60 protein-coding genes, 1 tRNA gene and 1 riboswitch (2 of these 62 cut by a window edge) are annotated in these 54601 nt (G+C 65.1%); of the genes, 20 read left to right on the top strand and 41 right to left on the bottom strand.

Annotated elements, in window-relative coordinates; translation table 11 throughout:
- The 5 genes from DEA8626_RS16160 to DEA8626_RS16140 form a co-directional block, all read right to left on the bottom strand.
- A protein-coding gene (locus DEA8626_RS16160) for a M24 family metallopeptidase (protein ID WP_108854263.1) crosses the window boundary here: on the bottom strand, positions 1-398 show its 5' end (the start). It extends 766 nt beyond the left edge of the window; 398 of the gene's 1164 nt are visible here — the first part of the coding sequence; its start codon is at positions 396-398; its stop codon lies off the left edge, out of view.
- A complete protein-coding gene (locus DEA8626_RS16155; protein ID WP_108854262.1) occupies positions 391-1449 on the bottom strand; it encodes a pyridoxal-phosphate dependent enzyme in 1059 nt (352 codons plus the stop codon). Before DEA8626_RS16155 ends, DEA8626_RS16160 begins: the two co-directional genes overlap by 8 nt.
- Before the next feature lie 123 nt (positions 1450-1572).
- Positions 1573-2670, bottom strand: coding sequence for a redox-regulated ATPase YchF (gene ychF, locus DEA8626_RS16150; protein WP_108854261.1), 1098 nt, complete (start codon positions 2668-2670; stop codon positions 1573-1575).
- 69 nt (positions 2671-2739) lie between these two features.
- Complete coding sequence (locus tag DEA8626_RS16145) at positions 2740-3819, bottom strand: WD40/YVTN/BNR-like repeat-containing protein (RefSeq protein ID WP_219929214.1); 1080 nt, start codon at positions 3817-3819, stop codon at positions 2740-2742.
- A 2-nt stretch (positions 3820-3821) separates the two neighbouring features.
- Positions 3822-4091 carry a MoaD/ThiS family protein gene (locus tag DEA8626_RS16140; RefSeq protein ID WP_108854663.1) on the bottom strand — a complete coding sequence of 90 codons (270 nt, stop codon included), beginning with the start codon at positions 4089-4091 and terminating at the stop codon, positions 3822-3824.
- Between the two features lie 122 nt (positions 4092-4213).
- On the opposite strand from DEA8626_RS16140, the gene DEA8626_RS16135 reads away from it, so the two are divergent.
- From DEA8626_RS16135 to DEA8626_RS16125, 3 genes are all read left to right on the top strand, one after another.
- Positions 4214-4621 carry a VOC family protein gene (locus DEA8626_RS16135; RefSeq protein WP_108854260.1) on the top strand — a complete coding sequence of 136 codons (408 nt, stop codon included), beginning with the start codon at positions 4214-4216 and terminating at the stop codon, positions 4619-4621.
- A 60-nt stretch (positions 4622-4681) separates the two neighbouring features.
- Positions 4682-5473 (top strand): tryptophan synthase subunit alpha, encoded by a 792-nt coding sequence (trpA, locus tag DEA8626_RS16130; RefSeq protein WP_108854259.1) that lies wholly within the window; start codon positions 4682-4684, stop codon positions 5471-5473.
- Between the two features lie 319 nt (positions 5474-5792).
- Positions 5793-6956 (top strand): alpha-hydroxy acid oxidase, encoded by a 1164-nt coding sequence (locus tag DEA8626_RS16125; RefSeq protein ID WP_108854258.1) that lies wholly within the window; start codon positions 5793-5795, stop codon positions 6954-6956.
- Between the two features lie 3 nt (positions 6957-6959).
- Here the strand turns inward: DEA8626_RS16125 and DEA8626_RS16120 are convergent, their stop codons facing one another.
- Positions 6960-8105 (bottom strand): MFS transporter, encoded by a 1146-nt coding sequence (locus DEA8626_RS16120; protein ID WP_181366485.1) that lies wholly within the window; start codon positions 8103-8105, stop codon positions 6960-6962.
- 197 nt (positions 8106-8302) lie between these two features.
- Between DEA8626_RS16120 and DEA8626_RS16115 the strand changes: the two genes are divergently transcribed.
- The 3 genes from DEA8626_RS16115 (at position 8303) to DEA8626_RS16105 (ending at position 10320) form a co-directional block, all read left to right on the top strand.
- Positions 8303-8971 carry a 50S ribosomal protein L25/general stress protein Ctc gene (locus tag DEA8626_RS16115; protein WP_108854256.1) on the top strand — a complete coding sequence of 223 codons (669 nt, stop codon included), beginning with the start codon at positions 8303-8305 and terminating at the stop codon, positions 8969-8971.
- A 254-nt stretch (positions 8972-9225) separates the two neighbouring features.
- On the top strand, positions 9226-9921 hold the full coding sequence (gene pth / locus DEA8626_RS16110) for an aminoacyl-tRNA hydrolase (RefSeq protein ID WP_108854255.1): 696 nt from the start codon (positions 9226-9228) through the stop codon (positions 9919-9921).
- Positions 9922-9945: 24 nt separating this feature from the next.
- Entirely contained in the window at positions 9946-10320 is a 375-nt protein-coding gene (locus tag DEA8626_RS16105; protein ID WP_108854254.1) for a DUF2237 family protein, read from the top strand.
- 18 nt (positions 10321-10338) lie between these two features.
- On the opposite strand, the gene DEA8626_RS16100 is transcribed toward DEA8626_RS16105, so the two are convergent.
- The 3 genes from DEA8626_RS16100 to DEA8626_RS16090 all read right to left on the bottom strand — a co-directional run bounded on the left by DEA8626_RS16100 (position 10339) and on the right by DEA8626_RS16090 (position 12102).
- Complete coding sequence (locus DEA8626_RS16100; RefSeq protein ID WP_245890891.1) at positions 10339-10833, bottom strand: helix-turn-helix transcriptional regulator; 495 nt, start codon at positions 10831-10833, stop codon at positions 10339-10341.
- Positions 10834-10915: 82 nt separating this feature from the next.
- Complete coding sequence (locus DEA8626_RS21115) at positions 10916-11470, bottom strand: hypothetical protein (protein ID WP_181366484.1); 555 nt, start codon at positions 11468-11470, stop codon at positions 10916-10918.
- A gap of 83 nt (positions 11471-11553) precedes the next feature.
- Positions 11554-12102, bottom strand: a complete 549-nt coding sequence (locus DEA8626_RS16090; protein WP_146188889.1) for a PepSY domain-containing protein — start codon at positions 12100-12102, stop codon at positions 11554-11556.
- 272 nt (positions 12103-12374) lie between these two features.
- On the opposite strand from DEA8626_RS16090, the gene DEA8626_RS21110 reads away from it, so the two are divergent.
- Positions 12375-12827, top strand: coding sequence for a hypothetical protein (locus DEA8626_RS21110; protein WP_181366483.1), 453 nt, complete (start codon positions 12375-12377; stop codon positions 12825-12827).
- A gap of 309 nt (positions 12828-13136) precedes the next feature.
- On the opposite strand, the gene trpB is transcribed toward DEA8626_RS21110, so the two are convergent.
- The 17 genes from trpB to miaB form a co-directional block, all read right to left on the bottom strand.
- Complete coding sequence (gene trpB, locus DEA8626_RS16080) at positions 13137-14369, bottom strand: tryptophan synthase subunit beta (RefSeq protein ID WP_108854251.1); 1233 nt, start codon at positions 14367-14369, stop codon at positions 13137-13139.
- A gap of 15 nt (positions 14370-14384) precedes the next feature.
- Positions 14385-14831 carry a GNAT family N-acetyltransferase gene (locus DEA8626_RS16075; RefSeq protein ID WP_108854250.1) on the bottom strand — a complete coding sequence of 149 codons (447 nt, stop codon included), beginning with the start codon at positions 14829-14831 and terminating at the stop codon, positions 14385-14387.
- A complete protein-coding gene (locus DEA8626_RS16070; protein WP_108854662.1) occupies positions 14828-15481 on the bottom strand; it encodes a phosphoribosylanthranilate isomerase in 654 nt (217 codons plus the stop codon). Before DEA8626_RS16070 ends, DEA8626_RS16075 begins: the two co-directional genes overlap by 4 nt.
- A gap of 69 nt (positions 15482-15550) precedes the next feature.
- A complete protein-coding gene (locus tag DEA8626_RS16065) occupies positions 15551-15913 on the bottom strand; it encodes a lipopolysaccharide assembly protein LapA domain-containing protein (protein WP_438502443.1) in 363 nt (120 codons plus the stop codon).
- A 9-nt stretch (positions 15914-15922) separates the two neighbouring features.
- On the bottom strand, positions 15923-16204 hold the full coding sequence (ihfB, locus tag DEA8626_RS16060; protein ID WP_108854660.1) for an integration host factor subunit beta: 282 nt from the start codon (positions 16202-16204) through the stop codon (positions 15923-15925).
- 294 nt (positions 16205-16498) lie between these two features.
- On the bottom strand, positions 16499-18184 hold the full coding sequence (gene rpsA / locus DEA8626_RS16055; protein ID WP_108854249.1) for a 30S ribosomal protein S1: 1686 nt from the start codon (positions 18182-18184) through the stop codon (positions 16499-16501).
- A gap of 229 nt (positions 18185-18413) precedes the next feature.
- Complete coding sequence (locus DEA8626_RS16050) at positions 18414-19058, bottom strand: hypothetical protein (RefSeq protein ID WP_108854248.1); 645 nt, start codon at positions 19056-19058, stop codon at positions 18414-18416.
- Positions 19059-19126: 68 nt separating this feature from the next.
- Positions 19127-19735 (bottom strand): (d)CMP kinase, encoded by a 609-nt coding sequence (locus DEA8626_RS16045; RefSeq protein WP_108854247.1) that lies wholly within the window; start codon positions 19733-19735, stop codon positions 19127-19129.
- Between the two features lie 59 nt (positions 19736-19794).
- Positions 19795-20289, bottom strand: a complete 495-nt coding sequence (locus tag DEA8626_RS16040; protein WP_108854246.1) for a hypothetical protein — start codon at positions 20287-20289, stop codon at positions 19795-19797.
- Positions 20286-21635, bottom strand: a complete 1350-nt coding sequence (aroA, locus tag DEA8626_RS16035; protein ID WP_108854659.1) for a 3-phosphoshikimate 1-carboxyvinyltransferase — start codon at positions 21633-21635, stop codon at positions 20286-20288. Before aroA ends, DEA8626_RS16040 begins: the two co-directional genes overlap by 4 nt.
- A gap of 108 nt (positions 21636-21743) precedes the next feature.
- Positions 21744-22445, bottom strand: coding sequence for a tRNA (guanosine(46)-N7)-methyltransferase TrmB (gene trmB / locus DEA8626_RS16030; RefSeq protein WP_108854245.1), 702 nt, complete (start codon positions 22443-22445; stop codon positions 21744-21746).
- A 68-nt stretch (positions 22446-22513) separates the two neighbouring features.
- A complete protein-coding gene (gene metK / locus DEA8626_RS16025; protein ID WP_108854244.1) occupies positions 22514-23680 on the bottom strand; it encodes a methionine adenosyltransferase in 1167 nt (388 codons plus the stop codon).
- Between the two features lie 5 nt (positions 23681-23685).
- A riboswitch (SAM-SAH riboswitch) is annotated at positions 23686-23735 on the bottom strand.
- 34 nt (positions 23736-23769) lie between these two features.
- Positions 23770-25236 (bottom strand): apolipoprotein N-acyltransferase, encoded by a 1467-nt coding sequence (gene lnt / locus DEA8626_RS16020; RefSeq protein WP_306418113.1) that lies wholly within the window; start codon positions 25234-25236, stop codon positions 23770-23772.
- Positions 25237-25301: 65 nt separating this feature from the next.
- The gene (locus tag DEA8626_RS16015) at positions 25302-26189 is read right to left on the bottom strand and encodes a hemolysin family protein (RefSeq protein WP_108854242.1); all 888 of its coding nucleotides are present in this window, start codon (positions 26187-26189) and stop codon (positions 25302-25304) included.
- Positions 26190-26208: 19 nt separating this feature from the next.
- Complete coding sequence (gene ybeY / locus DEA8626_RS16010; protein WP_108854658.1) at positions 26209-26736, bottom strand: rRNA maturation RNase YbeY; 528 nt, start codon at positions 26734-26736, stop codon at positions 26209-26211.
- A complete protein-coding gene (locus DEA8626_RS16005; protein WP_108854241.1) occupies positions 26720-27742 on the bottom strand; it encodes a PhoH family protein in 1023 nt (340 codons plus the stop codon). Before DEA8626_RS16005 ends, ybeY begins: the two co-directional genes overlap by 17 nt.
- A gap of 163 nt (positions 27743-27905) precedes the next feature.
- Positions 27906-29219 carry a tRNA (N6-isopentenyl adenosine(37)-C2)-methylthiotransferase MiaB gene (gene miaB / locus DEA8626_RS16000; protein WP_438502442.1) on the bottom strand — a complete coding sequence of 438 codons (1314 nt, stop codon included), beginning with the start codon at positions 29217-29219 and terminating at the stop codon, positions 27906-27908.
- A 132-nt stretch (positions 29220-29351) separates the two neighbouring features.
- Here miaB and DEA8626_RS15995 point away from each other — a divergent pair, with 132 nt between their 5' ends.
- On the top strand, positions 29352-30221 hold the full coding sequence (locus DEA8626_RS15995; RefSeq protein ID WP_108854240.1) for a glycosyltransferase family protein: 870 nt from the start codon (positions 29352-29354) through the stop codon (positions 30219-30221).
- Between the two features lie 81 nt (positions 30222-30302).
- Here DEA8626_RS15995 and DEA8626_RS15990 read toward each other — a convergent pair whose 3' ends face one another.
- Complete coding sequence (locus DEA8626_RS15990) at positions 30303-30953, bottom strand: DUF1236 domain-containing protein (protein WP_108854239.1); 651 nt, start codon at positions 30951-30953, stop codon at positions 30303-30305.
- A 274-nt stretch (positions 30954-31227) separates the two neighbouring features.
- A complete protein-coding gene (irrA, locus tag DEA8626_RS15985; protein ID WP_281261502.1) occupies positions 31228-31656 on the bottom strand; it encodes an iron response transcriptional regulator IrrA in 429 nt (142 codons plus the stop codon).
- 155 nt (positions 31657-31811) lie between these two features.
- Between irrA and fabA the strand changes: the two genes are divergently transcribed.
- From fabA to DEA8626_RS15970, 3 genes are read left to right on the top strand one after another with little or no spacing between them, the layout of a single operon-like run.
- Entirely contained in the window at positions 31812-32321 is a 510-nt protein-coding gene (gene fabA / locus DEA8626_RS15980; protein WP_108854238.1) for a bifunctional 3-hydroxydecanoyl-ACP dehydratase/trans-2-decenoyl-ACP isomerase, read from the top strand.
- A 22-nt stretch (positions 32322-32343) separates the two neighbouring features.
- The gene (fabB, locus tag DEA8626_RS15975; RefSeq protein ID WP_108854237.1) at positions 32344-33573 is read left to right on the top strand and encodes a beta-ketoacyl-ACP synthase I; all 1230 of its coding nucleotides are present in this window, start codon (positions 32344-32346) and stop codon (positions 33571-33573) included.
- A gap of 7 nt (positions 33574-33580) precedes the next feature.
- Positions 33581-34369 (top strand): enoyl-ACP reductase FabI, encoded by a 789-nt coding sequence (locus DEA8626_RS15970; RefSeq protein ID WP_108854236.1) that lies wholly within the window; start codon positions 33581-33583, stop codon positions 34367-34369.
- Positions 34370-34372: 3 nt separating this feature from the next.
- On the opposite strand, the gene DEA8626_RS15965 is transcribed toward DEA8626_RS15970, so the two are convergent.
- Positions 34373-34957 carry a hypothetical protein gene (locus DEA8626_RS15965; protein WP_108854655.1) on the bottom strand — a complete coding sequence of 195 codons (585 nt, stop codon included), beginning with the start codon at positions 34955-34957 and terminating at the stop codon, positions 34373-34375.
- 176 nt (positions 34958-35133) lie between these two features.
- Here DEA8626_RS15965 and DEA8626_RS15960 point away from each other — a divergent pair, with 176 nt between their 5' ends.
- The 3 genes from DEA8626_RS15960 to DEA8626_RS15950 are packed head-to-tail and all read left to right on the top strand — an operon-like array spanning position 35134 to position 37609.
- Entirely contained in the window at positions 35134-35817 is a 684-nt protein-coding gene (locus tag DEA8626_RS15960; RefSeq protein WP_108854235.1) for a haloacid dehalogenase type II, read from the top strand.
- Entirely contained in the window at positions 35814-36638 is an 825-nt protein-coding gene (locus DEA8626_RS15955; protein WP_108854234.1) for an alpha/beta fold hydrolase, read from the top strand. Before DEA8626_RS15960 ends, DEA8626_RS15955 begins: the two co-directional genes overlap by 4 nt.
- Positions 36639-36646: 8 nt before the next feature.
- Entirely contained in the window at positions 36647-37609 is a 963-nt protein-coding gene (locus DEA8626_RS15950) for a threonine ammonia-lyase (RefSeq protein ID WP_108854654.1), read from the top strand.
- A 3-nt stretch (positions 37610-37612) separates the two neighbouring features.
- Here the strand turns inward: DEA8626_RS15950 and DEA8626_RS15945 are convergent, their stop codons facing one another.
- Complete coding sequence (locus DEA8626_RS15945) at positions 37613-38473, bottom strand: N-formylglutamate amidohydrolase (RefSeq protein WP_108854233.1); 861 nt, start codon at positions 38471-38473, stop codon at positions 37613-37615.
- 153 nt (positions 38474-38626) lie between these two features.
- Here DEA8626_RS15945 and DEA8626_RS15940 point away from each other — a divergent pair.
- Both DEA8626_RS15940 and ykgO read left to right on the top strand, forming a co-directional pair.
- A tRNA-Val gene (locus tag DEA8626_RS15940) sits at positions 38627-38701 on the top strand.
- Between the two features lie 69 nt (positions 38702-38770).
- Complete coding sequence (gene ykgO / locus DEA8626_RS15935; protein ID WP_105514731.1) at positions 38771-38896, top strand: type B 50S ribosomal protein L36; 126 nt, start codon at positions 38771-38773, stop codon at positions 38894-38896.
- 109 nt (positions 38897-39005) lie between these two features.
- Here ykgO and DEA8626_RS15930 read toward each other — a convergent pair whose 3' ends face one another.
- From DEA8626_RS15930 to DEA8626_RS15880, 11 genes are all read right to left on the bottom strand, one after another.
- Positions 39006-40658 (bottom strand): peptidoglycan-binding domain-containing protein, encoded by a 1653-nt coding sequence (locus DEA8626_RS15930; RefSeq protein ID WP_108854232.1) that lies wholly within the window; start codon positions 40656-40658, stop codon positions 39006-39008.
- Positions 40659-40780: 122 nt separating this feature from the next.
- Complete coding sequence (locus tag DEA8626_RS15925) at positions 40781-41950, bottom strand: phenylacetate--CoA ligase family protein (RefSeq protein WP_108854653.1); 1170 nt, start codon at positions 41948-41950, stop codon at positions 40781-40783.
- A gap of 14 nt (positions 41951-41964) precedes the next feature.
- Positions 41965-42786 (bottom strand): ABC transporter ATP-binding protein, encoded by an 822-nt coding sequence (locus DEA8626_RS15920; RefSeq protein WP_108854231.1) that lies wholly within the window; start codon positions 42784-42786, stop codon positions 41965-41967.
- A gap of 71 nt (positions 42787-42857) precedes the next feature.
- Complete coding sequence (locus tag DEA8626_RS15915) at positions 42858-44141, bottom strand: ABC transporter substrate-binding protein (RefSeq protein WP_108854230.1); 1284 nt, start codon at positions 44139-44141, stop codon at positions 42858-42860.
- 74 nt (positions 44142-44215) lie between these two features.
- The gene (locus DEA8626_RS15910; protein ID WP_108854229.1) at positions 44216-45292 is read right to left on the bottom strand and encodes a branched-chain amino acid ABC transporter permease; all 1077 of its coding nucleotides are present in this window, start codon (positions 45290-45292) and stop codon (positions 44216-44218) included.
- Positions 45292-45687 (bottom strand): DUF1801 domain-containing protein, encoded by a 396-nt coding sequence (locus DEA8626_RS15905; RefSeq protein WP_108854228.1) that lies wholly within the window; start codon positions 45685-45687, stop codon positions 45292-45294. The genes DEA8626_RS15910 and DEA8626_RS15905 overlap by 1 nt, the downstream gene beginning before the upstream one ends.
- Complete coding sequence (locus DEA8626_RS15900) at positions 45687-46061, bottom strand: VOC family protein (RefSeq protein WP_108854227.1); 375 nt, start codon at positions 46059-46061, stop codon at positions 45687-45689. The genes DEA8626_RS15905 and DEA8626_RS15900 overlap by 1 nt, the downstream gene beginning before the upstream one ends.
- The gene (locus DEA8626_RS15895; protein WP_108854226.1) at positions 46058-46309 is read right to left on the bottom strand and encodes a hypothetical protein; all 252 of its coding nucleotides are present in this window, start codon (positions 46307-46309) and stop codon (positions 46058-46060) included. The genes DEA8626_RS15900 and DEA8626_RS15895 overlap by 4 nt, the downstream gene beginning before the upstream one ends.
- A 1-nt stretch (position 46310) precedes the next feature.
- The gene (locus DEA8626_RS15890; protein WP_108854225.1) at positions 46311-47297 is read right to left on the bottom strand and encodes a branched-chain amino acid ABC transporter permease; all 987 of its coding nucleotides are present in this window, start codon (positions 47295-47297) and stop codon (positions 46311-46313) included.
- Between the two features lie 80 nt (positions 47298-47377).
- Positions 47378-48196 carry an ABC transporter ATP-binding protein gene (locus DEA8626_RS15885; protein ID WP_108854224.1) on the bottom strand — a complete coding sequence of 273 codons (819 nt, stop codon included), beginning with the start codon at positions 48194-48196 and terminating at the stop codon, positions 47378-47380.
- A complete protein-coding gene (locus tag DEA8626_RS15880) occupies positions 48193-50133 on the bottom strand; it encodes a long-chain fatty acid--CoA ligase (RefSeq protein ID WP_108854223.1) in 1941 nt (646 codons plus the stop codon). The genes DEA8626_RS15885 and DEA8626_RS15880 overlap by 4 nt, the downstream gene beginning before the upstream one ends.
- Before the next feature lie 234 nt (positions 50134-50367).
- Between DEA8626_RS15880 and DEA8626_RS15875 the strand changes: the two genes are divergently transcribed.
- The 4 genes in view from DEA8626_RS15875 to DEA8626_RS15860 are tightly spaced (at most 60 nt apart) and all read left to right on the top strand, a layout consistent with a single transcriptional unit that may run on beyond the window.
- Positions 50368-52296 carry a PAS-domain containing protein gene (locus DEA8626_RS15875; protein ID WP_108854222.1) on the top strand — a complete coding sequence of 643 codons (1929 nt, stop codon included), beginning with the start codon at positions 50368-50370 and terminating at the stop codon, positions 52294-52296.
- Positions 52293-53009 (top strand): response regulator transcription factor, encoded by a 717-nt coding sequence (locus tag DEA8626_RS15870; protein ID WP_108854221.1) that lies wholly within the window; start codon positions 52293-52295, stop codon positions 53007-53009. Before DEA8626_RS15875 ends, DEA8626_RS15870 begins: the two co-directional genes overlap by 4 nt.
- 12 nt (positions 53010-53021) lie before the next feature.
- Positions 53022-53675: a histidine phosphatase family protein gene (locus tag DEA8626_RS15865; protein WP_108854220.1), complete on the top strand. Its 654-nt coding sequence runs from the start codon at positions 53022-53024 to the stop codon at positions 53673-53675.
- Between the two features lie 60 nt (positions 53676-53735).
- Positions 53736-54601, top strand: the 5' portion of a protein-coding gene (locus DEA8626_RS15860; RefSeq protein ID WP_108854652.1) for a saccharopine dehydrogenase family protein. Its footprint extends 265 nt past the window's final position; 866 of the gene's 1131 nt are visible here — the first part of the coding sequence; it begins with the start codon at positions 53736-53738; the stop codon falls past the right edge of the window.

Raw genomic sequence — 54601 nt, 5'->3', positions numbered from 1 at the left:
GCAATCGGCATTCTGAGATGTGTCTCAAGCCCCATGGGCAGGCCGATCCATCCACGCTCGGGTACGAGGTCGCTGATGGCGGAGGACAGCAAGGTAACGCCGTCGTCGTCGGGATGCGGCGCGTCCCAGGTGCGGATGTCACCTATCCATGTCTTCGACATCAGGTCAAAACCGATCGATGGGATCACTGCGACCGGATCGCCGGATGCTGGAACGAGCACGAACCAGGGCCGCGCAGGACTTTCCCAGAACCGAGTCAGGAAGCCCGTGACGTAGTGGACATCGGGCGGCGTGGTCAGAAGAAGCGCGTCCATCTCCGCCTTCGCCATCTCTCCCTGAAGGGCCGAGACGCGGCGGCGGTGCTCGGCTTCGGGAAAGCCGCGCTCAGGATCAGACATCTTCGGTCCCCTCGCTGAGAATGGCGAGCGCATGGGCGTCGTCACCGATCCCGGGCAAGCCAGCCAGAAGCGCTGCAAGCCCGGCCCCGCCCGAAGGCGTGGTCGCATAGCCGAATGTGGCCAGTTCGGCGACGCCTTGCGCGACCTCCTCCTCGGTGATGGTCACGAACAGGTCGGCATCGCGCGCAAGTCCCGCAAGCGCGACCATCGATGGCGTCTTGCAGTCGAGCCTGCCCATCGAAGAAACCGGGCCCTCGGCCGTCACCAGCCGCCCAGCGCGAATGCTTTCCATGAGCGCGGGCGCGGCCTTGGGCTCGACGACGACGATGATCGGTTCTTCGCCCCAGACGGTGCGGACATGGGCCGCGACCGCCGCTGCGAGCCCGCCCACGCCAGCCTGCAGCAGGATATGTGTCGGCGGCGTGCCGATCTGGCTCTCTGCCTCGGCGGCGAGTTGCAGATAGCCCTCCATCACGCGGCGCGGCAGATCGATATAGCCGGGCCAGGAACTGTCGGAGAGGAGCTGCCAAGCCTTCCGGTCGGCGACGGTTTGGGCGGCGTCCATGCTCTCCTCGTAAGTCGCACCCTCGCGGACGACGCGCGCGCCTATCGCCCTCAGTCGCTCCGCGAAGGCTTCGGGCACCGTCTCGGCCAGATAGATGACGGCCTCGGCGCCGAACAGGCGCGCGCCCGCAGCGACCGAAAGGCCGTGGTTCCCGGCGCTCGCCGCGACGTAGACCCGACCTTTGAGCGCATCGGCCCAGTCTCCGGTCCGCGCCTCGTCGGCGGCATGGGCGATGGCATAGGCTGCACCCAGCGCCTTGAAACTGCCAAGGCCCATGCGCCTGCGCTCGTCCTTGATCGACACGCGCGCCACTCCGGCCCGGCCCGCCAGCGCGGGGGCGTCGTGAAGCGGCGTGACCTCATGCGCGGGGCAGAGCGCTAGCAGCCTGGCGACGGAGGCGGCGTCGGTGCTGGGCAGACCGTCTGCGTCACGGCTCGCTCCGGGCAGACCGGTAGAGCGATACGGGTTCGCAAGACTCTCGACCAAGGACAAATCCTCCCATTCAGGCGGCAGGCGGCGACGGACCCACGACCAGAGCCTAGCGCGTTTCTCGCCTGCGGGTGTTGCCCAGCCGCGCCACGTGGTGCCGGATTCCCGACCCGGGACGCATCAAGCGTTGAACAGGAAATGCAGGACGTCGCCGTCCTTCACCTCATAGGACTTGCCCTCGACGCGGAACTTGCCTGCCTCGCGCGCGCCGGCCTCACCATTCTTCGCGATGTAGTCATCATAGGCGATTGTCTCGGCGCGGATGAAGCCACGTTCGAAATCGCCGTGGATCTCGCCCGCCGCCTGCGGCGCCAGCGTACCCTTGGTTATCGTCCAGGCGCGCGCCTCCTTCGGGCCGACCGTGAAATAAGTCTGAAGGCCCAGAAGATCGTAGGCGGCCTTGATCAGACGGTCGAGGCCGGCCTCCTCAAGCCCCATTTCCTCAAGGAACATGGCCGCGTCTTCTTCGGGCATCTGCGCCAGTTCCTCCTCGATCTTGGCAGAGATCACGACGGACCCTGCGCCCTGCGTCGCGGCCATCTCTGCGACCTTGGCCGAAAGCGAATTGCCCGTGGCAGCGGAGGATTCCTCGACGTTGCAGACGTAAAGAACTGGCTTAGAAGTCAGAAGCTGAAGCATCTGCCATGCCTTTTCGTCGTCCTCGACGACCTGAACCGTGCGCGCGGGCCTGCCCGCCTCGAGCGCGGTGAGCGCCTGCTTCATGAGTCGCTCCTGTGCGACGGCCTCCTTGTCGCCGCCCTTGATCTTACGGGCGATGTTGGCCAGCCGCCGCTCGATCGACTCCAAGTCGGCGATCATCAGCTCCGTCTCGATCGTTTCGGCATCGGCGATCGGGTCGATCTTGCCCTCGACATGGGTGACATCGCCATCCTCGAAGCAGCGCAGCACATGGGCAATGGCGTCGACCTCGCGGATATTGGCGAGGAACTGGTTGCCAAGGCCCTCCCCCTTCGAGGCACCGCGGACGAGCCCGGCGATGTCGACGAAGGTGATCCGGGTCGGGATGATCTGTTTCGACCCCGCGATGGCGGCGAGCTTTTCCAGCCGGTCGTCAGGGACCGCGACATCGCCCACATTGGGTTCGATGGTGCAGAAGGGAAAGTTCGCAGCCTGCGCGGCAGCGGTCTTGGTGAGCGCGTTGAAAAGGGTCGATTTACCGACATTCGGCAGACCGACAATGCCCATCCTGAAGCCCATTTCGGCACCCTCCTTAGAAGTCGGGCGCATCTACGGGGGAAGGCCGGGCAGGGTCAAGCCCTGGCCCGTTCAGGCGAAGGCGACCTGCGCTATCGGCGGCAGGTTCGCCGACACGAGAGACCAGCTTACGCCGCCGTCATTCGAGGTCCAGAGATTGCCCGTCGTGGACCCCATGGCAAGGCGCTCGCCTGTATCATCGACGACAAGCGCGTGGCGATAGACGAGGTCGTACGCACTATCCTGCGGCAGGCCGCCGGACAGTATGCCGAACGTCTCGCCGCCATCCTTCGTGCGGGTCACGACGAGCTTCCCGTCCACCGGCACCCGGCATTCGTCCTTCACGCCCGGCACGAACCAGGCGTGGTCGGGCCGATGCGGATGCACCGCCACGGCAAAGCCGAAGGCGGATGGCGTGGCAGCTTCGGTGTGTTCGGCAAAGGTGCGGCCGCCGTCCTTCGACGAGAAGATGCCACAGTGATGCTGGCACCAGATCCGGTCGGGATCGGATGCGCAGGCGGCGATCAGGTGCGGGTCTTGACTCGTGGGGTCCATCGACTGATCGGGCGGCAGGAAATCGGCACGGAGGCCTTGGCCGCCCTGTTCCCATGTCTCGCCACCGTCCGGGCTGATCCACACCCCGCCGCAGGAGACACCGAGCGTTAGCCTGTCGCTGTCGCGCGGGTCCACGAGGATCGAATGGATACCCGGATGGTCGTAACCGCCGCCGAACCACTTCTCGCGCTGCGGCACGTTCCAGAGTGTCTCGACCAGGGCCCAGCTTTCGCCGCGATTGTCACTTCTGAACAACCCGCCCGGCAGGGTTCCGGCCCAAAGACGTCCCGGCTGGTCGGCCCCGCCCGGCGCGAGCGCCCAGATCATATCCAGGGCCGGGGCATCGGGCGCGCCCGACGCTGGGTAGGCAGGGCACGGAAGCTCCGTCCAGCTTTCGCCGCCATCGTCCGAGCGGTGCAGCTTGCAGCCGAAATGGCCGAGCTTGAGCGCGGCGTAGACCGCCCCGTCGCGCGGGTCCTCAAGAACAAATGTCACCGGCTCGGCAAGGAAGGCCGGCGGGCCACCTTGCCGCCATCCCTTGCCGTTCGTGGAAAAGCGAAACAGACCCTTGCGCGTTCCAACCCAGAGCTTGTCCATGATCAGCCTCCCGACAATGCCTGAAGCACGTAGATTTCCGAACGCGGACCGACCGGATCGGACAGAGTAAGCCGGTCCGCGATCATCTCGCCGTCGACGAAGACGTTGACGTGACGCCTGAGCCGCCCCTGTTCGTCGAGAATGTAGGACCGCAGGAGCGGATCCTCGGTCCAGGCCGCCTCGAGCGCCTCGCGCACCGACGCGCCATCCGCCTCGACGCGTGGGGCGTCGCGGTGGCGCATCAGATTGGCGGTGAAGCGGATCACGGGCATGCACGTCTCCCGCCGTCATCCTCCCACGATTCCGCCTTCGGCTCAATTCCGCGCAACGCGGAAGCGCTCCGATTGGCCGGAACACCGCCGTCGATGTACATTGAGACGAGAAGGAGGTTCACATGAGCTTTTCACCCTATCTCCACTTTCAGGGGACCTGCGCCGAGGCGATGCGAATGTACGCCGATCTTTTCGGTGCCACGGACCTCACGTTGATCCGCTATTCCGAAGCGCCGGAAGAGGCCGGATTACCGAAGGGCTCCGACCGGATCATGCACGCCCACATGACCGTCGGTGGCAGCACCCTGATGGCCAGCGATTTCCCTGAAGGCATAGGCGATCCGCAGAAGGCGGTGAGCGTCAGCTTTTCGGTGCCGGATGCCGCGACAGGCGAGGCGATCTACGAGCGGCTCCTGAAAGAGGGCGACGAGATCATGGCCTACGGGGAAACCTTCTGGTCCCCGGGGTTCGGCATGGTCCGCGACAAGTTCGGTACCCACTGGATGATCTCGGTTCCCGGCGAGATGTGAGAGGCATTGATTTCCACTGAGGTTTTCTGCACTACCCAATCGGCATTGCAGGAGACCCCGATGACCCGGATCGAGACCAAATTCGCCGACCTTCGCGCCAAGGGGAAGAAGGCTTTCGTGGCCTATGTCATGGCCGGCGATCCGGACCTTCAGACATCGCTGAGCCTGATGAAGGGCCTGCCCGGCGCGGGTGTCGACGTGATCGAGCTCGGCATGCCCTTCACCGATCCGATGGCCGACGGCCCGACCATCCAGCTGGCCGGCCAGCGCGCGCTCGAAGCGGGCCAGACGCTTCAGAAGACGCTCGACATGGTGTCGGAGTTCCGCAAGACTGACGCCGATACGCCGATCGTGATGATGGGCTACTACAACCCGATCTACTCTCGCGGCGTGGACAGGTTCCTGAAGGATGCGAAAGCAGCGGGCGTCGATGGGCTTATCGTCGTCGACCTGCCGCCGGAAGAGGACGAGGAACTTTGCATTCCGGCGAACGCTGAGGGCATGAACTTCATCCGCCTCGCGACGCCCACGACGGACGACAAGCGACTGCCCAAGGTGCTGCAGAACACGTCCGGCTTCGTCTATTACGTATCGATCACCGGCATCACCGGCGCTGCGGCGGCACAGGCCGCCGATGTCGGTCCGGAAGTGGCGCGGATAAAGTTTGCGACCGACCTTCCCGTCATCGTCGGCTTCGGCATCCGCACGCCCGCGGCTGCAAAAGCCATCGCGTCGGTCGCAGATGGCGCGGTCGTCGGATCCGCCATCGTCAAGATGGTAGAGGAGAAGAAATCCGTCGCCGATATCCTTGCCTTCGTTAAGGGGCTCGCCGACGGCGCCCACTCGGCCTGACGCGCCCTTCACGTTTGCAGCGCACCTCCGCGTGAGACAGACCCAAGCGGCTTCCCACCCTCCGAGGCCGCGAGAATAAGCCGCGCGCCCGGAACGGGCGTTCATCTGGATCAGAGTGCTCCAACCGAAGGCTGCGTCGACATTCATCTTCAGGATGAGATCGAAAGTGTCACGCCTGCGGTGGACCAGAATCGTCTCCGACACCTGCTAGGACATCGGCAGGCCGATGTGTGCGGGCCAACCTGCAAGCACGAAAGCACATTGTCATGTGGGGAGCGCGTTGATAACCGGTTCTCAGCAATCCGTACCGGAGGCTGCCATGCCCGTGATCACCTGCATTGACGATCTGAAACGCGTCTATCGCCGCCGGGTCCCGCGCATGTTCTACGACTACGCCGAGTCCGGCAGTTGGACCGAGCAGACCTTCCGTGAGAACGTCACCGACTTCGCCGAACTCCGGCTGAGGCAGAAGATCGCGGTGGACATGACCGGACGCTCCACCGCGACCGAGATGATCGGCGAGGCGGTCGCGATGCCGGTCGCAATCGCCCCCGTCGGCCTGACCGGGATGCAGCGCGCGGATGGAGAAATCAAGGCCGCCCGGGCGGCAGAAAAATTCGGCGTGCCCTATACGCTTTCCACCATGTCGATCTGCTCGATCGAGGACGTCGCCCGGCACGCGAAGAAGCCTTTCTGGTTCCAGATTTACACGCTCAACGACGATGACTTTAACCGGAAGATAATCGATCGCGCCAAAGCGGCGGAGTGTTCGGCGCTGGTGATCACGGTGGACCTTCAGATCCTCGGGCAGCGCCACAAGGACTTGAAGAACGGGCTGTCCGCGCCACCAAAACTCACGATCCCGACAATGCTGAACCTCGCCACGAAGTGGGGCTGGGGCATCGAGATGCTTCAGACAAAGCGGCGCTTCTTCGGCAATATCGTAGGTCATGTCGAGGGCGTCAGCGACCCAGCCTCGCTTTCGGCCTGGACGGCGGAAAAGTTCGATGCCGCGCTCAACTGGGACAAGATCAAGAAGCTGATGGACATGTGGGGCGGCAAGGTGATCCTGAAAGGAATTCTCGATGTGGAGGATGCCGAGAAGGCCGCGGGCCTCGGCGCCGATGCGATCGTCGTGTCGAACCACGGTGGCCGGCAGCTCGACGGCGCGCTCTCTTCGATCCGCATGGTGCCGGCGATCGCGGCCGCCGTCGGCGACAAGACAGAGGTCTGGATGGATGGCGGCGTCCGGTCGGGCCAGGACGTCCTGAAGGCGGTGGCGCTCGGCGCCAGGGGCGTAATGATTGGCCGTGCCTTCGTCTACGGTCTTGGAGCGATGGGCGAGGCTGGCGTGATGAAGGTGCTCGAGGTCATCCACAAGGAACTTGACGTCTCGATGGCACTTTGCGGCGAGACAAAGGTGTCCAGTGTCGGGCGGCACAACGTGCTGGTTCCGAAGGGGTTTCTGGACGCGTTCGACTAGGCCCTAGCCTCCGCGCCGCTTGACGGCGAGCACTAGCGGCACGATCGCCGCCATGACGAGCGCGATGGTGAGGAACGCTATCCGAAGGCCTGCATATTCCGCGATCAGGCCCATCGCGCTCGGGCCGACGAAGAAGCCGGTAAAGCCGACCATCCAGGCCCGCGAGATCGCGTGCGCCCTCTGGTCGGGACGGACGAGCCGGCCAAGGATCGAATTGGCCGACGGCACCACGACTGCGACCCCGATCCCGAGAAGACCGACGCCCGCGACCGCGATCGCCGGCACGGGGGCCGCCGCGATGACAAGCGCCCCCGCCACGCCGATGACTGCGGACCAGAGGATCAGCGCCGCTTCGCCCAGCCGCGCCGCCGCGACCTGCCCCAGAAGCCGTCCGATTCCCATCGTCACTCCGAAGGCGACGGGGCCGAATCCGCCCTCGCCCGCGGGCCCGCCCAGCGTGCGCTCGATATGCAGGGCCGACCAGGTCTCGGTCGCATTCTCGCTGACGAAGGAAGCGAGGAGCACGCCCGCAGTCAGCAGGATCGGCACCCACGGCGTGCCGCGATCCGATCCTTCGGGCGCTGGGGCCGCGTCCGTCCAGCCGCGGCTTTCCCACATGAGCGCTGCGAGGACGAGCGCGACGATGGCTATCACGGGCAAGACTTCGGCGGGACCGTATCCCGCCTTGCGGCCCAGGCTAGCAGCGAAGGCCGAAGCGGCGAAGGCGAAGGAAAACATCGCGTGCGAAAAGTTCATAAGGTGCCGTGAGTGTCGCTCTTCCAGCACCGAAAGCCTCATGTTGGCAGCGATGTCGAGCAACGAGACCGACGCCCCGACCGCCACCATTGCAAGGCCGAAGCCGAAACTGCCGCGCGGCAGCAGCGGGTAGAAGAATGCGAGCGCAAAGACGATGCCCGTCGCAGGAAGGCCGAACCGGCCAAGCCGCGCCATGAGCCATGGCGCAATGGCCATCGCGGCGATTCCGCCGATCGCGGCGGCCATCATGGCGAACCCGAAGTCGGCATCAGTCGCCGCTATCCCGGCTTTAATATCCGGCACAAGTGCTGCAAATGCGCCCCAGAACACACCCACAGACGCGAGCGCCGCATTCGGCGTCCGTGCCACCGCCGCCGTCCGCAAGATCGTCATCCGCCCGCTTGCTCCCTCAGCCTGCCTCATCCCCGCTACCATGCCGCTGAGCTTTCTTGATAGAAACGAATTGTGCGCCGCCGCCATAGATGTGATGGGCGAAATATCCCCTTCCATTCATCGCCGATCCCGTCTATACGGCCCGCCTCACGGGCATGCACCCTTGGAGGATGCCCGGCTAACCAATGGAGACACCAATGGCCAAAGAGATCCCTGATCTTCAGGCCGAGGTACGGACGGGGACAGGCAAGGGGGCCGCTCGTCAAGCTCGTCGTGAGGGCTACGTACCCGGCATCGTTTACGGCGGCGGCACCGATCCGGTTCCGATCAACGTCGACTACCACGCGCTTCTGAAGCGGCTCAAGCACGGTCAGTTCTTGCAGACGCTCTTCAATCTCAAGGTCGATGGCCACGACGACGTGCGTGTCATTTGCCGCGGCGTCCAGCGCGACGTCGTGAAGGATCTGCCGACGCATCTCGACCTGATGCGGTTGAAGCGCACATCCCGCATCAAGCTCTTTATCCCGGTCGAATTCATCAACCATGACAAGGCGCTCGGCTTCCGCAAGGGCGGCACGCTCGTCGCGGTACGCCCGGAAGTGGAACTCGAAGTGACTGCGAGCGACATTCCCGAGCACATCACGGTCGACCTGACCGACCGCGATATCGGCGACGTCATCCACATCAACGATATCGACCTGCCGGCAGGCGCTAAACCAACGATCCACCGGAACTTCGTCATCGCCAACATCGCTGCCCCATCGGGCCTTCTCTCCGAGGACGAGGAGGAAGCCGAAGAGGCCGAAGAGGGCGTTGTCGACGAGGCCGAGGCACCCGCCGAGGCCGAAGAGGGCGACGAGGAGTAGTCCTCGGTTTTATCCAGATGATCGAACGCGGGGCCCCAGGGCCCCGCGTTTTCGCTTGGGCCATCGTGAACCTGCAAGGGTTTGGACGGAACCCAACGCGGGCCCGAGGCGCCCCGCCGCTCACCCGCCACGTCCCGGGCGATCGGCCCGCGCCCGTGTCCTGCGCTCCCGACGACACTTCGTCCTGCGCCGCCGGGCGTGTTGCAAGCCTGCCCATGGCAGCCTAGTTTGGCGGCAACATCCGAGGAGCCGTCATGCGACTGTTCGTAGGCTTGGGAAATCCCGGCCAGAAATACGCGATGCATCGCCACAACGTCGGCTACATGACGGTAGACCGCATCGCAGCGGATCACGGATTCTCGCCCTGGCGGTCGAAGTTCCAAGGCGTGATCAGCGAAGGACGGCTCGGAGCCGAGAGGGTCGTGCTGCTGAAACCCGAGACCTTCATGAACCTTTCCGGCCAGTCGGTCGGCGAGGCAATGCGTTTTTTCAAGCTCGAACCCGCCGACATCACGGTCTTTCACGATGAAATCGACCTCGCGCCCGGAAAGTGCCGGGTAAAAACCGGCGGCGGGCATGCGGGTCACAACGGGCTGCGCTCGCTGCATGCCCATATTGGCGACGACTACCAGCGCGTCAGAATCGGCGTGGGCCATCCGGGTCACAAAGACCGCGTGCCAGCTTATGTATTGTCGGATTTCGCGAAGGCGGATCGCGGCTGGTTGGATGATCTGCTGCGCGGAGCGTCCGACGGCGCCCCGGCGCTCGCAGCAGGCGATGCGGCGCGCTTCGCCAATGCGGTGGCGCTCAGAACCGCGCCGCCCCGATCCTCGACGACTGCGGCGGCAGATGCCCCGAAGGTTCCGGCGCCGCCCCCGGCAGCAGAGTCCGCCACAGAGACACATGACGCGAGATCGCCGCTGCAGCGGCTGATCGACCGGTTTCGCTGATAACGCGCTTCAGGAGGAGGAGAGATGAACAAGGATCCGAGCCTCAACGTTCTCGGCGGTCCGCTCACGCCTTGTTCGACCGAGCCGACCACAGGCTTCTTCCGCGACGGGCACTGCAATACCTGCGCCGAGGACCGCGGCAGCCACACGGTCTGCGCTGTCATGACGGCCGAGTTTCTGGCCTATTCAAAGTACGTCGGCAACGACCTGTCCACTCCACGCCCGGACTTCCGCTTTCCGGGGCTCAAACCCGGCGACCGCTGGTGCCTCTGCGCCGCCCGGTTTGCACAGGCGTATGACGAAGGTTGCGCGCCGCAGGTCGACCTCGCCGCCACGCATGCCCGTGCAGTGGACATCGTGCCGCTCGAGGTGCTGCGCGCGCACGGCACGGAAACCTGAAGCGCGGGGCCGGCCCCGCTATGCCTCCTTCCGCTTCTCGAGCGCGTCATTGGCGACCGCCACGACCGGCGTCGCGATCAGATCGTCGATGAACAGGCTGAGCAACTGGGAACGCCCACCGACGCTCGCCTTGCGATAGACGGCGTTGGTCTGGGCCTTCACCGTACCCTCGGAGGTCTGCCTCAGTTCAGCGATCTCGAGCGTGCTGAATCCCTTGATGGCGAACAGCGCCACCTCCCGCTCGGCCGGCGTAAGACCCCACTCCCCGAACCTTTCCTCGATGAGGTCCAGAAACGCGCCAGAGGCACGACGCAGCCGCGTCTCGGCCCGGCGCTTGTCGCGAAGCGTGCGCAATAGCAGCACAGCACCAACGCAAACGCCAAGGCTCAGACCCAAGGCGGCGCCGAGTTCAAGCATTTCTCGGCTCTGCCAGCTGATCGGCTGCGCATAGATACCCAGCACGGAAAATACGATGTCGGAAACGAAGAAAACGGCGCAAAGCGCCTGCACCACCAATACCACTGCTACAAAGTAGTAACTTCGCAATGAACCGTTGCTTTCTACCGCCAGAGCACGCGCCTATGGAGCGTGCGGATCAGTCATCATCATCATCATCGTCGTTCCCGCTGCCGGACCCAGAATTGGACGAACCGGAGCCAGAGTTGGAGGAGCCTGATCCCGAATTGGAGGACCCTGATCCCGAATTGGAGGAACCTGAGCTCGAACCAGACGAACCGGACCCGGAGTTGGATGACCCCGAGCCGGAGTTGGATGAGCTCGAGCCGGAGTTGGAGGAGCCCGATCCGGAGTTGGAGGAGCCCGATCCCGAATTGGACGAGCCGGACTTGGACGAACCCGAGTTCGTGTCATCATCATCCGAGTCGAGTATCTCCACACCGGACACCGCCTCGCCTCTCCAGAGATCGCGCAAAATCTCGCCGGTGCGCGGGTTGACGATGATTTCGCGGTAGCCGTCGCGCGCGCGCGCAACGATGCGTGTCCGCCCCAGAAGCGTCCGGCTGACTGCGATCTCGCCATATCCCTGATCACGCAACTGCCTGGCGATGCTATCGGAAACGGCATCGGCCAATGCCGATGCCGGCACCGCCAGACAGGCCGCCAAGGTCAGAATGCTGAGCTGTCGCTTCATGTCCTTCCCCAAGGAACCGTATCCGGCCCGGCCAATAGTATGGCCGGCACCGGTTGTACCGCAACGACTTCGATGCGCGGTGTTCAATCGTCCCGGCTTCCGCGGCCGCTGTTGTCACGGTCGTCATCGCCACCGCCCCGGCCGCTGCGGTCGTCGTCATCGTCGCTGCCGCTCCCACGGCCGCTGCGGTCGTCATCGTCGTCGTCATCGTCGTCGCCGCGACCGCCGCGGTCGTCATCGTCGTCGTCATCGGAACTGCCATTCGAGCTGCTGTTCGACCCGGACGACGAATCATCGTCGTCGTCGGAATCGTCGATGGACGAAGCATCCGCCCCCCTGACGAAGTCCCTGGTCCGGGTGTCGATTTCGATGCCCGGATCGACTTCGCCGCCCTGACCGGCATAGATTTCTTGTTTCAGCGTCGAGCCGCTGGCGCGATCCATGATCACCTCGAGCTTGTCGGTGCCGTTGCTGGCTTCGGCCTTGATCTGCGTCGGGCCAACTTTCACTTCGATGTCATTGAAGCCCTGCGCCCTGAGATCCGAGATAACGTCCCGAGCGCTCAATTCGGCCATCGCCGCCGAGCCGAGCATTACGATCGCAGAGCTGGTCAAGATCAATTTGCGTGTCACGGTGCATTCCTTCTTCTGAGGCGTCCCGATGCGGGACCAAGCATCGTGACACAACACCCCGCTGCCTGACCGCGCAATTCGCTTGGGGTTTATGCAGAGCAAACAAACCACGGAAATATAGGGATAAACCTGAGTTTACGAGCTATGTGCCACACTCGGCGGCTGCGCCAAAGGGCCGGCCGGCGGTTCAGGGCTTGATGGCGAGTTCGAATCGCTACGCCCAGAGAAGCCTGGCTGCCGGATGCCGCGAAAACGGCATCCGGCGATGTCTTGTGTTAACCGTCACCGCCGCCGGAGGAGCTTTCGCCGCCACCGGAGCCTTCACCGCCGCCGGAGCTTTCGCCGCCGCCAGAGCCTTCGCCGCCGCCAGAGTCTTCACCGCCGCCGGAACCTTCGCCGTCGCCGGAGCCTTCGCCGCCGCCAGAGCCTTCACCGCCGCCGGAGTCTTCACCGCCGCCGGAACCTTCGCCGTCGCCGGAGCCTTCGCCGCCGCCAGAGCCTTCACCGCCGCCGGAGTCTTCACCGCCGCCGGAACCTTCGCCGCCGCCAGAGCCTTCACCGCCGCCGGAGTCTTCACCGCCGCCGGAGCTTTCGCCGCCGGAGTCGCCACTGCCATTGTCGATCAGTACTGGAGCCCCGCTGTCGCCGCTGCTCTCTCCGGCGGAATGGCCTTCGGCGTGGCTCATGCCCGCGACCGTCGCAAGCGCGGCGGCAAGGATCGTTGAGTAGGTCATGACTCAGTCCTTTCGTCGGTTTCACAACCCGACCGGCATCATTCAGCTCGATCCGAGTCGGTGCCGCCTTTCGCGGCAAATTCACTAAGAACCAACTTTGAACCCTTCGCCATGTGCTGGAATCTCGTGGGCCAAGCGATGCCGACGGGCAACCGCCCTAAACCAAAGTTTAGGCAGAGATTCTTTAACATCATGGACTTGATGTCAGGCGGAAACGTGCCGCCACAGCAGTCCCGCTCGGAAGGGATCAGTCGACCCCACCCGGGTTTATGAGGGCTGACCCCGCCAGAGAGGCGCGGTTTAGAGCTTCATGTCGAATCCCAGGTGCTTTGCGACAGCGAAGATGTCCTTGTCGCCCCGGCCGCACATGTTCATCACGATGATGTGGTCCTTGGGAAGGTCCGGCGCGATCTTCATCACATGGGCGAGCGCGTGCGACGGCTCCAGCGCCGGAATGATCCCCTCGAGCTTGCAGGAGAGCTGGAACGCCTCGAGCGCCTCCTTGTCGGTGATCGCGACATATTCGGCGCGGCCCGTCTCGTGCAGCCAGGAGTGTTCGGGTCCGATGCCAGGATAGTCGAGCCCGGCCGAGATCGAGAAGCCTTCGAGGATCTGGCCGTCCTCGTCCTGCAAAAGGTAGGTCCGGTTGCCGTGCAAAACGCCCGGCCGCCCGCCGGTTAGCGAGGCGCAGTGCTGCATCTTCTCGTCGACACCCTTGCCGCCCGCCTCGACCCCAATAATCCTCACCGAGGGGTCGTCGAGGAACGGGAAGAAGAGACCCATCGCGTTCGACCCGCCGCCGATCGCCGCGATGACCGTGTCGGGCAGGCGTCCCTCGCCCTCCTGCTCGACGAGCTGCCAGCGTACCTCCTTGCCGATGATCGCCTGGAAGTCGCGCACCATCGCCGGATAGGGGTGCGGGCCCGCCACCGTTCCGATGCAGTAGAACGTGTCGCGCACATTCGTCACCCAGTCGCGCAGCGCGTCGTTCATCGCGTCCTTGAGCGTGCCGCGTCCGCTCGTCACCGGGTGCACCTCGGCACCGAGAAGCCGCATGCGGAAGACGTTCGGCGCCTGGCGCTCGACGTCATGGGCGCCCATGTAAACGACGCATTTCAGCCCGAACTTGGCGCAGACCGTCGCGGTCGCGACCCCGTGCTGGCCCGCCCCGGTCTCGGCGATGATCCGGGTCTTTCCCATGCGGCGGGCGAGGATGATCTGGCCCAGCACATTGTTGATCTTGTGCGCGCCCGTGTGATTGAGCTCGTCGCGCTTCATGTAGACTTTCGCGCCGCCGAGATGCTCGGTCAGGCGCTCCGCGAAATAAAGGGGCGAGGGCCGGCCGACATAGTATTTCCAGAGATGGTCCATCTCGGCCCAGAAGCTGGCGTCGGTCTTGGCCTTCTCGTATTCTTTCTCGAGATCGAGGATCAGCGGCATCAGCGTCTCGGAAACGAAGCGCCCGCCGAAATCGCCGAATCGGCCGCGTTCGTCGGGGCCGTTCATGAAGCTGTTGAACAGGTCGTCGGCCATCGTCGCCTCCTCCTCTCAGGACAGCCTGCGTTTATAGCCAATGTGGGATGGCGTAAAGCCGAGCGCGTCGTAGAAGTCGCGCGCCCGGTTGCGGCCCTTCTGGGTCGTGAGCTGCAGGAGACCGCAGCCCGCCGCCCGCGCCCGCGCCTCTGCGTCCTCCATCATCGCCCGGCCGATCCCCTGGCCGCGCAGATCCGAGGCGACGCGCACGCTTTCAACATGAGCGCGGCGCGTGGCGCGGTGCGAAAGACCGGTGATGAAGGTCAACTGATAGGTCGCGACGATGCGGCCATCCCGTTCGCCGACGATCAGCCAGTTCTCGCCCTCTGCCTGCATAGCGTCGAAGGCGACAAGGTAGGTCTCCAATGGCGCGGTCTCGCGCTGAGCGCCATATTCGTCGTCGGCCAGAAGCGCCAGAACCTCAGCGATATCCCCCCGTCGGCCCTCGCGGAAGCGAATCATGCCGCAACGGCGCCTCTGGCGGCGGCGATGAAAGCACGGATCAGATTGCTGTCCTTCCGTCCCGGCGCGGTCTCCACACCGGACGAGACATCGACCTGTCGCGCGCCGGTCAGCCGGATCGCCTCCGCCACATTGAAGGGCGTGAGACCACCGGCCAGCATCCACGGGCAGGGCCAGTACTTTCGCTCGACCAGCCGCCAGTCGAAGGCAAGCCCGTTGCCGCCAGGCAGCACCGCATCCTTCGGCGGCTTGGCGTCGACGAGCAGCTGGTCGGCCACCCTCCCGTAGCTGTCGAGCGCGGCCAGATCCTCGGGCCCCGCGACGCCCACCGCCTTCATCACCGGCAGCCCGTAGCGGGCGCGGATCTCGGCCACACGGGCGGGGCTTTCGCGCCCATGTAGCTGAAGCATGTCGATCGGCATGGCGGCGGTGATCGAATCCAGTTCGTCGTCGGTGGCATCGACCGTCAACGCCACCTTGGCGACACCGGGCGGCACCGACAATGCAAGCGGCGCGGCAATCGGAACGTCGAGGTGACGGGGAGATTTCGGGAAGAAGACGAAACCCAGATAGGCGGCGCCCGCGGCGACGGCAGACGCGACGTGCTCAGGCTCTCTCAGCCCGCAGATCTTCACTCGGATATCGTTGATGTTCCGCTCCAAGGGGCCCTCACCACAGTCTGGCCAGGCGCTTCGCGCCGACACGCCCGGCCTCAGCCCTTACTGCGTGCCGCTCTTGCCTTCGAGAAGCGCTAGAACGTCGTCGTCGGGCTTGGAGTTCTCGCGCTTCAGCCGGCCGACTTCCCGTTCCAGCCTCCCGGCCTCGCGCCGGTGCTGCGAGGCGGCGGCGCGGTGCTTGGCCTCGCGGAACCATTCCCAGACAAACCCGATGGCGAGCCCGGCCACGATTCCGCCGAAGATGACAAGGAAAAGCGGCAACTCGGCCGACCAGTTCAAACCAACGTAGCCCGCCACCTCCTCGGGCAGAAGACGAAGCGTCACGGGATCTCGATTGGCCGAGGCAACCGCGACGAGCGCGATTGCCAGCAGAGCGAGGAACAATAGTCGGATGAAGCGCAACATGCGCTTTGCTTACCCTCCGTTCAACCGGTCCCGCAAGAGCTTTCCGGTCTTGAAGAAGGGCACATACTTTTCCTCGACTTCTACCGACTCACCCGTGCGCGGATTGCGACCCACGCGGGCATCGCGTTTCTTCACAGAAAAGGCGCCGAAGCCCCTCAACTCAACTCTGTCCCCGCGCGCGAGCGCCTCGATAATCTCGTCGAAGATGGTGCCAACTATTCGTTCGACGTCTCTCTGAAAAAGGTGCGGATTTTCCTCGGCTATCTTCTGAATCAGTTCGGACCGGATCATACTAACCCCCCTGTGCGCACCGCTGGGCCGGATCGCCGCTTTTTCCTTCCCAACGACTATAGGGGCAATCGGTCCGGTAACAAACAGGAAAGCCATTGGAATGGCGAGGATTTCTGCGCATCCGCGCCGGAAGACGGTCGCATTAGGCGCGTCAAGGGCAGCTTGGAGCGCAGCATTCAGTGCGCGACGACCAGCGTGTAGCCCGTGAACACGTACGCAAGGCAAGGCGATTCGTGGAGCGCAAACGGCCCCGCCCTCGCGGGCGGGGCCGGTCGGCGCCAGCCGTCTTTCGGCTTACTTGTCGTCCGAACCCTTGAGCGCGGCGCCAAGAATATCGCCGAGCGACGCACCCGAGTCGGACGAACCGTATTGTTGCACGGCTTCCTTCTCTTCGGCGATTTCGCGCGCCTTGATCGATAGACCAAGTCGGCGGGTCTTCGGGTCCACGTTGGTCACGCGGGCGTCCACGTGGTCACCCACCTGGAACCGCTCTGGCCGCTGGTCGGCGCGGTCGCGGGCGAGGTCCGAACGGCGGATGAAGGACTTCATGCCGTTGTACTCGACCTCGATGCCGCCATCCTCGATCGCGGTGACCGTGGTCGTGATGACCGAGCCGCGCTTCACGCCGTCGACCGCGTCGGAGAACGTGTCGGCGTCCAGCGCCTTGATCGAGAGCGAGATGCGCTCCTTTTCCACGTCCACTTCCGTCACGACGGCTTTCACGACGTCGCCCTTGCGGTAGTTCTGGATCGCGTCTTCGCCGCGCTGGTCCCAGCTGAGATCGGAAAGGTGGACCATCCCGTCGATGTCGTTCTCGAGGCCGATGAACAGACCGAATTCGGTGATGTTCTTGACCTCGCCCTCGATCTGGGTGCCAACCGGGTGGGTTTCGGCGAAGACTTCCCACGGGTTGCGCATCGTCTGCTTGAGGCCGAGCGAGACACGACGCTTCGCGGTGTCGATCTCAAGCACCATCACGTCGACTTCCTGGCTCGTCGACACAATCTTGCCCGGATGGACGTTCTTCTTGGTCCAGGACATTTCCGAGACGTGGACAAGGCCCTCGACCCCGGCTTCCAGCTCCACGAACGCACCGTAATCGGTGATGTTTGTGACACGGCCCTTGTGGACCGAGTTTAGCGGGAACTTCTCCTCGACGGTATCCCACGGATCGGACTGAAGCTGCTTCATGCCGAGCGAGATGCGGTGGGTTTCCTTATTGATCTTGATGACCTGGACCTTCACGGTCTCGCCGATCGACAGGATCTCGTTCGGATGATTCACGCGGCGCCACGCCATGTCGGTGACGTGCAGCAGGCCGTCGACACCGCCGAGGTCAACGAACGCACCGTATTCGGTGATGTTCTTGACCACGCCGTCGACCGTCTGGCCTTCCGACAGGTTGCCGATGACCTCGGCGCGCTGCTCGGCGCGGGATTCCTCGAGGATCGCGCGGCGCGAAACGACGATGTTGCCGCGGCGGCGGTCCATCTTGAGGATCTGGAACGGCTGCTTGAGGCCCATGAGCGGGCCGGCGTCGCGCACGGGGCGCACATCGACCTGAGAGCCGGGCAGGAAGGCCACGGCGCCGCCGAGATCGACGGTGAAGCCGCCCTTGACGCGGCCGAAAATCGCGCCCTCGACGCGTTCTTCCGCAGCATAGGCCTTCTCCAGACGGTCCCAGGCTTCTTCGCGGCGGGCTTTCTCACGAGACAGCACGGCTTCGCCGCGGATGTTCTCGACACGGTCGAGATACACCTCGACCTCGTCGCCGACGGCCAGCTCGGACTGCTCACCGGGATTTGCGAATTCCTTGAGATCGACGCGGCCTTCCATCTTGTAGCCGACATCGATGATGGCTTGTCCCGCCTCGATGGCGATGACCTTGCCTTTGACGACCGAACCCTCTTCGGGGGTGTCGATCTCGAAGCTTTCGTTGAGGAGGGCTTCGAATTCCTCCATTGTGGCTTTAGCGCACATGCGTGTTCGGTTTCCTTTTCATCACGTTTGACTGGCCATGCGGTTGGCTCCGCCGGTCTTTGGTTTCGCGTCCTTCGGGCGGCTGACGCCCGGACAAACAAGAAGGGCCGCGGATTTCTCCCGACCCTGCCCGATCCGTCCGTCGTTGGCTTCACCGCCTTTTTGACTGGCGCTCGTATAGAGAGTTCCGGGGCGCGAGGCAAGAGCCGCCGGTTCGTCGGCGTAAGGCTTAAGGGCAAAGCCGCGTGACAAGGTCGTATCGCGGCGCGGAATAGCGTGTCTCGGTCATGTCGACAGCGCCAAGGGCGCGGTCCTGACCCATTTCCCTTGGCTCGGGCGGTCGGGGATCGGGCCAGCGCAGGCTCTCGAGATCGAGAACCGACGACTGGCAAAGCGCCTGGTCATGTATTCCCGCCAGTTCAGGCGCTGCAGGCGTGCCGCCGCGCAGGTCCACCTGGTGTCCGGACTTACGGCCAAGTCCTGTTACCTTGAAGGCCAGCGGATCGGGCAGGTTCAAGGATCCGGTTTCAGCGCCCCCACCAAATAACTTCACCTCGCCCTGCCAGTCGGTCCCGTAGGAAACGCGCAATTCGTAGCGGCCGGGCGGCACCAGCACCCGAAAGAACTCCCCTCCGCGCAGATAGGCGCCAAGCCTCTCCTGACCGCTCACCGCGTCAACCAGAAGGAGGTAATAGTCACGCCCCGCGAGCGTCCGCACCTGAAGCGGGAAGACCGCAGGGACATCTCGCTCACGCCAGAGAAGGCCGGTGACGGGCCGCTCCTCCGCTCTCGACGCGGCGCAGGACAGCGCCAGCGCAAGCAGACCCGCCCAAACCGCGCGCGCTGGTCCATAGAACACCTTCCCAGTCCGCATTGGCCGCCTCCGCCGCGCTGGCTTATTGCTCTGATATGGGGCCGCGCGCCCGGGGCTCAAAGGCTCGCTCAGGACATCCTGGCCTCGACCTCGGCCACTGCGCGCGCGATGGCGGCCTCGATCGTCAGCTCGCTCGTGTCGAGCAGAACCGCATCATCGGCCGGCTTCAACGGAGCCACGGCACGTTCGGCATCGCGCCGGTCGCGTGCCCTGAGATCGGCCAGCACTTCGGCCTCGGTCAGGGTGTCGCCCTTCCCGCTCAGCTCGATCCAGCGGCGGCGGGCGCGCACCTCGTCCGAGGCGGTGACGAACAGCTTCACCTCCGCCTCGGGACAGATCACTGTGCCAATGTCGCGGCCATCGAGCACAGCGCCGCCCTCGCGCCGGGCGAAGAGCCGCTGGAACGCGACGAGCGCCTCGCGCACCTCGGGGATCGCGGCGACGCGGCTCGCCGCCTGCCCCGCCCCGGCGGTGCGGAGATCGTCGCGATCCAGATCGGCGGGCTCAAGCCGGCGGGCTACCGCGACCGGATCGCCCTCCGCGCCCGACTTGGCCCCGACCGCCCGGTAAAGAAGCCCGGTGTCGAGATGGGCAAAGCCGAAACGCTCAGCAACGGCACGCGAAACCGTGCCTTTCCCCGCCGCTGCGGGCCCGTCGATCGCCACGGTGAAAATCATGCAACCCCCGTTTCAGGCGCCTTAGCGCAGGCCAATCTCCGGGTCAAACCGCCCAAGGCTCAGGCCGGAGGGCGCTGCGTCAGCACTAGCCGCGCCAGTGCCACGGACAGAAACGCGATCAGGAGCCATTTGAGCGTGGACAGACCTGTCGCCGCGAGAGGAACCATGTCGGGGAAGTCGCCCTCCGGGCGTTTCAGCATCGCACGGATGACGGCATTCTCGAAGTAATCCACGCCGGCCTCGATGACGGCAATCCGTCCAAGGCGGGCGGCCAGCTTTTCGGGCGCATGGCGTTCGAATGCTTCCCGAAAGATCAGGCAAAGAAGAGCGGGAAAGACGAGGTCGAGCGGCTGAACGATCCAGAGATAGCGCCAAAGAGCGCCATCGGTGAGCGATGCGAGATAGGCCCGGGCCTCCCGCGCGCTGTAGGGAAACCCTGGCGCATCGAAGGAGCAAAACACCCAAGCAGCGCAGTCGCGCGGACCGGCCAGCACCATGGCAAGCAGCAGCAGACCGGCGACGCCGAAAAGCGCCCTGAAGGCGCGGTCGCTCACCGCTCGGCCCGCCCTATATCGGCCCCGAGGCCCTTCATCAGGTTTTCGAACACGGGAAATGAGGTCGCGATGGGCGCGCCGTCGTCGATGCCGACGGGTTTCCGCGCCGCAAGGCCTAGAATGAGAAAGGACATCGCGATCCGGTGGTCGATACGGGTCTTCGCGGTCGCCCCGCCCGGCACCCCCTTCGGCCCCATGCCGTGGACGATCAGAACGTCCTCTTCCTCTTCGATCCCGACGCCGCAGGCCTCGAGCCCGCGCGCCATCGCGTCGATCCGGTCGCTTTCCTTCACCCGCAGCTCCTTCACGCCGCGCATCACGGTCGTACCGTCGGCAAAGGCCGCCACTACGGACAGGATCGGATATTCGTCGATCATGCTTGCAGCCCGCTCCTCCGGCACCTCAATGCCCTTGAGCGTCGAGGCGCGCACGCGCAGGTCGGCTACCGGCTCGCCGCCTTCCTCGCGCGGATTCTCGAAGGCGATGTCAGCACCCATCTCGACGAGGGTGGTGTAGAGCCCGTTGCGCGTCGGATTCTGGCTGACTCCCGGCACGAGGATGTCGGAGCCTTCGACGATCAGCGCCGCGCAGACCGGAAAGGCCGCCGAGGACGGGTCGCGCGGGACGGCGACGGTTTGGGGCCTGAGCTCCGGCTGCCCGGTCAGCGTAATGACGCGGCCCTCTGCCCTGTCCTCGGACGTCAGCTCTGCTCCGAAGCCGCGCAGCATGCGTTCGGTATGATCGCGCGTCGCATCTTTCTCGATCACGATGGTTTGGCCGGGGGCGTTCAGACCCGCCAGCAGGACGGCCGATTTCACCTGCGCCGAAGGCACGGGAACGGCGTAGCGGACCGGCACCGGATCGTCCGCGCCGACGACGGTCATCGGCAGCCGCCCGCCCCGTCGCCCGTATGCATGCGCGCCGAAGAGCGTCAGCGGATCGGTCACGCGCCCCATCGGCCGCTTGTTGAGCGAGGCGTCACCCGTGAATGTCGCCGTAACGGGTGAGGTCGCCATCGCCCCCATGATGAGCCTGACCCCGGTGCCCGAATTGCCGCAGTCGATGACTTGCTTGGGCTCGGCGAAGCCGCCCACGCCCACGCCGTGCACGGACCACGCGCCCTCGCCCGTCCGCGTCACCTCGGCCCCGAAGGCGCGCATCGCCTCGGCGGTGTCGAGCACGTCCTGCCCCTCCAGAAGCCCTGTCACGGTCGTCTCGCCCACTGCCAGCGCGCCGAGGATCAGCGCGCGGTGCGAGATCGACTTGTCACCCGGCACCTCGGCGACGCCCCTGAGCGGGCCCGACTTGCGTGCGGTCATCGGAATCGGTTCGCCGTGGCCGGACATGGGCTGCTCCCTGAAAATACCGATCCGCTGATAGCTCAAGCCCCGGCGACGGTCCATGCCCCGTCCTTCTTCCGTTCGAAAATACTCCTGCCGGAGGCCCCGCCGCGCTCAAAGCCGCCGGAAGGTGAGGTAATGCGGCACGCGCCCTTCGCGCAGCGCCTTCTGCTCGTAGCGCGTGGACAGCCAGCCCGCCCATGCTTCGCACCCCTCCGCGACCAGTTCAAAGCCCGCAAGCGGCACTTCTTCGAGTGTCTGGCGGACGTAGTCGGGAATGTCGGTCGCGACCCGGAACTCGGCGCCGGGTTTCATCACGCGGGCCAGGGGCCCGAGATGTTCGGGCGTCACGAAGCGGCGGCGATGGTGACGCTTCTTCGGCCACGGGTCCGGGTAGAGCAGGAACACCTTCTCAACCGACCCGTTGGGCAGGACGTCGAACAGATCGCGCACATCGCCGGGATGGACGCATAAGTTCGTAGCCCCCGCAGCGCGGATCTTGCCGAGAAGCATCGCGACGCCGTTGATGAACGGCTCGCAGCCGAGGATGCCGACCTCGGGAAAGCGCGCGGCCATGTGCACCATGTGCTCGCCTCCACCAAAGCCGATCTCAAGCCAGACGGGCCGGTCGTCGCCGAACAGCTTGGCGAGGTCGATGGGCGCACGGTCCGGATTCTCCTCGAAGGTGACGCCCCGGGGGCGCAGCGCCTCCAGATCTTCCGAGAGATAGGCCTTTTGGCTCTCGCGGAGCGTCTTGCCATGGCGGCGGCCGTAGAAATTGCGCCATTCGTGCTGGGTCTTGGTGTCGTCGGTCATACGAAGGCCCCGGAACTCGATCCGGGGCCTCTAATGCGCGACGGTGTCGCGGGTCAAGCCCGTGCCGCTCAGACCGCCTTTTTCAGATCTTCGGCCAGATCGGTCTTTTCCCAGGAAAAGCCGCCCTCGTTGTCCGGCTCGCGGCCGAAATGCCCATAGGCCGCCGTTCGGGAATAGATCGGCTTGTTGAGCTCCAAATGCGTGCGGATGCCGCGTGGCGTGAGGTCCATCACCTTGCCGACCGCCGCCTCGATCGCATCCGGTTCGACCTCGCCTGTGCCGTGGGTATCGACATAGATCGACAACGGCTTCGCGACTCCGATCGCGTAGGACAGCTGCAGCGTGCAGCGCCGCGCCATGCCGGCCGCGACCACGTTCTTGGCGAGGTAGCGGGCCGCATAGGCGGCCGAGCGGTCGACCTTCGTGGGGTCCTTGCCCGAAAACGCGCCGCCGCCATGAGGTGCAGCCCCGCCATAGGTGTCGACGATGATCTTGCGGCCGGTGAGACCTGCATCGCCGTCCGGCCCGCCGATCACGAAGGTGCCCGTCGGGTTCACCCACCACTCGGTCTTCTCGCTCAACCAACCTTTGGGCAGCACTTCGCGAATGTAGGGCTCGACGATGGCGCGGATGTCGTCCGAGCTCTGGCTTTCGTCGGCATGCTGCGTCGACAGCACCAGCGACGTCACCTCGACCGGCTGACCGTCCTCGTAGCGCAGCGTCAGCTGCGACTTCGCGTCCGGCCTGAGCGACGGCTCCTTGCCCGATTTGCGGACCTCGGCGAGGCGTCTCAGGATCGCGTGGGAATACTGGATCGGCGCCGGCATCAGCTCGGGCGTTTCGTCGACGGCGTAGCCGAACATGATCCCCTGGTCTCCCGCCCCGTCGCGGTCGACACCCTGGGCGATATGGGCGGATTGTTCGTGCAGGAAGTTCAGCACATGACAGGTGTTCCAGTGGAACTTCTCCTGTTCGTAGCCGATATCCTTGATGCAGTCGCGGGCGATCTGGCCGATGCGGCCCATGAAGTTCTTCAGCCGCTCCTCATCGGAGAGACCGACTTCGCCACCGATCACCACCATGCCGGATGTCGCGAAAGTTTCGCAGGCGACCCGCGCATTTGGCTCCTCTGACAGGAAGGCGTCGAGGACGGCGTCCGAAATGCGGTCGCAGACCTTGTCCGGATGCCCCTCCGACACGCTTTCGGAGGTGAAGACGTAATTCTGACGGCTCATGAAAGTGCTCCATTAGGGTTATCCCCGCCACGCCAGGAAGCCGTTGTGGCGGTTCTGCCGATCCTCCGTAGACGGACGGAGTGTCGGGGTCAATCGGATATGCGGCGGCGCCCCAGGCCCAGCGCCAATAGCGCCACGGCGACGAAGATTGTTGCCGGAACGTCGCCCGTCCGCACGTAAGGCGTCGGCGGTAGCGCCGCCGGCAGGTCCGCGTCGATCACGCCTTGGGTGTTCAGCGCCAGCGACTGGTGCACACGCCCCTTCGCATCGATAACCGCCGTGATCCCAGTATTGGCCGCCCGCAAAAGCGGCAATCCCTGCTCGACCGCGCGCAGCCGCGCCTGGGCGAAGTGCTGATACGGTCCGGCGACGTTGCCGAACCAGCCGTCGTTCGTGACCTGCAATATCCAGTCCGCGCGCCCCTCCGCCGCGTTCAGATCCTGCGGGAAGACGGCTTCGTAGCAGATAAGCGGCAGGACCTTTCCGAGCGGCCCGAGATCGACGATCCGCGCGCCCGGCCCGGCGGAATAGCTGTTGCCCGCCTGCGCCGCGAACGCCGCGATACCGACACGAGCGAAGAGATCGCCGAACGGGACATATTCGCCGAACGGAACGAGATGCCACTTGTCGTAGACTTCGGTGATCCGGCCGCTGCCATCGGCGAAGGCGAGACTGTTGAAATAGCGCAGATCTTCGGCACGCTGGATGCCCGCCGCCATCGGCACACCGCCCGACGCGCGCGCGATATCCTCGAAGAGCGCACCGGAGCGTTCGAGCAGGAACGGAATCGCGCTCTCGGGCCAAATGATGAGATCGAGCGGCTTCTCGGCGGGCAGCGCGGTCTGCTCCATCTGGCGTTCGAGAAAGATGCGCCACATGTCGCCGCGCCACTTCAGCGCCTGCGCGGCGTTGGGCTGGATCAACCGCACCCGGATCGAAGGGTCGCCCGGCGGCTCCGGCGCGGCAAGCCGTTCGGTCCCCGCCCACCAAAGCGCACCGATCACAGCCGCGCCGACGAAGCCAAGCGCAAACCGGGGCAGCACGCGGCGTCCCAGCATGGGAAGCGCAGCCGGAACCGCGAAAGCCAGGCTCAGCCCGACCGGCCCGACCCAGGCCGCCGCCTGCATCACCGGCGTGCCGATCCAGACATGGCCAAGAAGCGCCCAAGGAAAGCCCGTGAAGACATAGCCGCGCGCCAGGTCCGTCGCCACCAGCCCCAGCGCGAAGCCCAGCGCGCGAAGCCCCGGTCCGCGCCCGAGCGATGCGACCCACGCCGCAAGACCCCAGAAGAGCGCCATGCCGAATGCCATGAGCAGGAGCGCAAAGGGCGCCATCCAGCCATGACGCGCGACATCGACGAAAAACGGCTCGACGATCCAGAAGAGGGTGGCCGCGAAATAGCCCGCACCGCCGATCCAGCCGAGCCAGACGGTGCGCAGCGGGTCCGTCTCGCGCGCGACAATCGCCGTGAGCACGGCGAACGCCGGCAGCGCGATGTACCAAAGCTCCCATGGCGCCTGCCCCGCCGCGACGCCCGCACCCACCAGCGCGACCAACGCGAGAGTCCGCGCGCCCGGCCGATGCGCGCGCGCAAAATACCGACGTGGACGAAAGCGCATCGTCAGGCGGCAGCCTGTGCCAAGCGAACGCGCAGCCGCTTGATGCGGCGCGGATCGGCGTCGATCACCTCGAACTCGGCGCCGCTGTCATGTGGAATTACCTCGCCGCGCGCGGGCACCCGCCCGACCAGCATGAAGACGAGACCGCCGAGCGTCTCGATCTCTTCGTCTTCCTCCTCGCCGGCAAGCTTCACGCCGATCTCGGCTTCGAACTCATCCAGCGGCGCGCGGGCCTGGACGATGTACTGTCCCGGCTTTTCCTCTTGCCACAGCCCGTTTTCGGACGTGTCGTGTTCATCCTCGATCTCGCCGAGCACGGTCTCGATCAGGTCCTCGATCGTGACGATTCCGTCGACGCCGCCATACTCGTCAATGACAAGCGCCATATGCGTCCGCTCGCTCTGCATCTTTTGCAGGAGCACGCCGATCGGCATCGACGGCGGCGCGTAAAGCAGCGGCCTCAGCATCTTTCGCAACTCAAATCGCGGCTTGGGATCCGTGAACGCCTGCTGAAGCGCGAGGTCCTTGAGATGGATAAGCCCCAGCGGGTTGTCGAGCGTGCCCTTGAAGACTGGCAGCCGCGAGAAACCCGATTCGCGGAACTGGCTGACCAATTCGTCGAGTTTGGCGGTCACGGGCACCGCCACGATCTCAGCCTTCGGGATCGCCACGTCCTCGACGCGCATCCGTCTCAGGTTGCCGATGCCATGCAAGACTTGGCCGTTGGGCCTGCTGGTTGGCTCCGAATGCCTTTGGTCGGCACTTTCCGATTCCGCGTCCGTGGGAGAGAAAGCTTCCAGGATACGTCCGAAGAAGCCGCGCTGCTCCGTACTGTCTGAAGAGTCGGGCGCGTCCTGCGCCATCGTAGACCCGTCCGAGGATTCGCCCATTCGTCCTTATCCAGTCACCTCACGCGGTTGTCGCGTCATTAGTTTCATATGGGTCAGTAACACCCAGTTTGGCAAGTATCCCGATCTCGGCCGCCTCCATCAGCCTCGCGTCGCCTTCGCGGACATGATCATAGCCAAGAAGATGCAGGATACCGTGCACGATCAGGTGAGTGACATGGTCTTCCAGCGTCTTGCCCTGCTCGGCGGCTTCCCGCTCACAGATCTCACAGGCGATGGCGATGTCGCCAAGCTCTACGGGCATCTCGGGTGCGCCGGGAGACAGCGCGGCGGGAGGGCCACCCGCGGCGACCGCTCCACGCTCTTCCGACGGCCAAGAGAGCACGTTTGTCGGCTGTGGCTTGTCGCGGAAACCGGCGTTGAGTTCAGCGATGCGGGCGTCGCTACAGGCCAGAAGGCTGATCATGAACCCCTCGGCCCCGAGACCCAGAGCGTCAAGCGTCGCGCGAGCCGCCCGATCAGCGATCCGTTCGATCCCGAGGTCCTGCCAGCGCGGCTCCTCGATCAATATGTCAACCAGTGGCTCCATCGTCGTCACGGTCATAGGCCTCGATGATGCGGGCCACGAGCGCGTGGCGCACCACGTCCTTGGCGGTGAAGTAGTTGAAGGCGACGCCCTTGACGTCCTTTAGGATGCGTTCGGCATCCGTCAGGCCGGATTGGACGCCCCTAGGCAGGTCGATTTGCGTCCGGTCGCCGGTGACGACCATGCGGCTGCCCTCGCCGAGGCGGGTGAGGAACATCTTCATCTGCATGGTCGTGGCGTTCTGCGCCTCGTCGAGCACCACGAAGGCGTTCGACAGCGTGCGGCCGCGCATGAAGGCCAGTGGTGCGATCTCGATCCGCTTTTCCTCCATGAGCTTGATCACCTGCTTGGCCGGCAGGAAATCGTTCAGCGCGTCGTAGAGCGGCTGCATGTAGGGATCGACTTTCTCCTTCATGTCGCCCGGCAGGAAGCCGAGCCGCTCGCCCGCCTCGACCGCCGGGCGCGACAGGACGATGCGGTCGACATGGCCGCCGATCAGCATCGTCACGCCCACGGCGACGGCGAGATAGGTCTTGCCGGTCCCGGCCGGGCCGATGCCGAAGGCCAGTTCGTTCGAGAAAAGGTTCTTGACGTAGGCCTTCTGGGCCTCGGTCCGGGGCTCGATCTGCTTCTTGCGGGTGCGGATCTCGAACTTGCCACCGTGGAACATCTCGAGCTGTTCGTCGAGGCTCGTGGCGTCGACGGCGCCGCCCTCTCCCATGCGGATCGCGGCGTCGATCTCGCCCGCGTCGATGGGGCGCCCGGTCTCGAGCTTGGCATAGAGGGCTTCCAGAACGGATGCGGCGCGACCTCGCGCCTCGACGCTGCCCACCACCGCCACTTGGTTGCCGCGCCTCAGGATGTGAACCCCGAGCTGGTGTTCGATCTGCGCCAGGTTGCGGTCGAATTCGCCACACAGGTCGATCAGAAGCCGGTTGTCGGAAAATTCCAGAAGAGTCTCATGCAGATCTTCGGGATGCGGCGGCGGGGTCAAGGCGCTGATGCCCAAGCAAGTCTCCTGTCAGAGGCAGTCATACAGAAATGGTGCCTGCGGAACGCCCCGAGCGCAAGCGCGAGTGGCAGATAATTGCACGGAAGTGAGGAAATCCTTGCCCGGCCTGAACGCGCGTGACCAATTCGCATCAACTCTGCGCATTGAACACGCGATTCAATCAGCGGACGATCTCGCCCCCCAGCGAATTCGGCGCGCTTTCCGCGACACGCACCCGCGCGATCTCGCCAGTTCTGGCGTCGGTCTTCACATGCACCGCATGCAGATAGTCCGACTTCCCGACCATCTGACCCGGCAGGCGACCCGGCTTTTCAAAGAGGACCGAGACTTCACGCCCCACCATCGCCTCCTGTGCGGCGCGCTGCTGTCCGGCCAGAAGCGCCTGCAGTTCCTGCAGCCGCGCATCTGCAACGTCGGCGGGCACCGGCTCCTTCTCGGCTGCGGGCGTACCGGGGCGGGCGGAATACCTGAACGAATAGGCCATGCCGTAATTCACGGTGCGGATCAGATCCATCGTCGCCGCGAAATCCGCATCGGTTTCGCCCGGAAACCCGACGATGAAGTCGCCCGAAATCAGCATGTCGGGCCGCGCGGCGCGGATCTTCTCGATCAGTCGGATGTAGCTCTCAGCCGTGTGCCTGCGGTTCATCGCCTTAAGGATGCGGTCCGACCCCGACTGCACCGGCAAATGCAGATAGGGCATGAGTTTTTCCTCCTCGCCATGCGCGGCAATGAGGTCGTCCGCCATGTCGTTGGGATGCGATGTCGTGTAGCGGATGCGGTCGAGTCCGTCGATCTTCGCGAGTTCGCGCGCCAGGCGCGCAAGCGACCAGTCACCGTCCGCCGCAGACCCATGATAGGCATTGACGTTCTGGCCCAACAGCGTGATCTCGCGCACTCCCTTTTCCACCAGCCCCCGCGCCTCGGCCATGATCCGGCCGGCAGGACGCGACACCTCTGCCCCTCGCGTATAGGGCACCACGCAGAATGCGCAGAACTTGTCGCAGCCTTCCTGCACGGTCAGGAACGCGGTCGGGCGCACGGCGGCCTTCGGCCGCTCCGGCAGGTGGTCGAACTTGGCCTCTTCAGGAAAGTCGGTCACGACCGACTTTTCGCCCTTGCCCGCCGCTTTCGCCATCGCGGGCAGCCGATGGTAGCTCTGCGGCCCGACGACGAGATCGACGAGCGGCATGCGGCGCAAGATCTCCTCGCCCTCGGCCTGCGCCACACAACCGGCCACGCCGATCTTCAGATCGGGCTTCGCGGCCTTCAGGGGCTTCAGCCGCCCGAGGTCGGAATAGACCTTCTCGGCCGCCTTCTCGCGGATGTGGCAGGTGTTCAGAAGCACCATGTCCGCCTCTTCCGCCACGTCGGTCGTGACATAGCCCTCCGCGCCCATGGCCTCGGCCATGCGCTCGCTGTCGTAGACGTTCATCTGACAGCCATAGGTCTTAATGTAGAGCTTCTTGGACATCGGCAGGCGCCTGTTGACGGACCCGCGGTACCTAGCGCAACGCCGCCCATTCCGCAATCACTGCGCTTCGCTTGCAATCGGCCCGCCGTTCCTGAAATCTATCGCGAAGACGGGGACCAAGCGGACAGCGCCATGACCTTCGCCTCACTTGACGACTTCCTGGCAGGAGCTGCCGAACTTCTGGCCAAGGGGCCGGTCGCGCTGATCTTTGCGGAGGACGCGGTGGAAATCGCCTCGTCCGTCAGGCACCACGCGAATATCGGCTTTGCCGAGGTCATCGTCTTCCTGCCCGAAGCGCTCGCCATCCCGGCCGAGACGGAGGAGGCCGCGCACTGGGTGCGCCACGACAGCTATGCGCGTGACCAGGTCGTGGACGCGGTCAACGCCGTGGCCGCCGCCGCTCCGCCAAGCACGTGGCTCTACTACTGCTACAACGCGGAATACCTCTTCTTCCCGTTCTGCGAGGACCGCAGAATCGGCGAGATGCTCGCCTTCCATGCCGAGGAACGGCGTGCCGCCATGCTGTGCTATGTCGTCGACCTTTACGCTCCGGATCTCGACCGCGACCCGAACGCCGTGAACCTCAACGACGCGATGCTCGACCGGTCGGGCTACTACGCGCTCGGCCGGCCGGACCCCGCGACGGGGCACCCCAAGGAACGCCAGCTCGATTTTTTCGGCGGGCTCCGGTGGCGGTTCGAGGAGCATATTCCAAAGGCGAGCCGGCGCATCGACCGCATCGCGATCTTCCGCCCGCGGCCGGGCCTCAGCCTGCGCGAGGATCACACGTTCAACGTCGAGGAATACAACACCTATGCCTGCCCTTGGCACCACAACCTGACCGCCGCGATCGCCTCGTTCCGCACGGCGAAGGCCCTGAAGACCAACCCCGGAAGCATGTTCGATATCTGGAATTTCACTTGGCACAATTCCGCCCCGTTCGAGTGGCGCTCGCAGCAGCTCATGGATCTCGGGCTGATGGAGCCGGGGCAATGGTTCTGACCCGCGCCCCGGACAGGACGGCGGCCCGGCGATGCCGGGCCGCTTCCTTTACCAAGGCCACTCGTTATCCGTGAGCGTTCGCTATCGCACGATGTGAACGATGCTGCGGTCAGCCGGATCGATCACCATCGGAACGCCGTTGATATAGGCGTAGGTGAACTCGCTTTCGGGCACCGGATAGATTTCCACGGTCTCGGGCACACCGGCCCCGACCACGACCTCACCGTCGAGGAAGACGTAGTCGACCGGATGTTCGGTGACATATGTCGTCACCGTCCGGCCCGGATCGGCGACACCACCCGTCACGGCGCCCGCCGCCAGACCGACCGCCGCGCCCGCCGGGCCCGCGATCAGCGCGCCGGCGGCGGCCCCCATGGAACCGACGATGGCGGCGGACTGCCCGCTCGTATCCTCGTGCACCACGGTCTTAACCTGGGTCTTTGCGCGGTCCACCGTAATGTACGCGATCTCGTCGCCGACCTTCGTTGCCAGGTAGTCTCCGTAGGACCAGCCGGTTTGGCCGTCATAGCTAACCTGGCACCAGTTCGCGGCGTCGATGCAGCCTGCGACCTCGACGGCGGCTTGGGCCGGGATGACGCCGGTTACGGCGTAGTTCGGGCCCGGGCCAGCGCGCAGGTTGAGATCGGTTGTCGCGGTGGTTTCCATAGCCATGGCCGCGCCCGAGGCGAGCAGACCGGCAACGCCCGTGGCTGCAGCAAACGTTCTGAACATTGTACTCTCCTTATCCTTCACACCGGCGACCGGTCCACCAACCCTTACGCATTGCGCACCGGCCGCACGGGTATTGAAACTTCGCCGGGCGGATAACGTTCCACGGGCGAACCGGCCAATGCGCCGCAGATCGGCAAAATCGTGCCAAGATGCCGGGAGTCAGGCGGGAATCCCGACGTGCCAAGCGCCCCGAAACGCAAGACGCCTCACATCAACCGTTTGAAATAACGATGTTTTCACGGTGGATACTGCGTCGACGCAGCGCTGGCGGAATCTAGCTGCGCTTGAGCCGGATCACTACGTCGACCCGCGCAAGTGCCGCCCCGTCTGGCAGGTCGGGCAGCCGCGCGATCTCCAGATCCTCGGCCGGGGCATCGACGAGGCGCCCTTCCTCCTCCCAGAAGAAGTGCGGGTGGTCGTCGAGCCGCGTGTCGAAATAGGACCGCGAGCCGTCGACCGTAATCTCGTGGATCAGCCCCGCCTCGCAGAAGGCCCTGAGCGTGTTGTAGACGGTGGCGAGAGATACCGGCTCCCCTGTCCCGCTCGCGGCGGCATGCAGGCTCTCGGCGGTGACGTGGCGGTCCTGCCCGTCGCCCACCAGAAGCGCCGCCAGCGCAACCCGTTGCCGGGTGGGCCTCACGCCGGCCTGAGTCAGCCAGCGCGTTCCGCGGTTCGTTGCCGCTGCATCCATTTTTTCGTCCATGGTCTCCCGCGCCCTCTGGACCGATTATATAGGGGTATTGGCCGTGTGATTTCAATCGGTTTCGCCCCAGGCGGTACGGGGCTAGCGCTCTTGCCCTGAGCCCGAGCCGGGTGATAGAGGGTGAGTAGACAGATCGCCGGTAGGGGACGGGCAGGATGGCGAAGTATCCGACCAGTTTTGACAAGGACGAGTTGCTCAAATGCGCCCGGGGCGAGCTTTTCGGGCCCGGCAATGCCCAGCTTCCCGAGCCGCCGATGCTGATGATGGACCGGATCACCGACATCTCTGAGGACCGCGGCGAACACGGCAAGGGCCATGTCGTGGCCGAGTTCGACATCCATCCCGACCTCTGGTTCTTCGCCTGCCATTTTCCCGGCAATCCGATCATGCCGGGCTGCCTCGGACTCGACGGGCTCTGGCAGCTCACCGGGTTCAACCTCGGCTGGCGCGGCTGGGAAGGGCGCGGCTACGCGCTTGGCGTCGGCGAGGTGAAGCTGACCGGAATGGTCCGACCGGACCGCAAGATGCTGACCTATTATGTGGACTTCACGAAAGCCGTGCAGACTCGGCGCCTCACGATGGGCGTGGCGGATGGCCGGGTGGAAGCCGATGGCGAGACCATCTATCAGGTCAAGGACATGAAGGTCGCGCTTTCCGATAGCTGACCGAACGAGAAGGAGTGCGCCCATGCGACGAGTCGTCATCACCGGAATGGGGATCGTCTCGCCGATCGGCAACAACGTCACCGAGGCCGAAGCCTCACTGCGCGCCGGCAAGTCTGGGATCGTCTTTGCCCCCGAATATGCCGAACGCGGCTTTCGCAGCCAGGTTCACGGAATGCCGCAGATCACGCTCGAGGACCATATCGACAAGCGCAACCTGCGCTTCATGGGTCCCGGCGCGGCCTACAACTTCATCGCGATGGAACAGGCGATCGCCGATAGCGGGCTCGAGGAGTCCGACGTCTCGAACGATCGCTCGGGCCTCGTCATGGGATCGGGCGGTCCGTCGACCTCGAACTTCTTCCTGGCGCATCAGATCGTCGTCGAAAAGGGCAGCCCCAAGCGAATGGGACCCTTCATGGTCACGCGCTGCATGTCGTCCACGAACTCAGCCTGCCTCGCCACGCCCTTCAAGATCAAGGGCGTGAACTACTCGATCACCTCGGCCTGCTCGACTTCGGCCCATTGCATCGGCAACGGCACCGAGCTCATTCAGATGGGCAAGCAGGATATCGTCTTCGCCGGCGGCGGCGAAGAGCTTGACTGGACGCTGTCCTGCCTCTTCGACGCGATGGGCGCGATGTCGTCGAAATACAACGACGCGCCCGAGACCGCGTCGCGCACCTATGACGCAAGCCGGGACGGCTTTGTCATCGCCGGCGGCGGTGGCGTCGTGGTGCTCGAGGAGCTGGAACACGCCAAGGCGCGCGGCGCGAAGATCTACGGCGAGGTCACGGGCTACGGCGCGACCTCGGACGGCTACGACATGGTCGCGCCTTCCGGCGAGGGCGGCGAACGCTCAATGCGGCTCGCCGTCGCGACTCTGCCCGAAGGGCGCAAGATCGACTACATCAACTCGCACGGCACCTCGACGCCGGTCGGCGACGTGACCGAGATGGAGGCGATCCGCCGCGTCTTCGGCAAGGGCAACACGCCTCCCACCGCCTCGACCAAGTCGCTGACCGGCCATTCGCTGGGTGCCACCGGCGTGCACGAGGCGATCTACTCGCTCTTGATGATGAACGGCGACTTCATCGCGGCCTCGGCCAACGTGAAGGACCTCGATCCCGCCCTCGACCCGTCCGAGATCGTGACGGAGCTTCGCGAGGGCGTGGAACTCGACAGCGTGCTCTCCAACAGCTTCGGCTTCGGCGGCACCAATGCGACCCTCGTCATGAGCAAATATCAGGGGTAGGGCTCACATGGCCGATCTGATGAAAGGCAAGCGCGGCCTCGTGATGGGCGTCGCGAACGAACGGTCGATTGCCTGGGGCATCGCCTCGGCGCTCGCGGCCGAGGGGGCGGAACTCGCTTTCTCGTACCAGGGCGAGGCCTTCGGCAAGCGGGTCGAGCCTCTCGCGGCTTCTGTCGCCTCGGATTTCCTTGTCGATGTCGATGTGACCGACGACGTGAGCCTCGAAGCCTGCTTTGCCGCGCTCAAGGACCGCTGGGGTACGATGGACTTTCTCGTCCACGCCATCGCCTATTCCGACAAGAACGAGCTGACCGGCCGCTTCATCAACACCAGCCGCGAGAACTTCCAGAAATCGCTCTCGATCTCGTGTTTCTCCTTCATCGACGTCGCGCGCCGGGCCTCGGAGCTCATGCCCGAGGGCGGCAGCCTCGTCACGCTCACTTATGGCGGCTCAAACCGGGTGACGCCCAACTACAACGTGATGGGCGTGGCCAAGGCGGCTTTGGAAAGCGCGACGCGCTATCTCGCGAACGACCTCGGCCCGCAGAAGATCCGCGTCAACGCGATCTCGCCTGGGCCAATGAAGACGCTCGCCGGGGCGGCGATCGGCGGCGCGCGCGCGACCTTCCGCCATACCGAGGCGAACGCGCCCCTGCGCGCCAACGCCACGCTCGAGGCGATCGGCGGCACGGCGGTCTACCTCCTGTCGGATCACGGCGCCTGCACGACCGGGGAGATCATCCGCGTCGACGGTGGGTTCCACGTCCTCGGCATGCCGCAGGCAGAACACCTCTGAGCATCACCGCGGCTGCAGATCCGCCCGCATGGGCTCCGTCTGGCTCCTGAACGCCTCCGCATCTCCGTAGTCGACAAAGTCCGGGTACCGCTCATGCGGCCCAGCCAATCGGCGCGCGTGCTTGATCGGACACCAGTACTGCTCCGTCCGCGCCGCAATCTCGCGGATATACGAGATCAAACCATTGCAATAGCTGCAATAAAGGCAATTGAGCTTCTGGTGTCCGTTCAGATAGGCGAGGTGCTGGTGATCGAAGGCGATGTGATCCGACCGCCTGACCCTTTCGATCCGGTAGACCGGAAAACAGATCGCCTGATAGATCGTCACGCAGACGTCGAGAAACACGAACGGCACGATGAGCCCGTAGATCACAGGCGCGGTCAGGATCACCAGAAGCCGCGCGTTCCGAAGATAGTCCGATAACCCGACGCGGGCGGCCCTGTGACGCTCGCGAATCTCGCGCTCGAACACGACGCGGCCCCGGTCGTAGCGGTAGCGCAGGGCTTCGCGCCGTTCGCCGATCTCCCGCTCCATCTCGTCCTGCAATTCGGTGAGCGTCGCTTTGATCCGTTCGACGGCGGTCGCCATGCCCTGATCCTTCCGAAACGAATGCCACTCTGCATCCTTCATGCAACTGTCGAAGAGTGTGCGGCCCCGGTCAAGCGCCGCCCCCTCGCGGCGTGGCGGCGCTGGTTTGTGCCCGTGGCATTTCCGGCCTTGCCCCCTGCTCCGCACGACGTCAGTCTGAACGCGGGAGGACGCCGATGCCCATCACCACCTGCATCTTCGACGCCTACGGCACGCTCTTCGATGTCAGCGCCGCCGCGCGCGCTGCCGCGGCCGAGCCGGGTCGCGAGAAGCTCGCCGACATCTGGCCAAAGCTCGCCGAGGACTGGCGCCGTAAGCAACTCGAATACACTTGGCTCCGTGCCGTGATGCGCGATCACGTCGATTTCTGGATCGTCACTCAGGACGGGCTCGACTGGGCGCTGGAGGCGGCGGGCATCGAAGATAGCGACCTGCGCGAACGCCTGCTCGCGCTCTACTGGGAACTGGAAGCCTATCCCGAAGTGCCCGCTATGCTCGCGAAGCTGAAAGAGGCGGGATTGGCGACCGCAATCCTGTCCAACGGCTCGCCCGACATGCTCTCTGCCGCCGCCAAGTCCGCCGGCATCGCGGATCTTCTGGACGATACATTGTCGGTCGAAAGCGTCGGCATCTTCAAGCCCGACGCGCGGGTCTATCAGCTGGTCGGCAAGCGCTTCGGCACGACGCCCGACCAGGTTCTATTCGTATCGTCGAACGGCTGGGACGCGGCGGGGGCGGCCGCATTCGGCTTCCGCACCGCCTGGGTGAATCGCGCTGGCGTTCCGATGGACCGGCTGTCCGGCCGCCCCGGCACCATTCTGACCGACCTGACCACGATACCGGACCTCATCCGCACATGACGCTTCTTCATTTCAATGCCTCGGACGGCGCGCGGCTCGCCTACCGGGACGAGGGAGGCGGCCTGCCCGTCCTCTGCCTCGCCGGGCTGACCCGGTCGGGCACCGACTTCGACTTCGTCGCACCGCATCTGAGCGATGTCCGGCTGATCCGCGCCGACTATCGCGGGCGCGGCGGCTCGGAATGGACGGGCGCCGCGACCTACACGATCCCGCGCGAGGCGCAGGATGCGCTGGAGCTTCTCGACCATCTCGGGATCGAGCAGGCGGCGATCCTCGGCACGTCGCGCGGCGGGCTCATCGGGCTGGCGCTGGCCGCGACGGCGAAGTCTCGGCTTCTCGGACTCTGCCTCAACGATGTCGGCCCGGTGGTCGAGCGCGAGGGGCTCGACACGATCAAGGGCTATCTCGGCCGCAACCCGACCGCGAAGACGTTCGACGAGCTTGTCGCGAAACTGCCGCACGCCATGCCGGGCTTCGACCTGCCCGAGGCGCGCTGGCGCGCCTTCGCTGAACGCCTCTACACCGAGACCGGGGATGGGCTTCACAACCGCTACGATCCCGAGTTGCGCACCAGCTTCCTTTCCACATTCGACGCCCCGCCTGCCGATCTGTGGCCCCTGTTCGACGCCTGCGCGGACCTGCCGCTTGCACTCGTTCGAGGTGAGAACTCCAACCTGCTTTCGGCAGAGACCGCCGCCGAGATGCGCCGCCGCAGGCCCGATATGAATTTCGCGGACGTGCCCGGCCGCGGCCACGTTCCGTTCCTCGACGAACCCGAGGCGCTCACCGCGGTCCGGGCCTGGCTGGAGCGGATCGCGTGAACATCGACATGATCGAAGCTGCGGCCGAACGTCTCTCGGGCGTCGCTATCCGAACCCCTCTTCTCTCCTCCCCATTCCTCGACGACATTGCAGGACGGCGGGTTCTCGTGAAGCCTGAATGCATCCAGCATACCGGCTCGTTCAAGTTCCGCGGTGGCTGGTCGGCGGTCTCGGCCCTGCCGATGGCCGATCGCGCGCGCGGCGTGATCGCGTTCTCCTCCGGCAATCACGCACAGGGCGTGGCGCTCGCCGCGCGCCGCCATGCCGCGCCTTGCGTGATCCTGATGCCATCGGACGCCCCGCGCGTGAAGATCGACAACACCCGCGCACTCGGCGCCGAGGTCGTGCTCTACGACCGTGAAACCGGCAACCGCGACGCGATCGGTGCGGCGCTCGCCGAGGAGCGTGGCCTGACGCTCATCCGTCCCTTCGACGAGCCGCAGGTCATCGCCGGCCAGGGAACCGTCGGTCTCGAAATCGCCGAGGACGCCCGGCGCGAGGACGTGGCCGAGGCCGAGGTTCTCGTCCCCTGCGGCGGCGGCGGCTTGTCGTCGGGGATCGCGCTAGCGTTCGAGGCAAGGGCGCCGGGCCTCACCGTTCGGCCGGTGGAGCCCGACGGTTTCGACGACGTGAAACGCTCGCTCGCCTCGGGCGGGATCGAGCGAAACAATCGCACCGCCGGATCGCTCTGCGACGCGATCCTGACGCCGGCGCCGGGCGAGATCACATTCCCGATCCTGAAGCGCCTCGCGAGGCCGGGTCTCGTGGTTACGGACGACGAGGCACTCGCGGCCATGGCGGCGGCCTTCGCGCGGCTTCACGTCGTGCTCGAACCCGGCGGCGCGGTCGCGCTCGCCGCCGCGCTCTATCACGCCGACGAGATTGCGGGCGGCACTGTCATCGTGGTCGCCTCGGGCGGCAATGTCGACCGCGCGCTCTTGATCGAGGCGCTCAACCGGTTCGGTGGCTAGAGACTACTCGGCAGCTAAAGGCAGGTCTTGGCGGCCGATATCGGCGATCTGGGCCAGAATGCCGGTCAGCACGCGGCGGAAGCCCAGAAAATTGCCATTGGGCCGGATCTCGTGCTCGTTCATGTAAAGCGCGCGGTCCATCTCGATCTGGATCGCATGCATCCCGCGCGAGGGCCGGCCATAGGTCTGCGCGATATAGGCACCGGCAAAGGGCGCGTTGCGCATTGTACGCAGCCCCGCCGCCTCGAAGGCCGCCTCGACCCGGTCGATAACATGGGAGGACGCGGTCGCGCCGAAACGGTCGCCCAGCACGATCTCGGGCCGCCTGCCGCCGGACACGGCGACCGCATCCATCGCCTCGTGCGGCATCGAATGCATATCGAGCAGGATCGCCTGACCGAAGATCGCCTGGGCGCTGTCCATGAGCTCGCGCAGGCAGGTATGGTAGGGCCGCCAACAGGCCTCGATCCGTCCCTCCGCCTCGGAAAGCGGCATCTTGCCGCGATAGATCGCGCGCCCGCCCGCGACCACGCGCGGCACGACGCCAAGGCCCGAGGCGATGCGCGGATTGTGGGCCGAAACCCTGAGCCCCTCGATCAGCGCCGGGTCGAGTTCATCCGCCGCGCGATTGAGGTCGATATAGGCCCTCGGGGCCCGCGCGACGATGAGCGGCGCGCCCAGGCGCGGGACGCCTTCAAGAAGGTCGTCGACGAAGGCGTCCTCTGACGACCGGAGGGTGCGTGGATCTAGGATGGTCTCACGCAGGAAGCTCGCGGAATAGTCGCGACCGGAATGCGGCGACGCAAACACGACGCCGGTCAGGCGCCGTTCGGGCATGGTCAGCTGATACGGCGCTGGGCGCATGTCCCCTCCTCCGAGATGGAGTTCACTATAGCTGGATTTTCTGCGCCGCTGAAACCCCTTGAAAGCATCGGCGACTCCTTTTATAGACCCACGAACCAACGCGGTTCCGCCCGCGACCTAATGATTTGAGGGCGGCGGAATCGTTTACGGAATGGGCGGTTAGCTCAGCGGTAGAGCACTACGTTGACATCGTAGTGGCCACTGGTTCGATCCCAGTACCGCCCACCATCCGCCCCCGATTCGGGGGCGTTGTAGTTTTCAACAGGCGCGACGCGCGCCGCGAATAGGAGAAGACCGATGAAGGTCAGGAACTCGCTCCGCTCGCTGAAGTTGCGCCATCGCGACTGTCAGGTGGTGCGCCGCAAGGGCCGCGTTTACGTGATCAACAAGACGCAGCGCCGCTTCAAGGCCCGCCAGGGCTGAGGCTTCGGCCAACGAACGACGAAGGGCCGCCGGCTAGTCCGGCGGCCTTTCGTCGTTCGTGTGGCTAACGATGTGCCCCGTGGCGTGCCGCGGCAGAGTTCCACCCCAGTCAGAGTGAATCCACCAGAAGCCGCGCAACTGTCTGCTGGCTGAGAAAGCCCGTCACCGGCAGACCGCGCGCCTGCTGGTAGCGACGGATCGCCCGGCGCGTGTCCGCGTCGAAGTTGCCATCCGCCTTGCCGGGGTTCAGCCCGAGCGCGGTAAGGCGCTGCTCGACAAGCGAGAGCATCACCGGATTGAGCCCGAGCGCCTTCTCGACCTGTGCGGCCTGCTGGCGCGCCGCCGAGTCCTCGTCGGTCTCATTCGCGGCGGCGATCCTGCGCCGTGCTTCATCGACGAATGCGCCGTCCGGATGCGCGTCGATGTAGTTTTGGTAGATTTTCGGCGTGTTGTACTTCAGCGCGGTCTCCCACGCTATTCTGTCCGTCTCCTCGGCCTCGGCGCGCCTGCGTCGATCGAAAACGGAAAGCCTTTCCTGCGCCGTCTCGGCATAGAGCCCATCGGGGTGGCGCTTCAGATAGGCGCGCAGCCCGGCCTCGTCGCCCGCCGCCCCGGTTTGCTCCCAGTAAAGCCTGTCCTGGCGGTCCTGCGTGGCCTTGCGTTCAGCCGCCTCGACCTCCAGCTCGGCGGCGCGGTCCTCGGCCTGCGCGGCCAGCGCAGCCCTCTGCGGGCCCGTGATGAAGCCCGTCGCCTCGTGCCCGTTCCGCCTCTGCCAAGCCGAAATCGCGCTGCGCGAGCCGGGGCCGAACACGCCGTCTATGCCCCTTGGATCGATGTCGAGGATCGACAGGTCGCGCTGGACCTGACGGCGCTGATCCCGGGTGAGGCTCAGCGCCTCCTCGGCGGCGCGGGCGCGGGCGACCGGATCGGACGTCGCCGCCTCCGCATCCGCGATCGCATTGCGCGCCGCCGCGGCGTAGATCCCTCTCGGGTAACGGCTGAGATATGTCTCATAAGCCCGCTTCGTGCCGATCGCCTGCGTCACCTCCCACAATGTGCGCTCAGCCGAAGCGTTGTCCTCCGGACGCGGCGGCGCCTCCGCCCCGTCGGCCGGTAGAAACGGCAAGGCGCCGCCCATAAAGCCCGCCGCCACCAGATCCTCGTCCTCCGCCCGGATGGCGAGGTCGGCTGCCGTCAGGCCGCGCTCGACCACGACCTCGGCGGCGAAATCCGCGACCGTCGCGGCATCGCCGAAAATGACCGTCACACCCTGCGGGACGTCGAGGTTCCCGATGCCCGCCAAAAGCCCCCGGCCAAGCGCGATCCGCCGCTCCTCGGTGCCGAGAAGGACGAGCGCCCCGCCCGGCCGCTCGGCGGCGATCGCGAGAAGTGTCGAAAGCGGAATGCCGGCGGCATCGACCGTCGCGAGCGACGGCTCGTCGGCATCGGTGCCGAGCAGCCACGTCTCCTTGCCCGCATGGACGAAATGCCCAGCAGCAAGGATCAAGCTGCGGCCCGGCTCTTCCGTGCCGTCGTAGTGCTGCGCCAACAGTTCTCGCAGCTGCTCGGCAGGCAGGTCGCTGCCTTTCACCGTGGCGAACCCGGCGGTCTCCAATGCGTCGACGGCATCCAGCGCATTGTCGGCCCGCGAGATATCCGAGGCATTGCGGTAGTTCTCGTTGCCGATCACCAGCGCCGCGTCCTGCGCGAAAGCGGTCGTCGCGCAAATCGCGGCGATGGCGGTCAAACTCATGCGGATCATGGACAGACTCCCGTTCTCGTCTCGGTGGCAGACTAGAACACGAACCGCTGTTATCCCATCACAGTTCCCTGCAAGCCGAAAATCCCTTACGTCAGCCCCCGAAATGCGCGACCGAGAGGCCGTCAGTCGTAGACGCGCTGGTCGTCGATGACCTTGCCGTCATTGGGTAGGCTCCCCGGCGGCACGATCTCCACCCGGCCCTTGAGCTTCAGAACGGCCACGACGGAACCTTCGTAGCGCTCAGGCTCCCCCTGCGGCGCCTCGATCCGGACGGTCATCACATCCATTTCGCCCTCGCGCGTGGCGACCACGCGGGCTCGGGCAATCTCGGCATGGCGGGCGACGAAATCGGCGACCTGCTCGGGGCGGACGAACATGCCCTTGATCTTCGTCGTCTGGTCCGCGCGGCCCATCCAGCCCTTGATGCGCATGTTGGTGCGCCCGCAAGGCGACTGGCCAGTCATTACGGCGGACAGATCGCCCGTGGCGAACCGGATCAGCGGATAGTCGGGATTGAGCGTCGTGACCACGACCTCGCCGACCTCGCCCTCGGGCACCGGGTCGCCCGTGCCGGGGCGGACGACCTCGACGATCACGCCCTCGTCGACGATCATGCCCTCCATCGCCGGGCTCTCGTAGGAGATGTTGCCCAGATCGGCGGTCGCGTAGCATTGCAGGCAGGCGATGCCGCGGTCGGCATATTCCTTGCGCAAGCTCGGGAACAAGGCCCCGCCGCCGACCGCCGCCTTGGTGATCCTCAGCTTCTCGCCCATCTCCTCTGCGCGGTCGAGGATCACCTTCAGGTAATCGGGCGTCCCCGCATAGGCGGTCGTGCCGATATCGGACGCCGCGCGGACCTGAAGATCGGTCTGACCCGTCCCGGCCGGCAACACGGTTGCGCCCACCGCCCGCGCGCCGTTCTCGAAGATCATGCCGGCCGGCGTCAGGTGATAGCCAAAGCAGTTCTGCACGATGTCGCTCTTGCCCACGCCACAGGCATGGAGGAAGCGGCCCATGCGCCACCAGTCGTGGCTGACGCCGCCCGGCTCGTAGATCGGTCCGGGCGACTGGAAAACATGGGCGGCGTTCGACACCGGCAACCCGCCGAAGGGCGGCTCTCCCTTCTGCCGCCGGGCGAGGTCGGATTTCCTGAGAACCGGCAGCGAGGACAGATCGGCCAACGCCTCGACCGGCCCAAACCCGTTCGCCGAGAGTCGGACGTTCAGCGCGGCAAGCTGCGCGCTCGCGCGTTCGTCAGCGGAACGGGTTTCGAGTGCGTCGAAATGCGCCATGTCCAGATCCTTCATCACGACAGCCACCGCTTCCGGCGGCGATAGCTGCGAACGTCGCGGAACGACCTGCGGCCCTCGTCCGACATGCCGAGATAGAATTCCTTCACGTCCTGGTTCTCGCGCAACTCCCGCGCGGGCCCGTCCATCACGACGCGGCCGGATTCGAGGATGTAGCCGTGATGTGCGAAGCGCAGCGCGACATTGGTGTTCTGCTCGGCCAGAAGGAAGGTCACGCCCTCCTGCTCGTTGAGGTTCTTCACGATCGTGAAGATCTCCTCCACCAGCTGCGGCGCGAGGCCCATCGAGGGTTCGTCGAGAAGGATCGTCTCGGGCTTGGACATCAGCGCCCGGCCGATCGCGCACATCTGCTGCTCGCCGCCCGAGGTGTAGCCCGCCTGAGATTTGCGGCGCTCCTTCAGGCGCGGAAAATAGGAATAGACCATCTCCAGATCGGTCTCGATCGCGCGCTTGTCGCTCCGCGTATAGGCGCCGGTCAGCAGATTCTCCTCGACCGTCAGGTGTTCGAAACAATGACGCCCCTCCATCACCTGGATCACGCCTTTCTTCACGAGCGCCGAAGGGTCGAGATTCTGCACTCGCTCGCCGCGATAGGTGATCGAGCCCTTGGTGACCTCGCCGCGCTCAGAATGGAGAAGGTTCGAGATCGCCTTGAGGGTCGTCGTCTTGCCCGCGCCGTTGCCGCCCAGAAGCGCGGTGATGCCGCCCTTCGGAACGTTGAGGCTGACGCCCTTCAGGACGAGGATCACGTGGTTGTAGATCACCTCAATGTTGTTGACCTCGAGAAGCGTCTCTTGGGTCTTTCCGGCGTCGAGCATGGGGTATCCCCACTCAGAATTGATCCAATGGACCCCGGCCCTGGTCGGGCCGGGGAAGAGATGATTGGCGCTCAGTTGCAGCGTTCGGCAATGTTGTTTTCCGCTGCGAACGCCATGGAATCCTCCATCACCAGCGGCTGGATGACCTCGTCATCCGGCGCGATGAAACCGGTCAGCAGGTTCCACTTCTTGGCCGATGCGTCCCATTGCTGGATCATCCCCGCGCCGGGGCCGCCGTGATCTTCGCAGCTCACCTTGAAGGGCTGGCCGAAGTTCGGCAGGCCCAGTTCGACCATCCGCTCCTCGGTGATTTCCAGCGCTTCCATCCCGTCACGCATTTGCGCCGCAGTGATGGCCGAGGCACCGGACAGCTCCTGCGCCTTGCGGATCGCCTCGGCGGCAAGCACCGCCGCGTACATCCCGCGTGAATAGAGCACCGATCCCACCTGGTCGCCCGCGCCGGCCGCCTTGCCCGCGTCGATCACGTATTTCTGGATGTCCTCATAGACAGGGTAGTCCATGCCCGTGCCGTGCATTGCGAGGGACTTGTAGCCGTTGGCGCCGTCGCCCGCCGGCAACACGTCATTCTCGGACCCCGACCACCAGACGCCGATGAAATTCTCCATCGGATAGCGGATGTTCGCGGCCTCCTGGATCGCGACGGCGTTCATCACGCCCCAGCCCCACATCAGCACGTGGTCCGGCTTGTCACGGCGGATCTGCAGCCACTGGCTCTTCTGTTCCTGTCCCGGATGGTCGACCGGGATTTCGACCAGCTCGTAGCTGTGCTTCTTGGCCAGCTCCTGAAGCGTGCGGATCGGCTCCTTGCCGTAGGCGGAGTTGTGGTAGACGAGTGCGATCTTCTTGCCCTCGAGACTGCCGCCATTCTCGTCCAGCAGATACTTGATCGCCACCGAGGCGCCGTCCCAGTAGTTGGCCGGGTAGTTGAAGACCCACTCGAAAATCTTGCCGTTCGCCGCCGAGGTGCGGCCGTAGCCCATCGTGTGCAGCGGGATCTTGTCGGCCGAGACCTTCGGGATCAGCTGATAGGTGATGCCGGTCGACAGCGGCTGATAGATCAGCGCGCCCGTGCCCTTCGTGGCCTCGTAGCATTCCACGCCCTTTTCGGTGTTGTAGGCCGTCTCGCATTCGCTCACCACGATCTTCTCACCGCCGATGCCGCCGTCGCGCTCGTTCAAAAGCGTGAAGTAGTCGGCGTAGCCGTCCGCGAAGGGGATACCGCCTGGAGCGTAGGGCCCGGTCCGGTAGCTGAGCGACGGCAGCACGAGATCCGCCGCTGCGGGTGTCGCCGCACCGATGGCGAGCGCCACAAGGGTTGCGAGTGTCTTCTTCATTCTGGGTCTCCTCCCAAGGGTTACGCGTTCTGAGATCGCCGGCCTCATGCCGGTCTTGACTGTTGGGCGGCCCCTCAATGCGGGAAGGGCCAGAGCCGGAGTTTTTCCTTCGCGAGCCGCCAGAGCTGGTTCAGCCCGTGCGGCTCGGCGATCAGGAAGCCGACGATCAGGCCGCCGACGATGATAAGCTCGATATGCGCCGCAAGATCGGTCGCCCAGCCGAGCTGGCCGACGAGGACGTTCTTCAGAAACACCGGCAAGAGGACCAGAAAGGCCGCCCCCGCGAAGCTCCCGAAGATCGAGCCAAGCCCCCCGATGATGATCATGAAGAGAACGAGGAACGACTTCTGGATGCCGAACGCCTCCGTCACCTCGACAGCGCCGAGATAGACCGAGAAGAACAAGGCCCCCGCGACGCCGATATAGAAGGACGAGATCGCGAAGGCCGAGAGCTTCGTCGTCAGCGGGTTCACCCCGATGATCTCGGCCGCGATGTCCATGTCGCGGATCGCCATCCACTTGCGGCCGATGGTCCCGCGCGTGAGGTTCCGCGCCAGCCAGGCGAGCCCGACGAGGATGACGAGGCAGAAGAGATACTTCGCCGCCGCCGTCGTGTTCGCCCCCGTCACCGCCTGGCCGAGGATCGTGCGTTCGGGCGCCGAGATCTGGCCCGAGGCGGAGTAGTTGTAGAACCACGGCACCTTGTTGAAGAGCCAGACAAGGAAGAACTGCGCGGCGAGCGTCGCGACTGCGAGGTAGAAGCCCTTGATCCTCAAGGACGGCAGCCCGAAGAGAAGCCCGACCCCCGCCGTGATCCCGCCCGCCAAGAGGACGTGGATCATGATCGAGACCTCGGGAAAGGCCGTCATCAGCTTGTAGCAGGCATAGGCCCCCACGGCCATGAATCCCCCAGTGCCGAGCGACACCTGCCCGCAATATCCGGTGAGGATGTTTAGCCCCAAGGCCGCGATCGCGTAGATCAGGAACGGCACGAAGACCGCGTTGGCCCAGTAGTCGTTGATCAGGAACGGCACGACCCCGAATGCGACGGCAAGGATCGCGTAGTAGCGCCACCGGTCGAACTTGATCGGGAAGGTCTGGCTGTCCTCGACATAGCTCGTCTTGAAGTCGCCTGCCTCGCGGTAGAACATCAGTTCCCTCCCAGCGCTTCTCTGCGCTCATCTATCGCCGCATGGATCAGGTCGCCCACCGCCGCGCCGTTGGCGGTCGCTATGTCGCGGACCTTCGCATGCCGCAAATCCTTGCCGCTCCCCTCCAGCAAGCCCTCCGGGTCCGCGAGCGCGCTTCCCCGGTAGAAACCGAGGTTGCAGCGGCCCTTTTGCGGCATCAGGTACAGATAGGCATCGCTGTTCTTCCTGGCGCCGAACCCGTAGCTGACCGCGTCGTAGCCCGGATAGGCGACAATGGTGCTTTGCGGATGCGCCGCCAGAACGCGCCGGTCGAGCGCGGCGCCTACCGCGACAACACCAGAGTCGCGCCCGTCGAATATCTGCCTGAACGCATCGCTTCCGACCTGACCGCTCATCACCCGAACTCCCTCGCATCGCCCGGGAAGTCGTCGCCCTGCGGCCGGACCAGGCAGAACCGGTGCCCGGTCGGCGCCTCCATCACGATCCAGGTCCGGATCCGCGCCACTTCCGTCGCGCCCAACGCCTTCAGCCGCGCGCATTCGGCCTCCATGTCATCCGTCTCGATATCGAGATGCACGCGCGGCTCGTGATCGACCGCCTGCAACAGCACGCGCGGATAGCCCTTGTGGCCGTCGAAGGCCGCGTACTTGCCGCGCTCGTCGACCTCGCCCTTCATGCCAAGCATTCCCGACCAGTAGGCGGCGGCTTCCGTCAGGTCTTCCGTCTTGCAGTCAATGCAGACGACGCCGATGCGGGACTTGTGGCTCATGTCTCGCCCCCGTAGTCGCGGTGGTGCTCGCGCGGCACCTGGTTCGCGCGCTTGGCATAGCCCGTGGCCTCGGAATGCCGGACCAGCCAGAGCCACGCGACAATCCCGATGGCCGCGCCTAGCGCGGCAAGAACAAACGCGACGGTCACGTGATGGCCGCCGCCCGCCCCGCTCGTCAGCGCGAGATAGCCGAAGGCCCAGAAGCCCGACCAGGCGATGACGTTCAGGATGGCGATCAGCTTGGCCACGTCACACCCTCTCGATGATCTTCTCGCCGAACAGGCCCTGCGGCCGGAAGACGAGGAAGAGAAGCGCGAGGACATAGGCGAACCAGTTTTCGGTCGCGCCGCCGATCATCGGGCCGATTGTGAACTCGAAAAGCTTCTCGCCCACACCGATGATCAGCCCGCCGACGATCGCGCCGGGGATCGAGGTGAAGCCGCCGAGCATGAGGACCGGCAACGCCTTGAGCGCGATCAGCGACAGCGAGAACTGCACGCCCGATTTCGCGCCCCACATGATACCTGCGACGAGCGCCACGATCCCGGCGATCGACCAGACCATGACCCAGATGAACCGGAGCGAGATGCCGACCGACAATGCCGCCTGGTGATCGTCGGCCACCGCGCGCAGCGCACGTCCATACTTTGTAAACTGCGAGAAGAGCGTGAGCGACAGGACAAGGAGTGCGGCGACCACCGTCGCCACGATGTCGAGATTGTCGATAAAGAAGCCGTAGCCGAGCGCCTCGTAGGTCACGGCATCGATCGTCTCGTTGATCCCTTGCGGCAGGCCGACGTTGAGCGTCTTGATGTCGGCGCCCCACATGATGTCGCCGAGCCCTTCGAGGAAATAGGCTAGCCCGATCGTCGCCATGAAGAGGATGATCGGTTCCTGGTTGACGAGGTGCTTGAGGACGAACTTCTCGATTATGATCGCGAGTACGATCATCACGCCCGCGGTCAAAGCGATCGCGACGATGGCCGGCAGATGCCAGCCGAAGTGATGCAGGTTGGTGCCGAAAACCGCATTGATGAGATGGGCGAAGGGCACCTGGCCTTCCTGCAGCCCGACGAGCGTGAGGGCGGCGAAGAGCGCGAGCACCCCTTGGGCATAGTTGAAGATGCCGGAGGCCTTGAAGATCAGGACGAAGCCCAAGGCGACGAGCGAATACATCACCCCGGCCATGAGGCCGTTCAGCGTGACCTCCATCGCGAAAAGCATCTGATCAGGCATCGCGGGCCTCCATGGTCCGGGCGGGGCGGGTGTCGGGACGCTGTCGGGACGGATGCCCGACGGATGCGGGACGGATGCGGTCAGTCATGGGCGACCCCCAGATAGGCGTCGATGACCTCTTGGTTGTTCCTAACCTCGTCGGGCGTGCCGTCGCCGATCTTCTTGCCGTAATCCATCACCACGACCCGGTCCGAGAGGTCCATGACGACGCCCATGTCATGCTCGATCAGCGCGATCGTCGTGCTGAACTCGTCGTTCACGTCGAGGATGAAGCGCGACATGTCCTCCTTTTCCTCGACATTCATGCCCGCCATGGGTTCGTCGAGAAGCAAGAGCTTCGGCTCCGCAGCGAGCGCGCGGGCCAGTTCGACGCGCTTTTTGAGCCCGTAAGGGAGCCGTCCAACCGGTGTCTTGCGGATCGGCTGGATTTCGAGGAAGTCGATGATTTTCTCGACTTTTTCACGATGCTCGGTCTCTTCCCTCTGGGCTGCGCCCCACCAAATCGCCTGGCTGAGCAGACCCGATTTCATCAGTGTGAGACGCCCGGTCATGATGTTGTCGAGAACGCTCATCCCGTCGAAGAGCGCGATGTTCTGGAACGTGCGGGCGATGCCGAGGCGGGCGACCCTGTAGGGTTTCATCGGCCCGCGCCGGTAGCCCTTGAACCAGACCTCGCCCTCCTGAGGCACGTAAAAGCCCGAGATGACATTCAGCATCGAGGACTTGCCCGCCCCGTTCGGCCCGATGATCGCGCGGATCTCGCCGTCGCGGATGTCGAACGAGATGTCCTTGATCGCCTCGACTCCGCCGAAGCGCAGCGTGATGTTCTTCATCTCCATCAGCACGCCGCCGATCCTGCGGCCATCGGCGGTGGTGTAGCCTTCGCTCATGTCCTTCATTCAGCCGCCATCCTCTGCTGGACCGGCTCGACCTTTGCGTCGCGGATGGTCAGTGTGGCCGCGATCTTGCCCTTGCGGCCGTCCTCATAAGTGACCTCTGTCTCGGTATAGATCTCATCCTTGCCGCCATAGAGCGCGTCGATCAGCTCGGCGAACTTCTCGGCGATGATGTTGCGGCGGACCTTGCGGGTGCGCGTGAGTTCCCCGTCGTCGGCATCGAGTTCCTTGTGCAGGATCAGGAAGCGGTGGATCTGGCAGCCCGACAGCATCGGGTCCGCCGCGACCGAACGGTTCACCTCTTCCACGTGCTCCTGGATCATCGCGCCCACCTTCGGATGCTGGCTGAGCTCCTGGTACGAGGCGTAGGCAATGTTGTTGCGCTCGGCCCAGTTGCCGACCGCTGTCAGGTCGATGTTGATGAACACGGTGCACATGGTCCGGTCCGCACCGAAGACCACGGCCTCGAGGATGTTGGGGTAAAACTTAAGCTTGTTCTCCACGTATTTCGGCGCGAACAGCGTGCCGTCGGCCATCTTGCCCACGTCCTTGGCGCGGTCGATGATCCTCAGATGCCCGTTCGTCTCGTCGAAGAACCCGGCGTCGCCCGTCGCGACCCAGCCTTCCGCGTCCTTGGTCGAGGCAGTCGACTCGGGGTTCTTGTAGTAATTCACGAAAGTGCCGGGCGAGCGGTAGAAGACCTCTCCATTGTCGGCGATCTTCACTTCGACGCCCGGTGACGGAACGCCGACGGTATCAGACCGCACCTCGCCATCGGGCTGCTGGGTGATGAAGACCGACGCCTCGGTCTGGCCGTAAAGCTGCTTCAGGTTTATCCCGAGCGAGCGGTAGAAATCGAAAATCTCGGGCCCAATCGCTTCGCCCGCCGTGTACCCGACGCGGATGCGCGAAAAGCCGAGCGTGTTCTTCAGCGGGCCGTAGACGAGCAGGTTACCGAGCCAATAGCGGAAGCGGTCCATCGCCGAGACCGGCTTGCCGTCGAGGATAGCGGGGCCAACGCGGCGCGCAACATCCATGTAGTGGTCGAACAGCCACTTCTTGAAGCGCCCGGCATCCTCCATCCGGATCATGACTGTCGTGAGCTGGCCCTCGAAGACGCGGGGCGGGGCGAAGAAATAGGTCGGCCCGATTTCGCGCAGGTCGGTCATCATGGTCGAAGCGTTTTCGGGGCAGTTCACGGTGAAGCCGGTCCAGAATGCCTGCCCAATCGAGAAGATGAAGTCGCCGACCCAAGCCATGGGCAGATAGGCAAGCACTTCGTCGCCGCGCTTAAGATGGTCGAATTCGGCCGAATTCTTCGAAGTCTCGATGATGTTGCGGTTGGAAAGCACCACACCCTTGGGCTTGCCGGTGGTTCCGCTCGTATAGAGCATCACGCAGGTATGGTCGCAGGTCAGCTCGGCGATCCGCTGGTCGAGCTCGGACCCCACGCGCTGCGCCGCCGCGCGCCCCTCGGCCGCGATATCGTCGAGCGCGTTCATCCGGCTGTGGTCGTATTTCCGCATCCCCCGCTTGTCGAGATAGGCAATGTGGTGAATGCCCTTGACCCGGTCCTCCACCTCCAAAACCTTGTCGACCTGCTCCTGATCGCCGGCGATGACAAAGCGCGCGCCGCAGTGTTCGAGCACATAGGCCATCTCGTCGGCAACCGCGTCTTGATAGAGCGGCACTGGCACCGCCCCGCACATCTGCGCAGCCACCATTGACCAATAGAGCGCAGGCCGGTTGCGACCGATGATCGCGACATGGTCGCCGCGCTCGATTCCGAGAGTGAGCAGCCCCAGCCCGATGGCGCGGATCTCTTCGGCGGTCTCCGCCCAGGTCCAGCTTTGCCAGATCCCGAATTCCTTCTCGCGATAGGCGGGCAGAGCACCCCATCGCGCCGCGTTGCGCTCAAGCAGCGCAGGTATCGACTGCATTTCCCCCGTCGTCGCGGTCGGTGCCACCGGTTATCCTCCCCCGCGCCGGCTGTTGTGGCGCTTCTTCTGATCGCGACGACCGTGTCGCCGCCGCCTCCAGCGTTCCGATGTCTGGCATGGCGACCAAAGATTACCTGACTTTTTCGCAATCCTTTCGAATTGTAACAGGAAACCCTTGCCCCTTTTCCGCTCGTGATCGGAGGTGTAGCGATAAAAGAAACAGGAGCCGCGCCGATGGAGCGGAACAACACACGCGCCAAGATGACGCAGGCGGGGCTGAACCTCATTCAGCAGGCGCTGTCGATCTACGACCGCGACCTGAAGCTCGCGGTCTGCAACCGGCGCTTTCAAGAGATGTTCGACCTGCCCGAATGGCTCGTGACGCCCGGCGCATCGTTCGAAGACACGATCCGCTTTCTTGTCGAGCGCGGTGAGTACGGCAGCGCCCCCGACCCGGACGAGGCGGTGCGAGTGCGCGTCGAGCAGGCCCGCACCTTCCAGCCGCACTATATGGAGCGCACGCGCCCGAACGGTCGGACGATCTCGGTCGAGGGCTCCCCTCTGCAGCAGGGCGGCTGGGTGGCCGTCTACACCGACATCACTGCCATCAAGGCGCAGGAGGCGCTGCTGCGCGGCCGATCGGAGGAATTGTCGGAGGAACTCCTGACCCATGCCGAACGGCTCGCGCAAGCTAACCGGGAGCTTGCGGCCACCAATGCAGCGCTAGAGGAGGCCAAGCGCGAACTGACCGAGATGGAGGCGCGGACCCGCCTCGTGACCGAGATGATGCCCGCCCATATCGCCCATGTCGGCATGGACCTCGTCTACACCTATTCCAACCGCCGCCTGTCCGCCGTGATGCCCGGCAGCCTGTCGGATATCGTCGGCCGCAAGGTGCCCGAGGCGCTCGGGTCGGAGACCTTCGCCAAGATCGAGCCCGGCCTGGCCCGCGCGCTCGAGGGCCGCGCGAATGTCTTCGAAATCACGCATGACGCGTCCGGCCGGCGGATTCGCATCGCGCTCACGCCGGGCCGTGACAGCGCGGACGAGGTGCAGGGCGTCTACATCCTTTCGATGGATGTGACTGAAGAGGCGCAGGCCCGCGCGGCCCTGACGCAAACCGCCAAGCGTGAACTGGCGGCGCAGCTCACCTCGGGCCTCGCGCATGACTTCGCGAACCTCCTGACGATCATCCTTGGGCTTCAGGGGCGGCTCAAGCGGATGGCCGATCTGCCGCCCGACGCCGCCGAACTGGCGCGCACGACGCTCGCCGCGGCGCGGCGCGGCGGCCACCTTCTCGACCGGATCGCCGCGATATCCGGTTCGCGCGAAATGCGGCCGACGCCGACCGATCTGCCGGCGCTTCTCGAGGAGTTGCGGATCATGGCGGTGCCCTCGCTGCCCGAGGGAATCGGGCTCGACATCCTGACGGCGGGATTCGACGCTCCGGTGCTCGTCGATGCGGGGTCGCTTCACGATGCGCTCCTCAATCTCGTGCTGAATGCGCGCGACTCGATCGGCGGCCGCGCGGGGCGGATCACGATCACTGTCCGGCCGGTCCGCGACACCTGGTTGGAGCTCAGCGTCGCGGATACCGGCGGAGGCTTTTCGCCCGAGGCGCTGGATCACGGGCTCGATCCGTTCTTCACGACGAAGGGGGGCGAAGGGTCCGGCCTCGGCCTGACCATGGTCTACGACCACGTGAAGATGATGGGTGGCACGGTCAAACTGTCCAATCGGCCCGAAGGCGGCGCATCGGTTACGCTGCGCCTGCCGCTTCGGACGGTTGGAGAGGCGCCTGCGCAGCCGCTTCTCGTCCTGCTCGTCGAGGACAGCGACGAGATCCGCGCCGACGTGCGCGAGATGCTCCGCACGCTCGGCCACAGCGTCATCGAGGCCGCAAGCATCGAGGAGGCGCGCGAGCTCGCCGACCTTCCCGGCCTTGGCCTGATCCTGTCCGACATCGGCCTGCCGGGCGCGCAGAACGGCGTGGAGTTCCTGCTCAAACTGGCCGCCGCCCGGCACCCGGCGCGGCTTTGCCTGATGACGTCGCTGCCGCCTGGCGACGCGCTTCGCGCGATGGCCGGCTCGACCCCGATCCTCACCAAGCCCTTCACGACGGATGAACTTGGCGCCTTTCTCGCGCTGAGGGAGGCGGCATGACCCACTCCGATAGCCGCGCCCATGTCGCCATCCTCGACGACGAGCCTGAGATCCGTCGCATGTTGTCGGACACGCTTGAGGAAGCGGGGTTCCGCACCTCATGCTATGCGCGCGCGACCGAATTCGAGGCCGCACTGAAGCGTACCGCGCCGGATGTGTGTCTCGTCGACCTGGGCCTGCCAGACCGTGACGGGCTGGCGCTCGTCCACCGGCTGGCACTGGAATCAGGCGCCGCGATCATTATCATCTCTGGCCGCGCGCAGGTGCAGGACCGCGTAACGGGGCTGGAACTGGGGGCGGACGACTACATCATCAAGCCCTTCGATCCGGCCGAGGTCGTCGCCCGCATCCGCGCCCGGCTGCGCAAAGGCCGCCCCGAGACCGACCGCGCCGCCCAGACCGCTCGTTTCGCGGGCTGGACGGCGCATTTCGACCGCTATCTGCTGGTCAACGAAACGGGCGAAGAGGTCGCGTTTTCCCACGCCGAGGGCGAGGTGCTCCGGCTGTTTCTCGAAAGCCCCAAGCGGCTAATCTCGCGTGCCCAGATGCAGGAATCGCTCGGCGGTGCGGCGGGCGACAGCTTCGACCGCGCGATGGACGTGCGCATCTCGCGGCTGAGAACCAAACTCGGCGAGGACCCGAAGAACCCGCGCCTCATCAAGACGATCTACGGCGCAGGCTACATATTCCTTGGCGACGTTAGCTGGGACTGACAGATAGGGCGCATGACCAAACTAACACTGATCCGCCACGGGCAGGCCAATTCCGGCGCGCGGACCGAGATCGACTACGACCGGTTGTCCCCGCTCGGCCATCAGCAGGCCCGCTGGCTGGGCGAGCATCTGCGGCAAACGGGCGGCTTCGACAGGGTGGTCTCTGGGACGCTGCGGCGGCAGGAGGAAACCGCTGCGGCCCTCAATTTGGACGACAGGCCCCATCACAGCGATCGGCGGCTGAACGAACTCGACTACTTCGGCCTGTCGCACACCCTTCAGGAAAGAGAGGGTCTGCCGTTCCCGGACACACCGGAAGCCTTTGCCGCGCATGTGCCGCAAGTGCTCGACTTGTGGCGCAGGGGAAACGCGGGGGCTGACCACGAAAGCTACGAGGATTTCCGTGCCCGCGTGATGGGCGCGCTCGAGGATGCCGCCCAGGATGGGCCCGGCGCGGTGCTCGTCACCTCGACCGGCGTAATCGCGACGCTCTGTGCACTCGCACTCGGGCTCGAAGCGGTGATGAAGGCGAGGATGTTCCTCAAAGTGATGAACACGTCCGTCCACAGGTTCGAGTTTCACGGTGGGGTGCTGCATATCAACCAGTTCGGCGCCACGCCGCATCTCGACTATCCAGACCGTCACGCGGCGCGCACCCACTACTGAGGCTTGCGCAGGCCGCGCAGCCGCCGCAGTCTGGTCGGTGTCAGACGAGGGCGGATGGCAATGCGGATTCACTGGTGCGGCACAGGGCTCTCTGCGCGACCCGGGCTCAGGCGGCTGATCCTCGCCAACCATCCGGTGACCGTCTGGAACCTTCCGATCGACGCGGCGGTGGAGGCCGTTGGCGACATCACCGACGACGTCCGCGCGATGAAGTCAGGCGCGCTCGACGACGCGCTCGAGCATGGCGACATCGTGGTCTCGATGCTGCCGGCCACGATGCATGCCGATCTCGCCCGCCATTGTGTCGCCCACGGCGTGCATTTCGTCTCGTCCAGCTACATCACACCGGATCTGCGGGAACTGGACGAACCCGCCCGCCGCGCCGGCGTGGCGGTCGTGAACGAGGTCGGGCTCGATCCCGGCATCGATCACCTAATGGCGCATGATCTCGTCGCGGCCTATCGCGCCTCGCGCGCCTACGGCCCAGCCAACGTCATTTCTTTGGCCTCGTATTGCGGCGGCCTGCCCGCCCAGCCCAACGCCTTCCGCTACAAGTTCTCTTGGTCGCCCATTGGCGTGCTTCGGGCCTTGATGGCGCCCGCGAGGTCGATCCGCGATTTTTCCGAACTGCGGGTCCACCGGCCGTGGCGGGCAGTCAGCCGCTACGATGCACCGCTTCGTCTGCCCGAGGCATTCGAGGTCTACCCCAACCGCGATTCCCTGCCTTATATGGCAGAGTACCGCTTCGACCCCGCCTGGAAGGTGAAGGAGTTCGTGCGCGGCACTCTCCGGCTCTCCGGATGGGCGGAAGCATGGCAGGAGGTCTTCACCGTACTGGAGGAGGGGCCTGACGACGCGCGCCTCGAGGAGCTGTCAGACGACCTGTGGGAGAAACACCGCCTGGATGAGAACGAGCCAGACCGCGC

The sequence above is a fragment of the Defluviimonas aquaemixtae genome, assembly GCF_900302475.1.
Lineage (GTDB): Bacteria > Pseudomonadota > Alphaproteobacteria > Rhodobacterales > Rhodobacteraceae > Albidovulum > Albidovulum aquaemixtae.
This window is presented reverse-complemented; position numbering and strand designations above follow the sequence as displayed.

Bases quoted from the DNA above. Each gene is read 5' to 3' on its own strand.
- fabB (WP_108854237.1), top strand. From the start codon at position 32,344: ATGCGACGAGTCGTCATCACCGGAATGGGGATCGTCTCGCCGATCGGC.
- DEA8626_RS15970 (WP_108854236.1), top strand. From the start codon at position 33,581: ATGGCCGATCTGATGAAAGGCAAGCGCGGCCTCGTGATGGGCGTCGCG.
- DEA8626_RS15945 (WP_108854233.1), bottom strand. From the start codon at position 38,473: ATGCGCCCAGCGCCGTATCAGCTGACCATGCCCGAACGGCGCCTGACC.
- DEA8626_RS16065 (WP_438502443.1), bottom strand. From the start codon at position 15,913: ATGTTGCGCTTCATCCGACTATTGTTCCTCGCTCTGCTGGCAATCGCG.
- trpA (WP_108854259.1), top strand. From the start codon at position 4,682: ATGACCCGGATCGAGACCAAATTCGCCGACCTTCGCGCCAAGGGGAAG.
- DEA8626_RS15880 (WP_108854223.1), bottom strand. From the start codon at position 50,133: ATGCAGTCGATACCTGCGCTGCTTGAGCGCAACGCGGCGCGATGGGGT.
- DEA8626_RS16145 (WP_219929214.1), bottom strand. From the start codon at position 3,819: ATGGACAAGCTCTGGGTTGGAACGCGCAAGGGTCTGTTTCGCTTTTCC.
- irrA (WP_281261502.1), bottom strand. From the start codon at position 31,656: ATGGACGAAAAAATGGATGCAGCGGCAACGAACCGCGGAACGCGCTGG.
- ybeY (WP_108854658.1), bottom strand. From the start codon at position 26,736: ATGGAGCCACTGGTTGACATATTGATCGAGGAGCCGCGCTGGCAGGAC.
- DEA8626_RS15950 (WP_108854654.1), top strand. From the start codon at position 36,647: ATGATCGAAGCTGCGGCCGAACGTCTCTCGGGCGTCGCTATCCGAACC.
- DEA8626_RS21115 (WP_181366484.1), bottom strand. From the start codon at position 11,470: ATGAAGCGACAGCTCAGCATTCTGACCTTGGCGGCCTGTCTGGCGGTG.
- DEA8626_RS15920 (WP_108854231.1), bottom strand. From the start codon at position 42,786: ATGCTCGACGCCGGAAAGACCCAAGAGACGCTTCTCGAGGTCAACAAC.
- DEA8626_RS15890 (WP_108854225.1), bottom strand. From the start codon at position 47,297: ATGCCTGATCAGATGCTTTTCGCGATGGAGGTCACGCTGAACGGCCTC.
- DEA8626_RS16125 (WP_108854258.1), top strand. From the start codon at position 5,793: ATGCCCGTGATCACCTGCATTGACGATCTGAAACGCGTCTATCGCCGC.
- DEA8626_RS16105 (WP_108854254.1), top strand. From the start codon at position 9,946: ATGAACAAGGATCCGAGCCTCAACGTTCTCGGCGGTCCGCTCACGCCT.
- ychF (WP_108854261.1), bottom strand. From the start codon at position 2,670: ATGGGCTTCAGGATGGGCATTGTCGGTCTGCCGAATGTCGGTAAATCG.
- DEA8626_RS16045 (WP_108854247.1), bottom strand. From the start codon at position 19,735: ATGATTTTCACCGTGGCGATCGACGGGCCCGCAGCGGCGGGGAAAGGC.
- DEA8626_RS15910 (WP_108854229.1), bottom strand. From the start codon at position 45,292: ATGTTCTACCGCGAGGCAGGCGACTTCAAGACGAGCTATGTCGAGGAC.
- DEA8626_RS15955 (WP_108854234.1), top strand. From the start codon at position 35,814: ATGACGCTTCTTCATTTCAATGCCTCGGACGGCGCGCGGCTCGCCTAC.
- DEA8626_RS15925 (WP_108854653.1), bottom strand. From the start codon at position 41,950: ATGGCGCATTTCGACGCACTCGAAACCCGTTCCGCTGACGAACGCGCG.
- DEA8626_RS15870 (WP_108854221.1), top strand. From the start codon at position 52,293: ATGACCCACTCCGATAGCCGCGCCCATGTCGCCATCCTCGACGACGAG.
- DEA8626_RS15905 (WP_108854228.1), bottom strand. From the start codon at position 45,687: ATGAGCGGTCAGGTCGGAAGCGATGCGTTCAGGCAGATATTCGACGGG.
- DEA8626_RS16015 (WP_108854242.1), bottom strand. From the start codon at position 26,189: ATGGGCGAATCCTCGGACGGGTCTACGATGGCGCAGGACGCGCCCGAC.
- DEA8626_RS16120 (WP_181366485.1), bottom strand. From the start codon at position 8,105: ATGACGATCTTGCGGACGGCGGCGGTGGCACGGACGCCGAATGCGGCG.
- trpB (WP_108854251.1), bottom strand. From the start codon at position 14,369: ATGGCCGACGACCTGTTCAACAGCTTCATGAACGGCCCCGACGAACGC.
- miaB (WP_438502442.1), bottom strand. From the start codon at position 29,219: ATGTCCAAGAAGCTCTACATTAAGACCTATGGCTGTCAGATGAACGTC.
- DEA8626_RS15900 (WP_108854227.1), bottom strand. From the start codon at position 46,061: ATGAGCCACAAGTCCCGCATCGGCGTCGTCTGCATTGACTGCAAGACG.
- DEA8626_RS15915 (WP_108854230.1), bottom strand. From the start codon at position 44,141: ATGAAGAAGACACTCGCAACCCTTGTGGCGCTCGCCATCGGTGCGGCG.
- pth (WP_108854255.1), top strand. From the start codon at position 9,226: ATGCGACTGTTCGTAGGCTTGGGAAATCCCGGCCAGAAATACGCGATG.
- DEA8626_RS15875 (WP_108854222.1), top strand. From the start codon at position 50,368: ATGGAGCGGAACAACACACGCGCCAAGATGACGCAGGCGGGGCTGAAC.
- DEA8626_RS15930 (WP_108854232.1), bottom strand. From the start codon at position 40,658: ATGATCCGCATGAGTTTGACCGCCATCGCCGCGATTTGCGCGACGACC.
- metK (WP_108854244.1), bottom strand. From the start codon at position 23,680: ATGAGCCGTCAGAATTACGTCTTCACCTCCGAAAGCGTGTCGGAGGGG.
- rpsA (WP_108854249.1), bottom strand. From the start codon at position 18,184: ATGTGCGCTAAAGCCACAATGGAGGAATTCGAAGCCCTCCTCAACGAA.
- DEA8626_RS15995 (WP_108854240.1), top strand. From the start codon at position 29,352: ATGACCTTCGCCTCACTTGACGACTTCCTGGCAGGAGCTGCCGAACTT.
- aroA (WP_108854659.1), bottom strand. From the start codon at position 21,635: ATGTCCGGCCACGGCGAACCGATTCCGATGACCGCACGCAAGTCGGGC.
- DEA8626_RS15885 (WP_108854224.1), bottom strand. From the start codon at position 48,196: ATGAAGGACATGAGCGAAGGCTACACCACCGCCGATGGCCGCAGGATC.
- ykgO (WP_105514731.1), top strand. From the start codon at position 38,771: ATGAAGGTCAGGAACTCGCTCCGCTCGCTGAAGTTGCGCCATCGCGAC.
- trmB (WP_108854245.1), bottom strand. From the start codon at position 22,445: ATGACCGACGACACCAAGACCCAGCACGAATGGCGCAATTTCTACGGC.
- DEA8626_RS16115 (WP_108854256.1), top strand. From the start codon at position 8,303: ATGGCCAAAGAGATCCCTGATCTTCAGGCCGAGGTACGGACGGGGACA.
- DEA8626_RS15865 (WP_108854220.1), top strand. From the start codon at position 53,022: ATGACCAAACTAACACTGATCCGCCACGGGCAGGCCAATTCCGGCGCG.
- ihfB (WP_108854660.1), bottom strand. From the start codon at position 16,204: ATGATCCGGTCCGAACTGATTCAGAAGATAGCCGAGGAAAATCCGCAC.
- DEA8626_RS15960 (WP_108854235.1), top strand. From the start codon at position 35,134: ATGCCCATCACCACCTGCATCTTCGACGCCTACGGCACGCTCTTCGAT.
- DEA8626_RS16140 (WP_108854663.1), bottom strand. From the start codon at position 4,091: ATGCCCGTGATCCGCTTCACCGCCAATCTGATGCGCCACCGCGACGCC.
- DEA8626_RS16075 (WP_108854250.1), bottom strand. From the start codon at position 14,831: ATGATTCGCTTCCGCGAGGGCCGACGGGGGGATATCGCTGAGGTTCTG.
- DEA8626_RS16050 (WP_108854248.1), bottom strand. From the start codon at position 19,058: ATGCGGACTGGGAAGGTGTTCTATGGACCAGCGCGCGCGGTTTGGGCG.
- DEA8626_RS15990 (WP_108854239.1), bottom strand. From the start codon at position 30,953: ATGTTCAGAACGTTTGCTGCAGCCACGGGCGTTGCCGGTCTGCTCGCC.
- DEA8626_RS16135 (WP_108854260.1), top strand. From the start codon at position 4,214: ATGAGCTTTTCACCCTATCTCCACTTTCAGGGGACCTGCGCCGAGGCG.
- fabA (WP_108854238.1), top strand. From the start codon at position 31,812: ATGGCGAAGTATCCGACCAGTTTTGACAAGGACGAGTTGCTCAAATGC.
- DEA8626_RS15965 (WP_108854655.1), bottom strand. From the start codon at position 34,957: ATGGCGACCGCCGTCGAACGGATCAAAGCGACGCTCACCGAATTGCAG.